Genomic DNA, 55,608 nt, shown 5'->3' with positions numbered 1-55,608 from the left:
GCTGGAAGGGGCAGAGGGCGTCATGGTGGAGCGCAGGGCGTAGTGGCGCAGGCAATTGGTGGTGAAGGCAATTTAACCCATAACACCTTGGGTGCGCTATAGAACAGAGTTCTTAGCAGGTTTTGCAATAACCTGTGCGACGGGATCTGCAGGTGCATGCGATATAAACACGCTCCTGTTGGGCATCCCGCCACACTACCAAGGATAACCAAATGCTATTTGACACCTACCGCATGGGAAATATTTCACTCGCCAACCGCACCGTCATGGCCCCCATGACCCGCAGCCGCGCCGTGGACCACAACATCCCCAACGCACTGATGGCCGAGTACTACGCGCAGCGCGCAACAGCCGGACTGATCATTACCGAAGGTGTATCGCCCTCGCCCAACGGACTGGGCTACGCGCGCATTCCTGGCCTGTTCAATGCCGAGCAGGTCGCAGGCTGGCGCCTGGTCACCGATGCCGTGCACGCCAAGGGCGGAAAAATATTTGTGCAGTTCATGCATTGCGGCCGTGTGGCGCACCAGGCCAACCTGCCAGGCGGCGCCAAGGCTGTGGGGCCCAGCGCAGAAGTCTGCCCTGGCGAGATGTGGACGGATGCCTCCGGCATGCAAGCGCACACCGCGCCTGTGGCCATGACCGCCGACGACATTGCCACGGCCACCACCGAATACGCCACAGCTGCCAAGCTGGCAGTGCAAGCCGGCTTTGATGGTATTGAGCTGCACGCCGCCAATGGCTATTTGCTGGAGCAATTCCTCAACGCCAACGTAAACAAGCGCACCGATGGCTACGGCGGCAGCGCTGAAGGCAGAAACCGCTTTGTGCTGGAAGTGGCCCAGGCCTGCGTGAACGCGATTGGCGCAGACAAAGTGGGCATGCGCATCTCGCCGCACGGCGTATTCAACGGCACGGGTCCGTTTGAAGGTGTGGAGCCGCAATATGTCGCACTGACTGAAAAAGTATCTGCCATGGGTCTGGTTTATTTGCACCAACTGGACCACTCTGCCATGGGCGCACCTGCAGTGCCAACCGCCTTGAAGAAACTACTGCGAAATACATTCAAGCAGACCTATATTGCAGCGGGTGGTTTTGATGCAGCGTCTGCCGAGGCCTTGCTGAAATCCGGCGACGCAGATCTGATAGCTTTCGGCCGTCCCTTCCTGTGCAACCCGGATCTGGTTGCGCGCCTGCAGACCGGGGCGGCATTGAACGAACCCGATATGTCTACGTTTTATACACCCGGTGAAAAAGGCTATACCGACTACCCCGCACTGGCCTGATTCATACATTTGGTCATAGACTGGCAAAATATATTCACAAACCGCCATGCAGCACCACTGCATGGCGGAGAATCTATTTCACTATCTCGCTACCCAAAGGATGTATATGTCGTTATCAAAAACCACACTCTCGGCCATTCAACAAGCCGGCCAAGGCCTGCACAAGGCAACAGTGGTGGTCTCGGCGGCAGTTCGCGAACAGGCAGAACACATGGTGGCCGCAGTAGCCAACCAGCCCTACCAGGCGGAAGGCGAACAGGCCTTTGCCAACTTCAAGATGCTGGCCCGTCTGTCGCAAGACCTGCAAACCCTGGAAGAACAATTGCGCGCCCTGTACGCCACAGCCACCGAGCTCTCCAGCCCCGAAATGGATGTGGTCGTTGCCCTGCCGCGCGCCTCGGCCCGTGCCCGTGCCGCCGCCCTTGCCCAGAACGAGGCCGCTGAAGATGCAGTCATCAAGGCCGCCCCGCAGGGCCGCAGCAATCCCAAGGCCAAAGCCAAAGCCAAGAAGGCCGCCAAATCCAACAAGCCCGTCACACTGACTGGCAACGACAGCAAGGTTCTGGACTACCTGAAGACCGTGCTGAAGACCGACACCTGGACCGACCTGACCGGTGCCGCTGTGGCCCAAGGCGCAGCCATGCCCCTGGGTTCGGTTGGCATTTCGCTCAAGAAAGTGGTGCTGGCAGGTGCCGTGAAGAAAACCGGCAAGGGCAGCTACCAACTGGCAGCCTGATGGCAGCCTGACCCCCCCGCCGGATACCCGGGCGGCCCGGCAGTGCCGGGGCAAATTCCCGACCCGAAGCCAGGCTGCCTGCAGCTTGACTTAAAAGTAGCACTTGGTCCTAATCGCACCAACAAAAATGCTACGGGGGATGCCATGCTGAATACCAAGACAGCTCCTTACGCGGTGCTGCTGCTCCGCGTAAGCCTGGGCCTGCTGTTTCTGGCGCACGCCGCCACCAAGGTCTTCATCATCACCCTGCCCGGCTTCGTTGGCTTTTTTGCATCACTGGGCCTGCCCCCCTTCTTGGCCTATGCCATTGTGGCGCTGGAGACGTGGGGTGGCCTGGCTCTGATACTGGGCATCTACGCACCGCTGGTCGCACTGACCCTGGCCATTGAGGTACTGGCAACCATTGTCCTGGTGCATGCCGGCAAGGGATGGCAAGCCGGCAAAGGCGGCTGGGAGTTCCCTGCGCTGTGGACGGTGGCGCTGATTGCGATCTGCCTGCTGGGCGATGGGCCCTATGCCTTGCGGCCGCTGGGCACGGTCAAGCGACCATAGCCTGATGTGCCGGCACTGCGCTCCCGGCAGTCCTCATACGTATACCTATTGAAACAATACAGATTGTTGGTGTGGTGTAACCGTCACACAAGTATGCAACTTTTTTTCCATTTCGTAACGCTGTTGAAAATTCATTGACCTCATTGGGAAGCTGCCAGCCCCTTGCAGTTTTCGGGCTCTTGTTTCTGCGTCGCAAGCAAGGGTAATCACTCGGTAATCCCCCGGTAACCCCTCTCGGGGTTTACCTGCTCCCATGTCCCCAAGCGCCTTGAGCTCCCCAAAATCGCACTGTTCCTCACCGAACAACGTGAACCAGGCGGGAGTGCCTGGTGCATCCAAAAATACTTTTTCAACTGGAGACAATATGAATCAATCATCACGCTTTGCTGTCCGCGCAACTTCTGTTGCTGTGTTCCTTGCAATGGGTACAGCTGCCTATGCAGCACCCAATGTGGACGCCAATATCGAGCTTGACAGCACCTACAACAGCGGCAGCCAACTCGGCTCTGCCGGCACCGGCATGAGCCAGAGCGGCCGTCTGGAACTGAATGTTTCGCAAAAGGCTGGCACCGACTACTTCGTCGCTGGACGCGCCACCCTGCTGGCCAAGAAAGATGGATCCGCAGGTACCGATGACCTGTGGGTGCAGCTGGGTTCGGCCAGCGCCGATGTGAAGCTGGGCCGCTTTGAAGCCGCCGACCTGTTCCCTATCGCCCAGGACACCGTGGTCAACCACGCTGGCAACGTGTACGGCACCAACCTGCTGCGCGGCCGCAGCGAAAAATTCCACGCAGCCCTGAGCGTCAACGGCGGCAGCACGCTGAAGTTTGAGCTGGGCCTGATCGACGCAACCGATGCCGCCCTGGGCACCGGTGCCAAGGGCGTACGCCCCGTGGTGATGTTCTCCTCCGGCGCCTTTGGCTTCAAGGTCGGCGCTGAGTCTGGCCAGTACGGCGTGAGCGGCAACAAGATCGAAGGCATGGGCTTTACCGGCAACTACTCCGCCAATGGCATGGCCGTCAACCTGAACTACGCACAGGGCAAGCAGGATGCAGCCGCAGACAACAAGATGACCTCCATGGCCATCAACGGCCAGGTCGGCGCCTTCGCCCTGGGCTTTGTCTCGGCAAAGAATGACCAGACCGGTGGCGACAAGCAGGTCCAGACCGTGCACGCTTCCTACAGCATTCCGCTGTTCGGCGTGGCTGGTGCCTCCATTACGCCCGCTATTTCCCACTCCACACTCAAGGACAGCGTCCTGGGAACCAACCAGGATGTGGACGCCTTCCGCGTGCGCCTGCACTACGACTTCTAAGCCGTCGTATTCCGGTTAAATAGATCCAAGGTAGAACTTCAGGGGTGCTCGCAAGAGCACCCTTTTTTTTGGCTTTTTTCAGGCTACCCTCTGTGGATGCCTATTGACCCAGACGCTGACACACCCACCCCATGCAAGCCCTGCTAGACACCATCGCCACGCTGTCCATGCCCGTGGATGCCCAGCGCCTGTTTCATGGTCGGGGTGGATTGCATCCGGGCTGCGAACATCTGGCGCTGGATGCTTTTCCACCGGTGCTGGTGCTGACCAGCTTTCTGGCCCTGGATGCAGAAGCATTGGCCACGGTGCAGGCTGCGCTGCAACAACGCTGGCAGGCGCTTGCTCCAGAGCAGCAGCTCAACTGGGTCTACCAGTGCCGCGCTGAGGGCCATGTGGAGACCCGCCTGATGGCCGGCAGCGTGCCCGAGCCGCATGTGGTCACCGAGCGCGGCGCGCGCTTTCGGGTGCATGTGCTCAAGGGGCAGAACCACGGCCTGTTTCTGGACATGGCCGAGGGACGGCACTGGGTGGCCCGGCATGTGGCTGCACAGGCGCGCTGCAAGGTGCTCAACCTGTTTGCCTATACCTGCGGCTTTTCGGTGGTGGCGCTCAGGGCCGGTGCGCGCCAGGTGGTGAATGTGGACATGAGCCACGGAGCCATGGGCATCGGGCAGCACAACCACCAGCTCAACGGCATCACGGCGGGGGCCAGCTTTCTGGTGCACGACGTGTTCAGCACCTGGGGCAAGATCACGCGCGGCGGGCCGTATGACCTGGTCATCCTGGATCCGCCCAGCTACCAGAGGGGCAGCTTCGTGGCCACCAAGGACTATGTGCGCCTGATGCGCCGCCTGCCGGACCTGCTGGAGTCTGGTGGACACGCGTTGTTGTGCCTGAATGCGCCCGAGCTGGACGCGGCCTTCTTGCAGGACGCCATGCAGACGCTGGTGCCCGACCTGCAGTTTGTGCAGCGCCTGCCCAACCCGCCGGTGTTTGCCGATGTGTCAGAGGCGCGCGCACTCAAGGTGCTGCTGTACCGGGCTGCGGATTAGCCGGCTGCGCGGGTCTCGCCATGGCGCATCAGCCAGATGCGCTCCAGCGGCAGGCCGCGCGCCTGTAGTGCGGCAGCCACATCGTGCGGCGGCTGGTCAAAGGACTCCTGGGTCAGCTTGAATGTGCCCCAATGCACGCCCAGGGCCTGCCTGGCCTCCACATCCAGCATGAGCTGCACCGCGTCCGCCGGGTTCACATGCATGCTCTTCATGAAGTCGCGCGGCAGGTACGCACCTATGGGCAGGGCCAGCAAGTCCACTGCGCCCAGGCGTTGGCGAATGGCCTGGAAGTCTGCGCTGTAACCCGTGTCACCAGGAAACAGAAAGCGCCAGACATCGGCCGCGCCAGGACGGTGCTCCACCATGTAGCCACCCCAGAGCGAGGCATTGGTGTCAAACGGCGTGCGGCGGCTCCAGTGCTGTGCGGGCGTGAAGTGGATGCGCACCGGCTGCGCCAACCGGGCACCGTCGCGGTCCTGCGTCACGTCCGCGTGCTGCCACCAATCCAGCTCGGTCACATGCGGGATGCTGCGCGCGTCAAACCAGGCCTTCAGGCCCAGCGGCACAAAGATGCGCGGTTTCTGGCCGGAGCGGACCAGCGCGGCAATCGTGGCATCGCACAGGTGGTCGTAGTGGTTGTGCGAAATCAGCAGCACATCGATGGGGGGCAACTGGTCCGCACGCAGGGGAGCGGGCACCATGCGCGGCGCACCAAAGCGCCCATAAGGCCCGGCATAGTTGGCCAGCGTGGGGTCGGTCAGCACATTGAGACCACCCACCTGCAACAACACCGTCACATGGCCCAGCCAGCTCACCACCGGCACCTGCTGCCGCTGTGCCAGGGCCGCATGGTCTACCTCGGTGCTCCACTCCCGGGCGAAGCTGGCGTAACCATGGCGGGGTTCCGCCAGCGGCTTGAAGTCGCCCCGCAGGCTGCGCCAGACCATTTCGTACCAGGGGAAGTTGCCAATCACCACCGCGGGGTTGCTGTTGGCAAAGCCGCCCGGGCGATGGTGCGAGGGCTGGGTGGCCGAAGGGGCTGTGGGCATAGGTTGGTGGACCGTGGATATTGTGTGGGGTGCCTGGCGCAGGCAAGCGGCAAGTCTAAGGCCGCAGCGCACGGCGCGGGAGCCGCTACCATAAGACCATGCTGACCCTTCAAACCGCCCTCGCCTTTCTTGGCGTCTCCCTGCTGCTGGGCCTCACGCCCGGCCCCGACAACATCTTTGTGCTGCTGCAGTCCGCCAGCCACGGCCGGCGTGCGGGCATGCTGGTGGTGCTGGGCCTGTGTGGCGGCCTGGTGGTGCACACCACGGCCATCGCCCTGGGGCTGGCAGCCGTTTTTGCCGCCTCGCAGGCGGCGTTTGTGGTGCTGAAATATGCGGGCTCCACCTACCTGGCCTATCTGGCCTGGCAGGCGTTTCGTGCACCAGTGTCGGTGGGCGACAAGGCCTCGGCACCGGTGCTGCGGCCCGGGCAACTGTTTCTGCGCGGCATGCTCATGAACCTGACCAACCCCAAGGTGGTGTTCTTCTTTCTGGCCTTCTTGCCGCAGTTTGTAAATGCCTCGCGCGGCATGGTGGCCCTGCAACTGGCGCAACTGGGCGGCCTGTTCATCCTGGCCACGCTGCTGAGCTTTGGCGCCATCAGCTATTTTGCCGCCACCGCAGGCCAGCGCCTGCGCAGCTCGGCACGGGCCCAGACCTGGATGAACCGTGTGGCCGCCACGGTGTTTGCCGGGCTGGCCATCAGGATGGTGCTGGCGACCCGCTAAACGCAGGTCGGCTCCAGGGCCTGAAGCCACAGTGCGTCGATGGCACTGAGTTTGTCCTTGTCAAATTCGTCAATGACCTCCCAGTACCGCCCTGAGGGAACCATGTACCCCAGTGCGGCCTCGGCTTTCGATGCCTGCGAAATGGCCTCTGTGCTCAGATACGCGGCGTGTTCGGCCAGGAACTCCGGCAGATGCGACGGCACGGCCAGTTGCGACAGGGAAGAGCGTGGAAACAGCAATTTGGAGTCATCCAGTTCAGACAGGTTGACCACGGCACACTGCTGCGCTCTTGCAATGGCCATCAGCCGTACCGACTTGGCCTGCAAGGATTGCAGCGTAATGTCGGGCCGCAAGGGGTCCGCCTGGCCCTGGCCGTAAAAATGGCTGTCGGTCGCCTGAGTTGCTGGATAAACCATATCGCACCCCAGGTAAGCAATGACATCCGGCTTGAGTGCGCCCAAAGCCCAATAGCCGGTTGTATAGGACATGGTCCCACCGGCGTAGACAAAACCACCAAAGCGGTTTTGCTCAGGGACAAATTCGTTCGAAGTGACCAGCTTCTGGTGGCTTCGAATGGCTGCCGTGGGGCGGCGCTCGACTGGAAAATCGTCGGCATAGATCAGGAAGTCCCAGTCTTCCCGAATTTGCCAGGCGTTGTTGATCACGACACAAGCCGAAAAACCTGACAAATCCCAATGCCTGGCCCTGACGGCATCCGGTGCACTGCCAATGATTAACACCACATTCAAGCCGTTTGCCACATGCACTCCCATCCTGTTGTATGAAAAAATCTTCGGGGCCGGCCCACCCCTGCTGGCTGATACCTCAAGCCTTGGTTGCCTGCTGTGCGTCCTGGGCATCCAGTTCCGCCATCTCAGCCTCGGTGAACACGCGCGAGCGGGTATGGAAGGCCTTGCCCTCCGGCCCTTCGAGCGAGAAGGTGCCGCCGTGGCCTTCGATCACGTCGATGATAAGCTGGGTATGGCGCCAGTATTCGTATTGCGCGCGGCCTATGTAAAACGGGCTGCCGCCCACATCGCCCAGGTACACATCGCCGACACCCATGGTGATTTCGCCGGGCAGGTAGCAATTGGCCGCGCTGTTGTCGCAGCAGCCGCCGGACTGGTGGAACATCAGGTCCGGGCCGTATTTGGTTTTCAGGAAGGCCACCAACTCCAGGGCTGCGGGGGTGGCTACTACTTTTTCTACCATGTGAGGCTCCTCATGTGAGTTGCGTTATTGGCGCTCGCAGCGCAACAGCCGGGTGCTGTGCTTGCTGCATTGTTTGCTCTCGCAGCGCAACAGCCGGGTGGGACAGTCGCCTCATGGTGGAGTACCACAAATCGGCTCGTGCCCCACCCGGCTGTTGCGCAGGTTGGTTGGCACCCGACGTTTTGAAGTCATTGCGTCGGGGGCTTGGTTAGCGCGGCGTCAGTCGCCGGGCTTATTCGCTTTAGAAAAAGCCCAGCTTGGACTCGCTGTAGCTTACCAACAGGTTCTTGGTTTGTTGGTAGTGGTCCAGCATGACCTTGTGGGTCTCGCGGCCAATGCCGGATTCCTTGTAGCCGCCGAAGGCAGCGTGCGCGGGGTAGGCGTGGTAGCAGTTGGTCCAGACGCGGCCGGCCTTGATGGCGCGGCCCATGCGGTAGGCCACATTGCCGTTGCGGCTCCAGACACCGGCGCCCAGTCCGTACAGGGTGTCGTTGGCAATCTCAAGCGCTTCGGCTTCGTCCTTGAAGGTGGTCACAGCCAGCACCGGTCCAAAAATTTCTTCCTGGAAAATGCGCATCTTGTTGTGGCCCTTGAACAGCGTGGGCTGCACGTAGTAGCCGCCTTCGAGTTCGCCACCCAGGTGGGCCTGGTTGCCGCCGGAGAGCACTTCGGCGCCTTCCTGCTTGCCCAGGTCCAGGTAGGACAGGATCTTGGTGAGCTGCTCTTTGGAAGCCTGTGCGCCCATCATGCTGTCGGTGTCCAGCGGGTTCTGGTGCGCAATGGCGGCCACGCGCTTCAGGACACGTTCCATGAACTTGTCATAGATGGATTCCTGGATGAGCGCGCGCGATGGGCAGGTGCAGACTTCGCCCTGGTTGAAGGCAAACAGCACCAGGCCTTCGATGGCCTTGTCCAGGAAGCCGTCGTCCTTGTCCATGATGTCGGCAAAGAACACGTTGGGCGACTTGCCGCCCAGTTCCAGCGTGGCGGGAATCAGGTTGTTGGCAGCGGCCTGGGCGATCACGCGGCCGGTGGTGGTGGAGCCGGTGAAGGCGATCTTGGCGATGCGCTTGCTGGTGGCCAGAGGCATGCCGGCTTCGCGGCCGTAGCCGTTGACGATGTTCAACACGCCTGGGGGCAGGATGTCGGCAATCAGCTCGGCCAGGATCAGGATGCTGATGGGGGTGGATTCAGCGGGCTTCAACACCACGCAGTTGCCAGCGCCAATGGCGGGAGCCAGTTTCCAGGCGGCCATCAGGATGGGGAAGTTCCAGGGGATGATCTGACCGACCACGCCCAGGGGTTCCTGGAAGTGATAGGCCACGGTGTTCTCGTCGATGTTGGACAGCGCGCCTTCTTGCGAACGCAGGCAGCCGGCAAAGTAACGGAAGTGGTCCACCGTGAGCGGGATGTCGGCGTTCAGGGTTTCGCGGATGGCCTTGCCGTTGTCCACGGTCTCGGCGTAGGCCAGCAGTTCCAGGTTGGCTTCGATGCGGTCGGCAATTTTGAGCAGCAGGTTGGAGCGGGTAGCCGCATCGGTCTTGCCCCAGGCATCGGCAGCAGCGTGGGCAGCGTCCAGTGCCAGCTCGATGTCTTCTGCAGTAGAGCGTGCAGCCTGGGTGTAGACCTTGCCGGTCACGGGGGTGATGACATCAAAGTACTGGCCCTTGACGGGGGCCACAAACTTGCCACCGATGAAGTTGTTGTATTGGGCCTTGTAGGCAATCTTGGCACCGGCTGCACCGGGGAACGCGTAGATCATTTATGTCTCCAGAATTTGATAAGAGGTTGGTTGTTGCCCTTGCGGGTACCTCTTCATACTCAAGTCCTGTGCCACTGCGTGCCATGTAAGCAAGCGCCTTGATTTCATTGGGCTTTTGCGTTGCGCTTGTCACAGTGCGCGTTGGCCGCTGCAGCCATGGAGCGTTCCAAAGTGGAACACCTGTGAGACAAGCGGACAGTTGGCGCAACAGTTGTCTATGCAAGTGCGTGCATAGCATCAGACCAAACCAGGCTTGGCCTGCAACCGATACGCTGGCCCAAAGCGTCTATGCGCGGGGAATGCGCCGGGCAATCGCCTCGGCCCACATCATCTTGGACTCGGGGTAAATCATGGACTCTTCCAGCGCGATGTGGCCGTCCATCAGTTCCAGGAAGGTGGCCACGTTGTGCTGGAACTCCTCGCCCTGAAACCAGTCATTGCCCTCGGAGATGGCACGCAACTGGGGTCCGAGTTCAAGCCAGTTTTCTTCGATGAAGCCGTGGTCCTGCTGCAGGCTGCGCACGGCGGACTTGATCTCCTCGCTGCCTGCTTCCAGCAGGGGCGGAAATACATGCAGCTCTTCCTGCGCGTGGTGCTCGCGCGAGGTGCTGGAAAAATACGCCTCGATCTCTCCGGCCAGTTGGCGGTCCGCCGCCTCAAGTCCGGCGGTCTGCATATGCAGGGCCATGCGCTGCAATTCGCTCAGGTGTTCCTGGATTTGCAGGTGGCAGGCGTCAAGTGCCTTGAAGGGCTGGACGGGAGTAGCGGTCGTCATGCGGATCTCCTAAAAGTGGTGCTGCGGGTTTCAAACGAAGGAATTTTGAAACGCCGAACGCAGAACCACTTTGCGTCAGATTAAGCCCGCCGCAGATTCAGCCAAATTGGTACGAGGCCATATCCACCGCCATGACGTGGTCGAGCAGGATGCGTTCGCCGGGGTCACTGCCGGCCGCACCGGCCACCACCATCAGCGGAATCAGGTGGTCTTCGCGGGGATGGGCCTGGCGGGCGGCGGGGGCCTGCTCCCAGTCCAGCAGCATCTGCCGGCGCACGGCGGCGTCGCTCTGGGTCACGGCACGGTTGAGGTACTGCTCAAAGGCCGCAGCCACCTGCGTAGAGGCCGGGTTACCGAAGCCGCGCATGTTGTGATAGGTCAGGCCGCTGCCCACGATCAGAATGCCTTCATCCCGCAGGGGGGCCAGCAGCTCGCCCACACGGAAGTGTTCGGCCGCGTCATAGCCCGACTTCATGGACAGCAGCACGATGGGCATGTCGGCCTGCGGGTACATCAGGCCCAAGGGTACAAAGGTGCCGTGGTCAAAGCCACGCGCGGGATCGGCCTTGCAGGCAATGCCGCCACCTACCAGCAATTCGGTCACGCGCGCGGCCAGTTCGGGTGAGCCCTTGGCCGGGTATTGCAGGGTGTAGGTGTGGGCCGGAAAACCCGAGTAGTCGTAGTCCATGGGCGGCTGGGCCGAGGTGGAGACGCTGAACTGAGCGGCCTCCCAGTGGCCGGTGATCACCAGCACCGCTTTGGGCCTTGCGGGCAGGCCCGCAGGCAGGGCACGAAAGGCCTCGGCCGTCCTGGCAAACATTTCACGCATGCCATCCACAAAGGGCCAGGGGCCGCCGCCGTGGGATACAAAAAGGGTGGGGAGTCTGGTGCTGGACATGGGGTTGCCTTGAGAGATGGGTGCTTGCCACAATTATGCGTGTCTCCTGCAGGACTTCGGTGCTCTGCACCACACTGCATGGCCTGTATGCTCGAAGTCTCTTCAGACCCTGCACACCATGCCACTCAGCCCCACCCAACTCCTGCCGTTCTTGTTTGTGGTGCTGTGGTCCACCGGCTTCATTGGCGCGCGCCTGGGCCTGCCGCACATCCAGCCGCTGGTCTTCTTGCTGATCCGTTATGTCGCCGTGCTGTGCTGCATGCTGCCCATTGCCCTGCTCAGCCGCGCGCCTTGGCCCCAGTCGGCGCGGCAGTGGCTTCACATTGGCGTCTCGGGCCTGCTGGTGCATGGCTTGTATCTGGGCGGGGTGTTTATCGCCATTTCGCTGGGCCTGTCGGCGGGCGTGGCCAGCCTGGTGGTGAGTGTGCAGCCCTTGCTCACCGCCATTGGTGCGGGCTATTTTCTGGGGGCCAGCGTGGCGGCGCGCCAGTGGGTCGGCCTGCTGCTGGGTCTGGCGGGCGTGGCGCTGGTGGTATCCAACAAGCTGGGTCAGGAGTTTGGGGCCCTGGCCCTGGTGCCGGCCGTGGTGGCCCTGTTGGCCATTACCGCAGGCACGCTGTACCAGAAGAAGTTTTGCCCGGTGTTTGACTGGCGCACCGGCGCCATTGCCCAGTTTCTGCCCACGGCCATCCTCACCGGCCTCGCAGCACTCCTGACCGAGAGCTTCCAGATCGACTGGAGCGGCGAGCTCTTCTTTGCCCTGGGCTGGCTGGTGCTGGTGCTGTCGATTGGCGCGGTGAGCCTGCTGAACTGGCTGATTCGCCACAGCAACGCCGTCAACGTGGCCAGCCTGTTCTACCTGGTGCCACCCTGCACCGCGCTGTTTGCCTGGCTGCTGTTTGACAACACGCTCTCGGGCCTGGCCCTGGTGGGCATGGGCCTGACGGTCTGGGGCGTATACCTGGCGCGCAAGTAAACACGACCGGCACGCGATGTGACATAGGTCAAGCGCAACAGGTGCCGAATGGCTATGATTTGCCCACACATTGAACCACTCACCGGAGATATTTCATGACCATACTCGTTGCCTACGTTCCCCGTCCCGAAGGCCAGGCCGCTCTTGAAAAAGGCATTGAACTGGCCCTGGCCAGCAAGGAAAACCTGATTGTGGTGAATGCCACGCCCGGCGGCACGGGCGAAGACCCTTCGCGCGCCGATGCACAGGATGTGGAGCGCGTGGAGCAGCTGATTTCGGTCTCCGGCATCAAGGCCGAATTCAAGCAGTTCGTGCGCGGCAAGAATGCCGTGGAAGAGCTCAATGACCTGGTGGCCGCGCACAGCGTCTCCATGCTGGTGATTGGCCTGCGCAAGCGCACTGCGGTTGGCAAGCTGATCATGGGCAGCATGGCCCAGGAAATTTTGATGACGGTCGAGTGCCCCATCCTGGCTGTCAAAGCCAACTAAAGAGATAGCGCCCCCACGGTTGCCCACTTCGTGTGGCGCCCTGCCCCCCGAGGGGGTCGCGTTTGCCTTGCGGCGCTGGCCGCCAAGCGGTCCAGAGCGCCTTGGGGCGGCCCGGCGGCGAAACCGAGCCCCCACGCTCCCCGCTGCGCGTGGTTCGCTGCCCCCAAAAGGAGGCGCGTGGTCAACCCCACTGCATGCAACGCATGCTGATGGTGCCGTTCTGGAAGCCCTCAAAGGCAAACGTGGGCTTTTCACCAAAGCCTGCGGCGCCCAGCGCGTACAGCAGGGGCCAGTAATGGTCGGGCGTGGGCACAGCGGCCGTGTGTGAGGCATCCAGGCTCTGGTAGTCCATCAGTGACTCCACGGCGCCCGCCAGTAGCGCCTTCTTCACCGCACCGTCATAGGCCTGTGCCCAGGGCTTGCTGGCTTGCGCCGTGATGGCGTCTGACGCTTCGGTAGCGCGCAGGTTGTGCACCACATTGCCACTGCCTGCCACCAGCACCCCCTTCTCACGCAAGGCCGCCAGCGCGCGGCCCAGCGCGAAGTGGTATTTGCCAGCTTGGGCATAGTCAATCGAGACCTGAAACACCGGCACATCGGCCAGTGGGTACATATGGTGCAGCACCGTCCAGGCGCCATGGTCCAGGCCCCATTCCAGGCTGGGTGCGGCATTCACCGCCTTCAGGGCCGCGAGTGCCTGCAGCGCAAATTCGGGCGAGCCAGGTGCCGGGTATTGCATCTGCGTGAGCTCTTGCGGGAAGCCGCCAAAGTCATGGATGGTCTCAGGCTGGCGCACCATGGCCACTGCCGTGCCGCCCCGGGTCAGCCAGTGCGCAGACACCATCAGGATGGCACGCGGGCGCCCGATATCGCGGCCCCACTGGCGCAGGCGACGGCTGAAGCGGTTGTCCTGCACGGCGTTCAGGGGGCTGCCGTGGCCGATGAAAATGCTGGGCATTTTTTGCACCGGGCCTTGGGCGGCCACGGCTTGGTCCAGTGCCGCCAGCAAGGTGGCCACACCGCCAGACAGGCCCAGGTAGCGCAGCAGGCCGCGCCGCGTGGTGGAGTGGGTGGGTGCTTGCAGGTGTGTGGGAGCCATGTCGTTGCTTGCTTGGGTTTGCCGGGTTGAAGCCTAAGGGACAGCGCGCCGTTTGCCGGCAATCACCAGCGCCACGCCGCCCAGAATCACCAGCGATGCCAGGGCCAGCCGCAGGCTTGGCGGCTCGCCCAGCAACAGGGCCGCGCCCAGCGCAGCCAAGGCGGGCACGGTCAGCTGGATCGAGGCGGCGCTGCTGGCGTTCAGGCCGCGCAAGGCGGTGTACCAGATGGCATAGCCCAGGCCCGAGGCCAGCGCACCCGAGGCCAGGGCCAGCAGCCAGCCCGTGGGCTCGGCATGCAGTGCGCCCGGACTGAACCAGGCTGGCAACAGCGCCAGCAGGCCTAGCACGCTGGCGCGCCAGAAGTTGCCCGCCGTCACGGCCGTGGCATCGCCCTGGCCACGGCCGCGCAGCGAATACACACCCCACGCCGCGCCTGCACACAGCATCAGCAGGCAGCCCAACAAGGGCGGTGCCGCCAAACCCGGCAGCAGCATGGCCACCAGGCCCGCACAAGCGGCCAGCAGCCCCAGCCATTGCATAGCCCGCAGGCGCTCGCCGCGCCACAGACCCCAGGCAATCATGGTGACCTGTACGGTGCCAAACAGCAGCAGGGCACCGGTGGCGGCCGTCAGTTGCAAATAGGCCCAGGAGAAACCAGCCGCGTAGACAAACAGCGCACACGCCGAGGACCAATCGCCACTGCGCGAAAAACCGCCACTGCGCAGGCGCACCACCAGTGCCAGCACCATCGCACCAGACAGCAGGCGCACGGCAGTGAAGGTGGCCGCATCCACACTTCCACTCCGGAGTGCCAGCCGGCACAACAGGGAATTGGCGGCAAAGGCCAGCATGGCCAGTGCGGCCAGCAACAACACGGGCAGCCGGACAGGGTTGGAAAATGGGATTGGCATGGTCAGTGGGTAGCGCAGGCCGTTGGCTTGGCCCGACTGTAATCCAGCAGCTGTCTGGCTGCAGGCTTGCAAGCCAAAGTGGGTTCAACATAAACACGGCCATCTTCCAGATCGGCGTGCTTTCCTTCGTTACACTGAATCCATACACAACTACACAGCCCTGGCCCGGTAGCCGTTTTGTCCATGGCACTTTTGTCTGAAGACATTTCCAACGCGCGTGCGCTGGTCGTCGAAGGAAACCCGGCGATGCGCTCCATGCTGGCCAGCCAGCTGCGCGAGTTTGGCGTGAAAACGGTGGTGCAGTGCGGCCGCATCATTGATGCCCGGCGCCATCTGGAATACCAGACCTTCGATTTCGTTTTGTGCGAGCTGCACTTCCACGACGAGAACGCGTCCGGCCAGGACTTGCTGGACGATTTGCGCCGCAACCAGCTGCTGCCCTACTCCACCGTGTTTGTGATGATCACCGGCGAGGCCACTTATGCCCATGTGGCAGAAGCCGCCGAATCCGCGCTGGACGGCTATCTGCTCAAGCCCCACAAGGCATCGCAATTGGGCGAGCGGCTGCAGCAGGCGCGCATCCGCAAGGTGTCGCTGCAAGGCATCTTCAGCGCCATTGAAGAAGAAGACTTTGCCGGTGCCTGCAAGCAGTGTGTGGAACGCTTCAACACCCGGGGCCCGTTCTGGCTGTATGCCGCGCGCATTGGTGCGGAGCTGCTGTTGCGCATTGACCAACCGGCCGAGGCCAAGAAACTGTACGAGGCCGTGATCAAGGCCAAGACCCTGCCCTGGGCCAAGCTGGGCGTGGCCCGCTCCATGCTGGATGGCGGCCAGATCACGGCGGCGGTGAGCACGCTGGAGAACCTGATTGCGCAGGACCCCTCCTATGCCGATGCCTACGACGTGATGGGCCGTGCGCAATTTGAACTGGGGAAATTTGACGAGGCGCTGGCCACCTACAAGATGGCCAGCAAGCTGACGCCCGCCTCGGTGGGGCGCCTGCAGAGCGTGGGCATCATGGCGTTCTACGCCGGAAAGCCGGAAGAGGCGGAATACGCGCTGCAGCGCACCTGCCTGGTGGGAATGGACTCCAAGCTGTTTGACTACCAGTGCCTGGTGCTGATGGCCTTTTTGCAATTCGAGCGCAATGACCACAAGGCGCTGCAGCGCTGCGTCCACGACTTTGACCGCCTGATCGACAAAAACCCGGAGACGGTGCGCCTGCAGCGCCTGGCCCGTGTTGTGGAGGCCCTGACGCTGCTGCAACACCACAAGATTGCACAGGCGCTGGCGCTGGTGCGGGAACTGGCGAGCGACATCCGTGAACCCGCCTTTGACTTTGAATCCGCCTCCAACCTCATCGCCCTGCTGTCGCAGATGGCCAAGCGGGCCATACAGCTCGACGAGGTGCACACCCTGATGGACCACCTGGCCCTGCGCTTTTGCGCCAGCCGCGCCATGAGCGAACTGCTGGCAGGGGCCGCCCACGCCTACCCCGCCTACGCCGAGCATGTGCGCGCAGGCAATACCAAAATCATCAAGTACGCCGAAGTCGCCATGTCGCTGAGCCTGCGCGGCAACCCCACCGGCGCAGTCAACGAACTGATTGAGCGTGGCCAGGAAACCCTCAACAGCAAGCTGGTGGAATCGGCCGAAATGGTGCTGCTGCGTTACAAGGAAAAAATCGGCGAGGCGCCCGAGCTGCATGCACGGGTTGCCGCCTTGCGGGCCCAGTGCATGGTCAACCCCATGCCGGGCCAACCTGGCACAGGCCCACGAAAGGCCGGGGCACTGACCCTGCGCGTTGGCGGCGGGCCGGTCAAGAAAAAAGCTGCCGCTGGCTGATTGGATGTGCACGGTCATCCCAAGTGGCAGCAGCTCCTATATATTCGTCATTGCGTTGTGCACACCTCGCCAACATCCATATTCAGGGAGTCCCACATGCTTCAGAATTCTGTCACTTGGATCAAGTCCAGAGCGCTCGTTTTTTCATTGAGTGCACTCAGCGTCGCCGTGCTCGCGACGGGTTGCGGCGGCGGGGGCAGCAGCTCCGCAGCTTCCACACCTACGCAGAACCTGGCCGGCACTGCTGCAACCGGCGCCGCGTTTTCCGGAGCAAGCATTGTGGTCACCGACAGGAATGGCACGGTGGTGGGCACCAGCGCCCCTGTAGGCGCGGACGGCCGTTTCAATATTGCCATCAGCGCCTCAGCCCAAGCACCCTTTGTATTGACGGCCACACGCACCAACGCAGAAGGCGCGGTGGAAACCCTGGTGAGCGTGGTGCCCACCGCACCGGGCGTTTCGTCCACAGCCACGGTCAACATTTCCCCGGTAACCAACCTGATTGCCTCGCGCCTGAGTGCCTCTGGCGACCCCTCCAGACTGGCGAGCGAAGTAGGCTCCGGTGCCAGCACGGTCGACGCCATCACGGTGGCCGCCTCGGTGAGCGAAGTGCAAACCATTCTGGCCACCCTGATCTCGGCCGCAGGTGCCACCGGCATCGACCCGCTGACGGGCAGCTTTGCAGCCAACGGCACGGGCTATGACCGCATGCTCGATGCCATCCAGGTCACGCTGACCCCCGACAGTGCCACCAGCACCAACATTGAAGTCAGCATCAAGCAGACCCTGGCCGATGGGGCAGCTCCCATCGTGACTGCGTTCAACAGCCAAAGTTCCAGTGTGGCACCGCTGCCAGCCATCAGCGCCGTCACCCTGCCCGTTGCAGGCACATCGGTCCTGATTGCACAGGAGCTCGCGCAGCTGACCGCCTGCTTTGCCCTGCCCACGGCCACGCGTGTCGACAGCCCTGTGAGCGCTGGTGTGGCCACCGGCACAGCCGCCAATGTGGTGGCCTCTGCCTGCACCACCGCTTTCCTTGGCAACGACCCGAACCAGTTCCTGGGCAATGGCAGCCGCGTGGGGCGCGACGACAACAACAACGGCGCCTTCAGCGGGCTGTTTCGTGACGCGGCTACCGGCCAGGTTTTCAGCCAGGGCAGCTATGAGTTTTCACGGCCCAACGGTGACATCGTGGTCAGCTACAAAACGCGCGACCGGCTGGGCAATGAAAGCTTCGACACCGCCGTGCTGCGTGAGGACCTCTCCGATGGCAAGCTCAAGCTCATAGGCAACCAGTACACCTATCCCGGCGGGGTGGCGCCGTATCACCAACTGCGCACGTTTGTGAACCAGCCCGACGCCAACTACTACAGCACCGGCTATGACATCCGCATTCCGCTGATCCCCAACATCAGCTATGTACAAGTCACCCCGCCAGGGGGCACGACCATCACGCTGGTCCCTGGCTCGGACAGCATGGTCTTGCCCAAGCGCAATGTGGCCCCACCGACTGCCAGTGGCACGACCTTTGTGCGCCTGCGCTCCGAATATGTGGCGTCCAGCGGCGCGCCCACCCCCCATCCATCCGCGCTCGAAGCTGGCCTGTTCTTCCCGCCAAGCGACTACACGGAAGCGGCCCTGGCCGCCATGCCCGGCCAGGGCGTCTGGACGTTTGCCTATTTTTCGGGCGGCACCAACGCATCGGGTGGTACCTTGCAACAGACCCAGCACTACCGCACCCGCAGCCGCGCCAGCACCTTGGCCGAGTTGCGCACGCAGGCCTGGGCCAGGCTGTCGGACACATCAATTGCCGATCTGGTAACCCGCTCTTCGGGCAACGGAACGACCAATGGTTTTGCAACCCTTCCGCTCGACACCGCATTGGCAACCAGCTGGGTGGTGCCAACAGGCGCCCTGCCGCCCTCGGGCCTGAAACTCTTTGGCAACGCCATCTACTTCGACTACGCCAGCCTGGGCTTCGCAAGCGGTAACGCCGGCTATACCAGCACCACCAATGGCATCGTCTACCCCAGTGTGCGCACCAGCTTCAACGATGGCCAGGCCGTCGGCTCCACCGCACGCAGCGCCAATGCCATTGCCTGCGCCAATGGCGCGATAGACGCCAACGACATGGGCGAGCAACACTGCGCCGACCCCGGCCCCGGCTACTGGGATACGGCACGCCAGACCGGACTGCATCTGTTTGCGCGCGACGCCAGGGGGCGCGAATTTGCGCACTTCTATGCGCCTTACACCTTGCAATAGACAGCAAACGCATTGATTCCAAGGTCCAAGGCGCTTGCCTTGGTACCATTTTGGGACCAAACTCCCGGCGATGCATATTGTTGCTCTGCGCAATCTCGAATCATTCTGGCTGCGCCCTGGGAATGGCGCTGCAGAAGGTGCGTTCAAGGCTTGGTTAGCCGAAGCCAAACAAGCGCAATGGACGACGCCGCAGGATGTGAAGAGTCGTTATGCGAATGCCAGCTTCATTGCAAACAACCGCGTAGTCTTCAACATCAAAGGAAATGACTACCGGCTCATCGTGGCGATTGCCTACAAGATGCAGTACATCTACGTCAAGCTCATCGGGTCCCACGCCGAATACGACAAGGTTGACGCAGCCACTGTCGACCAGTTCAAAGGAGTCTGATCATGGAAATACGTGCCATCCGAACAGAGGCTGATTACCTTGCTGCTTTGCAAGAGGTTTCCGCGTTGATCGACCTGGACCCTCATGCCGAATCTCCTGAAGGTGAGCGGCTTGACGTGTTGGGGACACTGGTTCAGGCCTACGAAGCCAGGCACTATCCCATAGACCCGCCGGACCCCATCGAGGCGATCAAGTTTCGTATGGATCAGTCCGGACTGGGTGTGAAAGATCTTGTGCCCTTCATTGGCCCGCTCAATCGCGTGTACGAGGTGCTGTCCTACAAGCGATCCCTGTCGCTCAGCATGATTCGCAGGTTAAGCGAAGGCCTGCGTATTCCAGCGGAGGTATTGATCCGCGAGTCGGATGCAATCGAGGCCTGAGCGCCGGGCTCAGCTCTCCTCGGCCACCATCTCGATGGCTCCACACGGGCACTCGGCCGCGCAAATGCCGCAGCCCTTGCAGTAGTCGTAGTTGAACTGGAAACGTTTTCCGGGGCCCAACTTGATCACCGCGTTGTCGGGGCAGACGCCGTAGCAGTTGTCGCACTCAAAGCAGTTGCCGCAAGACAGGCAACGGCGCGCTTCAAACAAGGCGTTGCTTTCGGCCAGGCCCCCTTGCACCTCGTCAAAGCTGCTGGTGCGCCGCGCGATCTCCAGCTGCGGGCGCACGGTCTTGGGTGCGTCGCTGTAGTACCAGCTGTTGATGCGCTCGAAGCTGGCCACGGCATGTTTGGGCGCATTGGCAAGGGGCTGGCCACGCAGCCAGGCATCAATGTGGCGCGCGGCCTTCTTGCCGTGGCCCACGGCGATGGTCACGTTGCGCTCGGCCGGCACCATGTCGCCGCCGGCAAACAAACCTGCGTGGCCCGTCATCATGGTGGCTGGGTCTACCTGCACCACGCCGTCTTGCATCACCAAACCGTCCACGCCCTGCAGCAAGGACAGATCTACATCCTGCCCCAGGGCCAGCACCAGGGAGTCGGCCTCCAGGGTCTCCAACTCGCCGGTGGGTTGCGGATTGCCCTTGTCATCGAGCACCATTTTTTCCACGGTGAGCACGCCGCCCTCAGCCTGCTTGATGGTGGACAGCCACTTGACCATCACACCTTCCTGCAGCGCCTCTTCGACCTCGAAGTCGTGCGCAGGCATCTTCTCGCGGTTGCGCCGGTAGACGATGATGGCTTCCGTCGCCCCCAGGCGCTTGGCCGTGCGCGCCACGTCAATGGCGGTGTTGCCGCCGCCGTAGACCACCACGCGGCGGCCCAGCATGGGCTGGTCCTCGCCCTCCATGGAGCGCAGCACGGACACGGCATCCAAAATGTGCGAAGAGTCCTTGGCCGGGATATAGGCACGCTTGGCAATGTGGGCGCCCACGGCCAGGAAGGCGGCGTCGAACTTTCCGTCCTTCATGGTGGTGGCAATGTTCTCCACCCGGGCACCCAACTCCACCGTCACACCCATGGCCACAATGCGCTGCATCTCGGCCTCCAGCACCTCGCGCGGCAGGCGGTACTTGGGGATGCCAAAGCGCATCATGCCGCCCATCAGCGGCCCGGCTTCTTTTACGGTGACGCGGTGGCCCAGGCGGCGCAGCTGGTAAGCCGCGGACATGCCCGAAGGCCCGGCACCGACCACCAGCACATGCTTGCCCGAATCGGCCGCAGCGGCGGGCAACTGCCAGCCTTGCTTGAGCGCCTCGTCACCCAGAAAGCGCTCCACCGAGTTGATGCCCACGGCCGCGTCGATCTTGCCGCGGTTGCAGGCCCCCTCGCACGAGTGGTAGCAGACCCGGCCCATGATGGCCGGGAAGGGGTTGTCACGCACCAGGTGCTGCCAGGCTTCCAGGTAGTTGCCGCTCTCGGCATGGAACAGCCAGCCCTGGATGTCTTCACCCGCCGGGCACTGCGCATTGCAGGGCGGCAGGCGGTCCACATAGACGGGGCGCTCGGTGCGCCAGGTGCCGGTCTTGTTGGCCAGCGAAGAGCCGGGGTCCAGCGTGATGGCAAAGGGTTTTTGCATGGTCAGGCCTCCCGCCGGGCCGCCCCAAGGGAGGCGTGCGCCCCCTTGGGGGGCAGCGAACAAAGTGAGCTTGGGGGTTTCATACTGCCTCCTGTTCCATGAGATTGAAGCGGCGGATGTTGCGGTCCGCCTCGGCCTGTATCTGCGCCAGCATCTCGGGCTGGCCCGGCTTGCCAAACAGATGGGCAAAGCGGCGCTGCGGTTTGAGGTAGTCGTCCACCGGCACGCGGTGGCGGATCTGGGTGACCGCAGTCACCTCGCCGTGCTCGGCTTCGAACACCGGAAAGATGCCGGTCTCGCGCGCCAGCCGCGCCAGCTTGATCGTGTCCTGGCTGACCGAGCCCCAGCCCAAGGGGCACGGCACCAGCACATGCAGGTAGCGCGCGCCGCGTATCGACATGGCCTTCTCTACTTTGGCCTCCAGGTCGCGCAGGTCGGCCACGGTGGCGGTGGCCACATAGGGAATCTCGTGGGCCATGGCAATGCGCGGCAGATTCTTGCCCTGGCCTTGCGGTGCACCCGGATGCGCGCCCACGGCCATGGTGGTGGCCGTGCGTGCGCCCATGGGTGTGGCCGAGCTGCGCTGCACTCCTGTGTTCATATAGGCCTCGTTGTCGTAGCAGATGTAGAGCACATCGTCGTTGCGCTCGAACATGCCCGACAGGCAGCCAAAGCCGATGTCGGTGGTGCCGCCGTCGCCGCCCTGGGCGATCACGCGCACCTCGCTCTGTGGCTTGCCGGCTTTGTGTGCTTTCACCTTGAGTGCCGCCGCAATGCCGGTACCCACCGCTGCGGCGTTGCCAAACAGCGAGTGGATCCAGGGCAGCTGCCACGAGGTCTCGGGGTACGGTGTGGAGAACACCTCCAGGCAGCCGGTGGCGTTGGCGGCTATCAGCTGGTTGCCGGTGGCGCGCATGGCGGCGTCCACCACGTAGCGCGCGCCCAGCGCCTCGCCACAGCCCTGGCAGGCGCGATGGCCGGAGTTGAGCGAGTTGCTGCGCGCCTCGCTGGACTGCAGGCTGCGCTGCTCGGGGGAGAGCAGGCGGTTACCGACCGTAAAAGTGCCGGTCTGGTAGAACTTGAGGGGGGCGTTCATAGCGGGCCTCCTGCGAACGCGGTGGACGTGGTGTTCATATTCAGCTCACTTTCGAGGCGACGGAGCCCACGTCGCGCAACAGGTTTTCTGCAATCGGGCCGCTGCGCCGCATGCTGGCCTCGCGCGCGAGTTGGCGGTTGACGATGCGCCAGTCCAGGTCCATGAAGGTCAGCGCCTCCAGCGTGCCCGCAATGGCTTCTGCAAAGGTGCGCACCAGGGATGCCTGTGTGATGGCACGCCCGCCCAAGCCCGCAATCACGGTGTAGCCCTGCAGTTGCAGACCCGAAAGCGCCACGCGCACATCGGTGGACACCACGCCGCCCAGGCCCACGCAAAAACTCTTCTCCAGCACCACCACGCGTTTGGCACCTTGCAGCGCGCTGCGCACTGCCGCCAGCGGGAAGGGCCGGAAGCTTTGGATGCCCAGCACGCCGATCTTCACGCCGCCCGCGCGCATCTCGTCCACCGCGTCCTTGATGGTGCCAATGACCGAGCCCAGGGCCACGACGATGGTCTCGGCATCCTCACAGCGGTAGCCGCGCACCAAGCCGCCGGAGTGGCGGCCAAACGTTTGAGCAAACTCTGCGGCGATTTGCGGAATACGCTCCAGCGCCATGGTCTGCTTGGCGTGGGCCAGGTAGCGCACTTCCATGAAGGCCTCGGGGCCGACCATGGCGCCAATCGACACCGGCTCGCGCGGGTCCAGCACCTGGCGCGGCTCGTAGGGTGGCAGGAAGGCATCGACCTGCGCCTGGGTGGGCATGTCCACCCGCTCGTAGGCGTGGGTGAGAATAAAACCGTCCATGCAGACCATCACCGGCATGGAGAGTTCCTCGGCAATCTTGAAGGCCTGGATGTGCAGGTCCAGCGCCTCCTGGTTGGTCTCGGCAAACAGCTGCAGCCAGCCGCAGTCGCGCTGGCTCATGGAGTCGCTGTGGTCGTTCCAGATGTTGATGGGTGCGCCGATGGCGCGGTTGGCCACCGTCATCACAATCGGCAGGCCCAGGCCCGAGGCGTTGTACACGGCCTCGGCCATGAACAAGAGGCCCTGGCTGGCCGTGGCCGTGTAGGTGCGCGCACCGGCGGCAGATGAGCCAATGGCCACGCTCATGGCGGCAAACTCGCTCTCCACATTGATGAACTCGCAGTGCGCCAGCGAGCCGTCCTTCACCCGCTCGCCCAGGCCTTCCACAATGTGGGTCTGCGGTGAGATGGGGTAGGCGCAAATGACTTCCGGGCGCGCCAGCGCCACGGCTTCGGCCACAGCGGCCGAGCCTTCAACTTGTTTGAGCATGGCTGAGCTCCGTCATTTCGTTTTGCACATAGGCAAAGGCCTCTTTCGCACCAGCCACATTGCCAGCTGCGACCTTGCCACTGAACTTGTGGTTGATGGCGTGTTCCACAGCCTCCAATGTCACCATGCCGGATAGTGATGCCCCGAGGTCCTCGCTGCGCTCGGCCCGCCCCCCAAGGGGGTCATCCGTCTCGGGGGCGGCCCTTCGACTGATGAGCGCCGCAAAGCCACCCAGCAGCACCGCATTGGGCAGCGGCCGCCCCAAAAGTTTGAGCGCAATGTCGGTGGCAGGCACGGTGGTCAGGCGCTCGTGGCGGAAGCGCTGCACCATGTCGGAGAGGCCCAGTTCGTCAAAGCTTTTGCGCGTGTTGATCAGCACATAGCCGTCGGGCTTGAGACCCTGGAACACATCGACCTGGTGCAGGAGCGTGGGGTCTTGCACGATCACCACATCGGGTGCCAGCACGGGTTCGCGCAGGCGGATTTCCCGGCTGTCGATGCGGCAGAAAGCCACCACCGGTGCACCCGTGCGTTCGGAACCAAAACTGGGAAAGGCCTGCGCGTGGTGACCCTGCTCGAAGGCGGCCAGCGAAAGCATTTCGGCGGCCGTGACCACGCCCTGACCACCGCGTCCATGGATACGGATTTGCAGCATTGCTGTTGTCTCCTCGTTATAAGAATTCGAATGGGAACTGCGAAATTCTGTGCTTTTGGGCGCGCATTCCATTGATGAAGATCAACGAAAACCGAGGTGCATCGGGTGCCGACGCCGTCAGCCTCCCGACGACTTTGCAGCCGTACACTGGACCCAAGCACTTCCTGCATCCACACCTCCACCGAAAGCCCCAGCATGTCCCAACCCATCCCAGCCACCCTGATACCCGGCGACGGCATTGGCCCTGAAATCATGGACGCCACGCTGGCCGCGCTCGACGCTTTGGGCGCGCCCTTTGTGTGGGACCGTCAGATTGCGGGTTTGGGCGGTGTGCAACTCGCAGGGGACCCGCTGCCTGCGGCCACGCTGGATAGCATCCGCCGCACCCGCCTGGCCCTCAAGGGCCCGCTGGAGACGCCCACGGGCGGCGGCTACCGGTCTTCCAACGTGCGGCTGCGCGAAGAGTTCCAGCTGTATGCCAACCTGCGGCCCGCACTGACCATCATCCCCGGTGGGCGCTTTGACAAGATCGATCTGGTGGTGGTGCGCGAAAACCTGGAAGGCCTGTACATCGGCCACGAGCACTATGTGAAGATCGACAACGACCCGCATGCCGTGGCCATGGCCACCGGCATCAACACACGGGCGGGCAGCCGCAGGCTGCTGCAGTACGCGTTTGAGCATGCAGTGGCCACCGGGCGCAAGAAGGTGACCATCGTGCACAAGGCCAACATCATGAAGGCGCTGACCGGCATCTTTCTGGAGACTGGCCTCGACCTGTATGAGCGCGAGTACAAGGGAAAGTTTGAGCTCGACACCGTCATCATCGACGCCTGCGCCATGAAGCTGGTGCTCAACCCCTGGCAGTTCGACATGCTGGTGACCACCAACCTGTTTGGCGACATCCTGTCGGACCTGGTGGCCGGCCTGGTGGGCGGCCTGGGCATGGCGCCGGGCGCCAACATCGGCAAGGACGCGGCCATTTTTGAAGCCGTGCACGGCTCGGCCCCGGACATTGCGGGCAAAGGCATTGCCAACCCGACCGCCCTGCTGCTGGCCGCTGCCCTGATGCTGGACCACTGCCAGTTGACCGACATGGCCACGCGCCTGCGCCGCGCCATCGATGACACCCTGAACGTGGACAAGGTACGCACTGGTGACCTGGGTGGCAAGGCTGGCACGGCCGAGTTCACCAAAGCGCTGGTCAGCCGCATCACCAACGGGTGAGCCGCGCAAAGACTTCCCGAACGACGGGCATGCGGCTGTTTTTTGCAAATGAAGACAGCATTGCGCGACTGAGTGTGCAGCCGTCATTTTGGCGTCAGGTGCGCGGATAAAGTCGGCTTGGGGACATGCAAAAACTACGGCCCATCAGTGGCTGAATCCAGGTAACGATCAATGCAATCAGCAGGTCTATTGGGCCCCGGTGTGGCCCTGATGCGCAGACTGGTTTTCTCGCAGAAGATTGCGCTCATCGGCTTCCTGGCAACCATGCCGGTGCTGGTGGTTTTGTGGGCCTTCTTTTTGGGCAGCGAGCCCAAGAGCGCTTTTGAGGTGGTGGTAAACCTGTGTGCCCTGGATGCGCTGGCGCTGATGTACTGCCTGATCGCCCTGCACGTCAGTGTGACCCAGGACCTGAACCAGCTGGTGCACACCGTGGACCGCATGATGACCGGCGACCTGCGCCAGGGCACCAGGGCCCAACACACAGATGAACTGGGCCGCGTGTTGGATTCTGTGAGCCAGCTCGGACGCACCGTATCGTCCATGGTGGCCAATGTGCGCAGCAATGCAGCCTTTGTGGTGTATGCGGGCAACAGCCTGGCGCGCGACAGCCAGGACCTGTCGGACCGCACCGAGCAACAGGCCGCCAACCTCGAACAAACCGCAGCCAGCGTGGAAGAACTCTCCTCCACCGTACAGGACAACGCCAACACGGCGGGTCACGCCAACAGCCAGGCCGGTGAAGTGCGCGACGTGGCCGAAAACGGTGCGGCCATCATGGCCCGGGCGGTGACGTCGGTGGAGGCCATACAGGCCAGCGCCAAGCGCATGGACGAGATTGTGGGCGTGATTGACGGCCTGGCTTTCCAGACCAATATCCTGGCGCTCAATGCCGCCGTGGAAGCTGCCCGCGCGGGCGAGTCCGGCCGCGGCTTTGCGGTGGTGGCCAGCGAGGTGCGCTCGCTGGCGCAGCGCTCGGCCGAAGCGTCCAAGGAGATCCGGTTGCTGATTGGCGCGTCTTCAAGCCAGGTAGCCGCCAGCGTGAAGGAAATCCATGCGGCGGGCAGTTCCATCACCCGTGTGGTGGCAGGCATACGCGAGGTGGCCACCAGCATGTCGCAGATATCGAGCTCCAGCGCCGAGCAAAGCGCAGGCCTGAGCGAAATCACGGCTGCCGTGAGCCAGCTCGACGGCATCACCCAAAGCAATGCCCAGATGGTGGAGCACGCCGTGGCCAAGGCACGCGACATGGAAGCACGCGCCAACACCCTGGTGGAATCCGTGGCTCTGTTCCAGTTGCAGCAGGGCTCACCGGAAGAGGCCGTTGCGCTGGTAGAGCGCGCCGTGGCCCACCGCCAGCGCAGCTCCAAGGAGAGCTTTTTGCGTGAGCTCACCGACCCGGCCAACGGCTTTCATGACCGTGACATGTATGTCTTCGTACTGGACGACCGCGGCACCTACCTCGCCTTTGGCGGCAACGCCAGCAAGGTGGGCACCCGCGTGCAGGACGTGCCCGGGATTGACGGCGAAGGCCTGCTGAAGACCATCCAGACACAAGCCGCCTACGAGCCGGGCTGGGTGGAGTACGACATCACCAACCCCTCGACCGGACAGGTGCAAACCAAGATGTCCTATGTGCAGAGCCTGGACGGCCTGAGCGTGGGCTGTGGCGTCTACAAGAACCTGCTGAGCACCTGAGCACGGCCCGGCCGTGGTGTGGTGTGGTTCGCCAGCGGATGCCCCCCGCTAGCTGTGAACGTTCCTGGCCACCCACGCCATGCCACTGAGCGCCGCAAAGAACAGGGCCAGGTGGGCCCAGCCCCACAGCAGGTAGCGGCGCAGCAGCTTGTCGTGGGGCATGTTGCTGATCAGGAACAGCGCACCATCCGGCGGGCGGCCCACCAAGTGGGTCTCGGGCTGCTGCTGGCGCGAAGTGCGCAGCTGCACGACGGCGCGCAGGGCATCGCAGCGCACGCTCTCCCATTCATCGCCCAGCAGCAGGCCATCGCGGTCCAGGTCATAGCGCGCCAGCAGGCGTGGCATGTCCTGCTTCCAGGCGGCCAGCATCTCCCCCAGCTCGGCCCGGGTGTCAAAGGGCTCTGATGCGCCCCCCTGGGTGCGGAACTGCCCGACCACGCGCAGCACATCCTGTTCGATCAGCACCCACTCGGTGTAGCGCATGTTCTGGTCGGTCCAGCGGTCCTTGTGGCGGGTCACGATTTCGGCCGATTCCGGGTCCACCACGCATTCGCCGGTGTGGTCGCGCAGCATGAAGGAGGCGCTGGTCTCACCCCGGTCCACCGTGCGCCACTCGTCACCCTCCTCCTCTTCCACCAGGTAGCGGCACCACAGGCAGGGGCGCCCACGCAGCTGGCTATAGAGCGGCGGATCACAAAAGTGCTGGCCCCGCCCGGACAGTTCCACATAGCCCTGCGCGGCAGAGGCCACGGTGGACACCGGTGTGTTGCGCAGGGTGCGCAGGCGGTACAGGGCGGACAGCCAGGCCAGCACGCTGATGAAAGCAACCAGCCCCAGGCACAGAAGCCAGGCCATGCGGGATTGCAGTTGCGCGCCAATGAAAAGCAGCAGGACCTGCGCGCCCGAGGTGATCAGCCTGGCATAGCTGCGGCGCAGCCACTCCCGTGCCTCGGGCACCACGTCCTCCAGCGCCATGCGGGAAATGATCACGGGGCCATGCGCCAGCGTGTGGGGCCGGACCTATTGGCCGAACAGCTGCTTGACGTCCACGTCCTGGACTTCGGCGTCGCTGAATTCCAGCATGGGCCGTGCGGTAAAGCCGAACTGCCGGGCCAGCAGGCTGCCGGGGAAGAGTTCGATCTGGGTATTGTTGATGTTGACGGCGTCGTTGTAGAACTCGCGCCGGTCGGCAATCGCGTTCTCCAGCGCGCTGATGCGGTGCTGCAACTGCATGAAGCTCTCGTTGGCCCTGAGCTCGGGATAGGCCTCGGCCACGGCAAAGATGCGGCCCAGGCCCGCGCGCAGCACGCCTTCGGCCTGACCCAGGGCACGGATGTCGCCCCGCTCGCCCGCAGCCTGCACTTGCGAGCGCGCCTGCACCACGCTTTGCAGAGTGGTCTGCTCGAACTGCTTGTACTGTTTGCACACCTCCACCAGCTTGGGCAGCTCGTCATGGCGTTGCTTGAGCAGCACATCGATATTGGCCCAGGCCTTGGCCACCGCGTTCTTGACCAGCACCAGCTGGTTGTACAGGCTGATGCCGTAGATTAAAAGTATCACCACACCACCCAGAAAGATGTACTGCGCCATGCTGAATCCTTTATATTGGCGGCCCTTGAGACCGGCTAAGCCCATGTTACAGCCAGAAAATGGCGCCCGCGCGCAAGGCTTCTGCAAGGCTTGCATCCCAGGGTACCGGCGCAGGAAGTAAAATACGCGCATGAGTAAGCCCGCTAGCAAGACGACCATGTTGGACGATGGTCTTCGTTACAAGTCCAAGGTAGGTGGTTCGCCGTTCGCAGCGCCCCCTTTTTCCGGCAATTCGACCATGTCGTGCTTCCTGTGCGGCAAGCACCGGCCACGCTCCGAAATGGTCACCCGCAAGCTGATTGGCAAGTCACAGGCGGTGTGTTCGCCCAAGTGCTGAACAGGGCCGCACGGTAGCGGCCCCCACACAGACCCATCAGAACTTGTAGCCCACGCCCACCATGCCCACGGTGTTGCTGGGCTTGAAGCGCAGCCCGATGGCGGTATCGGCCTCGGCGTAATTCACCTGCATCAGTTCGCCTTGCAGGTAGACACCGTTACCCAGCGCATGGCGATAGCCGCCACCATAGCCAAAACCGGTGGCGCTCAGGGCCTGGTCAATACCCGGTCCGCCACCCGTGAGGTCCGCAGTGAGCTGGTTGTAGGACAGCTTGGCATAGGCCAGTGAGCGCCTGTCGATGGCGTAGCCCAATTCCCCATAGATACCGTAACTGCCGGTGGCCTTGAGCTGCAAGCCACCCACGCTGGCCGACTTCATGTCACCCAGCGTGGCCCAGGCGCCGAAGTTCACCACCCCGTTGCTGCCGAAGGCCTGCCCTTTGGCGATCTGGACCACGATGTTTTGGTCCGCAGTGCTTACCGAGGACTGCGTGCCGCCGACAGGGTCGGTAACCTGCACCGTCACGTTGCTTGAATTGACATTGATCGCAACGCTGAGCCCCTCATAGGCAGACGCAACCGTCTGCGCACAGATCCCGGACGATGCCAGGGCGGCCACTGAAAAGGCCGCAATGCTTATAGTTTTCATATTCCCTGTCTTGATGTAGTTGACACTCCATCATACGCAGGCAATATCTGCAGCCACTAGATTGCCGCCTCGGCTTCACCCCGTGTCTCGTAAATGTGCGGCGCCAGCCCGCGCCCGCTGATGGCAGCACCGAGCTTGTTGCGCAGGAAGGCGCTGGTGCTGTAGCGGGTAATCTGCGCGTAGTACTTCTCTGTCATGGTCTTCACCACTTCGGCGTAGGCGTCCATGGCGGGCTCCAGGATTTCAAAGCCGTCGTAGTTGACGATCGCGTTGACCTTGTGGCCGATCTCCAGGCACTTGCGCTCCACCGCCGTCTGCACATCCTGCGCGTCTTTGGGCGCACTGAGCTTCAGGCCCTGGAAGTTCAGGAACAGCAAATTGCGCTCGGGCTGGTAGGCAATGCGCTCCATCAGCGAAATGCTGAGCAGCGTGTCCTTCAGGCCCATGGGCTCATTGCGGAAGATGCGCGCATCCATCAGCGCCGGGTTGCGGATGATGGGCTTGAAGGCCATGTAGGGCAGGATGTCGCGCTCAATGTCCACGCCCGGTGCCACCTCGGTGAGCTCAAGTCCCTCGGGTGTGAGCGTGAGCACACAGCGCTCGGTGATGTAGAGCACCTTTTTGCCCACGCGTGCCGCGTATTCGCCGCTGAAGGTGACTTGCTCAATGCTCTGGACAAACTTGCGGTGTTTGCCTTCCTTGGTGATGGTGAGCTGCCCATCGCCCACCTGCACCTCCAACCCACCGGCGGTGAAGGTGCCGATGAAGAGCACGGTGCGGCTGTTTTGCGTGATGTTGATAAAGCCGCCCGCTCCGGCCAGGCGCGGGCCGAAGCGGCTCACGTTGATGTTGCCGCGCGCATCGCATTCGGCCAGGCCCAGCACGGCCAAGTCCAGGCCGCCTCCGTCGTAAAAGTCAAACTGCTGGTTCATGTCCAGTTGCGCGGTGGCGTTCATGGCCGAACCAAAATTCATGCCGCTGCCGGGCACACCGCCCACCAGGCCGGGCTCGGCCGTCAGCGTCATATAGGGCAGAAGGCGCTCTTCGTTGGCAATGGCCGCCACGCCCTCGGGCATGCCAATACCCAGATTCACCACGGCGTTGGGCATCAGCTCGAAGGCGGCGCGCCGGGCGATCACCTTGCGCTCGTCAAAGGCCATGGGGGGCAGCGCGTCCAGGGGCACACGCATCTCGCCCGACAGGCCGGGGTGGTATTGCGTGCCATAGGTCTGCATGTGGTGCTGCGGCTCGGCCACCACCACGCAGTCCACCAGAATGCCGGGCACCTTCACGCGCCGGGGCAGCAGCGAGCCCTTCTCGGTGATGTATTCCACCTGTGCGATCACCACGCCGCCCGCGTTCTTCACCGCCATGGCGATGGCCAGTGCATCTTGGGTGAGGGCTTCGCGCTCCAGTGACAAGTTGCCATCCGGGTCGGCAATCGAGGCGCGAATAAACGCCACATTGGGCTTGGGTGCCTGGTAAAACAACAGCTCGCGCCCGCCCAGGGTGACCACTTCCACAATATCCTTGGTGGTGCGCGCGTTGATGCGCCCGCCCTGCAGGCGCGGATCCACAAAGGTGCCCAGGCCCACGGCGCTGACACTGCCTGGCAGGCCCGCGGCAATGTCGCGGTACAGGTGCGAGACCACGCCCAGCGGCAGGTTCCAGGCCTCAATGAGGTTGGCCATGGCCATGGCGCCCAGCTTGGGCACCAAGCCCCAATGACCGCCTATGGCCGAGGCCACCAGGCCCTCATGGGCGATGCGGTTCATGCCCTGCTCTTTGCCGTCGCCGGGGCCGCCGCCAAACAGCAGGTGCAGATTGCGCGGCTGCGCGGTTTCCAGAAAACGGGTTTCGAGTGCCAGCAGCAGTTCATCGGGCACGCCCACCACACCGAAGCCGGAACACACCAGGGTGTCACCGTCGTGGATCAGGGCAATGGCTGCTGCGGCAGAGACGACTTTGGATTTCATGGTTGGGCTTCCTTGCGAGCGCGTGATGTTTTGGCAGCGGGCTTGGCGCTGCGCGTGGCGGGGGTGGTGGCAGGCTTGGCCTTGCTTACCGCTGCGCCTGCAGGCGCGGGCTTGGGCGTAGCCACGCCCAGCAAGCTCTCCAGGCGCTGGATCAGCTCCAGCGAGTGCGGCTCCATCTCGGAGCGCGCCCCCAGAATGTGGTTGACCACGTCCATCGCCTGTTGGCGATCCTGTTGCGTCTTGAGCAGCGCCGGCAGGGTTTCCAGTGCGCGCCGGGGTTCAAACTCGGCAATCAGGGACTGCTGCTGGATCAGCTCGGAGCGGCGCTGGGGGCCCATGGACTGGAAGGGCTGGGTATGGTTGAGCACCTGGGCCGAGCGCTCCAGGCGGTCGCGCCGCACCGAGCCGCGTGAACCGGCCAGCAGGATCAGCATGCGGATCACGGCCGCGCCCAGGTCGCCACGCTCCATGCATTCCAGCGCCTGCTTGACCTCCAGCATCTCACGCAGCTGGTTGACGTCTGGCTCGGGCGCGGGGGTGGCGCCGGACTGTCCCAGCATGCGCATCCAGGGCGTACCGTAAATCGACAGGAAGGTATTTTCGTAGGCCGCGTCGCGCAGGTCGCGCACCAGGTCCATGCCCTGCATGATGCTGTGGGCGGTGAGGCGCTCCAGCGCCAGAAAGGGGTTGTCGGCCTGGGCCGGTTGGCGTTCGGCGCGGGCCCAATCCACCGTGGGCTGCAGCAGGGCCAGCAGCGGGTTGGCGTCCGAAAACAGCTTGCGGCTCACACGCGAGGGGTGGGCATCGCGCAGGGCATCGGCGCTTTGCTGTGTCACCAGGCTTTGCACCAGCGGGCGCAGCGACAGGTCATAGGCCTGGGCACCGATCTCGGAGAGGCGCGCCACGGCAGTGAAGTCTTTCTCCTGCTCGCGGTCGTTTTCCACCGTGGTGAGGATGTCCTGCATGGTGCGCGCGTGGAAGCTCACAAAGAAGTGTTCGTTGCCTTCGTCACCGGCGGTCTCGTCGATCTTCATCTCGTACAGGCCGGGTGTCAGGGCTTCAATGGTTTTGAGGGTGGAGGCCATCTCGGCGTGCTCCTTGCGCGCCACCGAGGACGACACAAAGATGCCCAAGTGCCCCACCTTCTCGTGCACCATGTAGAGAATGCGCTGGCCGCGCACGCGGATTTCCTGCTCGTCCACAAAGGTGTCCACGATCCAGTTCAGTGCCTGCTGGGGTGGCGTGATGTTGTCGCCGCGGCTGGCAAACACGATGATGGGGGCGCGTATGGCCTTGAGGTCGAGCTTCTTGCCGGGCTCGAGTTGCGCCTCGCCCTTGGACAGGCGGTTGCCCACAAACAGCTGCTCCACGATCCAGCGGATTTCGGCCTCGTTGGTGAAGTGGAAGCCACCCCACCATTTCTCGAACTCCAGGAAGCTGTCGCGCTTGTTGTCCACATCGGCAAACAGGTCGTAGTACTTGCCAAAGAAGTTGCGGCTGGGGTTGAGCATCTCGAAGTTGGAGACCAGGTGGGCACCATCAAACTCGCCCGCCCCCAGGTCGGACATCAGCAGCGCGGGCAGCACGCCACCCAGCAGGCCGCCGTTGTAGCGCATGGCGCTCTCGCCAATCTGGCCGGACCAGGTGGCCACGGGTGCGCCGTTGAGCACCAGCGGGCCGGTGAGCTCCGGGTGGGCCGCAGCCAGGATCAGCGTGGCCCAGCCGCCCTGGCAATTGCCCACCACCACCGGCTTGGCCGATTCGGGGTGGCGCCTGGCAATCTCGCGCAGAAATTGTGCCTCGGCATTCATCACGTCCAGCAGGGTCTGCCCCGGCTCGGGGTGCTGGCGAAACACCACAAAGTACACCGGATGGCCTGCGCGCAGCGCCACGCCCACTTGGCTGTCGGGCTTGAAGCCGCCAATGCCGGCGCCGTGGCCTGCACGCGGGTCAATGATCATGTAGGGGCGCTTCTGGTCGAGCACGCGCACACCCTTGGTCGGCAATATCTTGAGCAACTGGTAGTTCACCGGGCGCGCCAGCGTGCGGCCATCAATGACCACGCTGTAGTCGTAGTCCAGCACCGGCGGTGTGCCGGCTTCTTCATGGGCCTTGTCGTTGTTGCCGCGTGCGCGCAGCACATCCAGCGTCAAAGCCAGGCGCTGCAGCGCGTCCAGGCTGTAATCGGCCGCCATCTGGAACAGGGCTCCCGTGCCCAGGGCTTCACCCAGGGCCTGCTGGGTCTGGCCCAGCTCGGCGCCCAGCGCCTGTGTGCGTTGGCTCTGGTTCTGGCTGATCTTCTGGCTGTGGTGCGAGGCGCTGGTCAGCAAGCGATTGGTCTGCCGGGCCTGGGTTTCCAGGTCGGCGGGCAGGTGGTTCTGGAGGCTGCTGGGGCGGGGTTGTGGCGACATACTGTATTTTCGGTAGCGGCTTGACGCACGTTTGCCCCAAACCGGCTCCAGTGTAGGAGCGCAAAGTTACCTCAAGCTTGCTTTACGTCAAGAGACTGGCGTGCTTTTGGGTGTTCGAAACACCCCTTCGGCGGCAAGTGTCCGCTTCAGTGCGCGGACTGCAAGGGGGCCAGCACCGGCATGGCCACAAAGTCTGGCAGCGTGGCCAGCTCATCACGGTGTAGCCGGGCCAGCTTGAGCAACTGCTTTTCGCCCTTGGCGGTGAGATGGATTTCCACCTGGCGTGAGTCGCTGGCGCTGGCCCTGCGCTGCACCAAGCCCAGCGCCTCGCAGCGCGTGACCAGTGCCACCACGCCATGGTGCTTGGCCTGCAGGCGCTCGGCCAGTTCGGTGATGCTGGCCCACTGCCGACCCGGAAAGCCCTTGGTCTGCAGCAGCAACTGGTATTGCAGGGGTGTGATGCCCTGTGCGTTGCAGGCGTCCTCGCTGAAGCGCAGGAACAGGCGCAGCCGGTAACGGAATTCGGCCAGCGCCTCAAAGTCAGCCTTGGCCAGGGCCTCTGTGCCCGGGTTTGATTTGCTCGTCATCGCCACGCCCAAATACGGGTATTGTGGCCGAGCACCGCAAGGGGCAGCGAACCACGCGCAGCGGGGAGCGTGGGGGCAAAACCCCTATCCAGGAAGCCCGTCGCTGCGGGCGCGGCTCAGGATGGGCCAATAGGCCACGGTGTACAGGCCAAAGCCGGCCGACCAGAGCAGCGCCGACAACTCCACGGCACCCACCGTCAAGCCGGGCGCCAGCAGCGGCACAGCCACCCGCACCACGGCGGCGAGGGCCACCAGCGCGTAGCAGGTCACTTCCACCCGCCCGGCGCGCAGGGCGCGGCCAGTGTGGCCGAGGGCCGTGCGTGTGATCATGCCCATGACCATGCCGCCTATGGCACCGGCCGTGAGCGCATGGGTGGCAGCCGAGGCGCCCACCCAGCCCAGCTCGGCCGCTGCGCGCAGCAGCAGGTGCAGCGGTATCCAGGCATAGGCCAGATGCAGCACCCAGACCAGCGGGTTGTGCAGCGTCTTCCAGGGCTGCCAGCGCAGCCAGCGCGCCAAGTGGGCACCCGCGCCAACCACGGCCAACAGGGCCAGCGGCAGGCCCTTGATTTGCAACACGTCGGCCAGCAGCAGCGCCAGCACCAGACCCAGGGCGGCCTTCTCCAGCTGCGGAATGCGCACCGCCTTGGCACCGGGCACGCCGTTGTTGGTGAACATGGGCAGCACGCGCCCTGCCATCACGCACAGCACAAACAGCATGACATCCAGCGCCAGGCCGATGCCGGCCCAGGCCGGAACGGGCAAGACGCCCAGCACGTTGAGGTGCACGCACAGTTCGGCCAGGCCCATCAGTACCAGCAGGCCCACAAAGAAGAAGTTGCGGGTGTTGCGGCCCTTGTAGAAAGCCAGGCCCAAGCCCACGGCGGCGGCTAACGGAAACGCAGTGTTGACCACCAACGCCACCCAGCCCCAGGGTGTGAGCACCAGCACGCGCCCGGCCACCCACAGTGCCGCCAGCGCCGCCAAAGGCGCGCCCGTGGGCGTGGCCTGACCGGACCAGTTGCGCCCGGCCGTAAACAGAAAACCCACCAGCACCGCCAGGCTGAAGCCAAACAGCATTTCATGCGCGTGCCACAGCGGCCCCTGCAAATAAGCGTGACCCAGCAGGCCGGCAAACTGCAGCGCCCACAAGGCGATGGACAGTGCCGCAAAGCCGCTGGCCAGCAGATAGAAGGGCCTGAAGCCCAGTGCCCACAGGGCAAAGGCGGGCGGCTGCCCGGGGCGCGGGGCTTCGCGGATGGAGATCAGGGTGGCCATGGTGTGCAGTCGGCTGGGGGCAGGGGTTGTAGGTTGGGGGCGTAGCGTGAACGGCGCGCGTGTGGCTTTAGCGCGGCACGTAGAAGGTGGACTTTTCTTCGGTGGACAACACCTGGCCATCGACCTCGGTCTGCACCCGGAAGTGAATGGGCAGGGTCTGGCCGCGCACGGCCTTGGCCTGCTCGGGTGGCAGGTTCAGGCGCACGGTGAGCGAGGCAATGCCGGTGGCTTCCACCGTGAGCTGGGGGTCGGTCACCACGCGCAGGCCGGGTGGGCCCTGCACGCTGGCAGTGAAGTGCTGCGCCTGCTCGCGCGCATTCATCACCTGCAGGCGGTAAACGTTTTCAATCGCGCCGCGCTCCACTTCGCGCGCCAGGGTGCCGCGGTCCTTCATCACGTCTACGGAGAAGCCCTTGCGGGTGGACAGGCTCAGCACAAAGGCGCTGCCCACCAGCAGCAGCAATGCGCCGTAAATCCAGACCCGCGGGCGGCCCACGCGCTGGGCCAGCTGGCGACTGTTGAGCTGCTGCTCCATGCCATTGCCGGACGAGTAGCGGATCAGGCCAGGCGCATAGTCCATCTTGAGCATCACCTGGTCGCACACATCGATGCAGGCGGCGCAGGCAATGCACTCGTTTTGCAGGCCGTTGCGGATGTCGATGCCGGTGGGGCAGACCTGTACGCACAGGGTGCAGTCGATGCAGTCGCCCAGGCCCAGGGCTTTGGGGTCGGCGCTGCGTGCGCGGCCACCACGGGCTTCACCGCGGTCTGCGTCATAGGCAATCACCAGCGAGTCCATGTCGATCAGCGCGCTCTGGAAGCGGGCATACGGGCACATGGTCTTGCAGACCTGCTCGCGCATGAAGCCGGCATTGCCGTAAGTGGCGAAGGCGTAGAACAGCACCCAGAACCACTGCCAGGGCGACAGCGCCCATAGCAGCAACGCGCCGCCCAGTTCGCGCATGGGCGTGAAGTAGCCCACAAAGCTCAGGCCGGTGAGCAAGGCCAGGGCGATCCAGGCGCCCTGCTTGGCGGACTTGCGCGCGAGCTTCTGCGGGCCCCAGGCTGCGGCGTCCAGGCGCATGCGGGCCTGGCGGTCGCCCTCGGTATGGCGCTCCACCCACATGAAGATCTCGGTGTAGACGGTTTGCGGGCAGGCATAGCCGCACCACACACGCCCGGCTATGGCGGTCACAAAGAACAGCAGCAGTGCGGCCAGGATCAGCAGGGCTGCCAGGTAAATAAAGTCCTGCGGATGCAGCACCAGGCCAAAGACAAAAAAGCGCCGCTCGGCCAGGTCAAACAGCACGGCCTGGCGGCCATTCCACTGCAGCCAGGGCAGGCCATAGAACACCAGCTGCGTGAGCCAGACCATGGCCCAGCGCCAGCGTGCAAACCAACCCGCGACCGAACGCGGATAGACCTTGGGCGTTTTTTCATACAGCGAGACCATGCCCTGCGCATCCGCCGCTTGCACCTGGATGGGTATGACTCTTCTGGGCACGGGCTTCAATTCCATCAACCTCCGCAAGAGCCGCAGCAGGGGCTGTGGGAAGGCGTGGACTTGGCCACGACCTGGGGCGCTTCAAACTGTGCAAACAGCACATTGTTTTCCAGGTGGATGTGGTGCGCGAGGTCTTCGCTGAGCTGGGCTATGCCGGCGTAGAGCGCGCGCCAGGTGTTGCAGGCGCCTTGGGGTGGGGTGGCGTTGTTCGTCAGCCCGGCCAGGCGGTCCAGTGTGGCGCCATGCTCGATGTGTTCGGCGCGCATCATGCTGATGGGTTGGCCCACAAAAGGGTTGCCACCGGCCTTGAGCAGGGGGAACAGAATGGCCTCTTCCTTTTGCATGTGTACCAACAGGTCTTGCTCCATGGCGTCCAGCACGTCGGCCAGACCAGCAGGCACTTGCGGGTGCTCGCGGTGCACTGCCTCCACGCGGCGGGCCATGCGGATCAGCTCGGGCAACTGGGTGCGGTGCACGGCGTGGTAACGCTCCAGGATGTGGTCTATCAGCGCTGCCGGATCGCTGCCGGGCACAAAGGTTTCGGCTTGGGTGGTTGGCAGGCGTGCGTTCATGGCGGTCAATCCTTTAAAGGTTCATTTAATATGAATGTATTGAGAAAACGGATTGTAGGGCAATAAATTCATTTAAGATGAATCTTTTACACAGCCCTCCCAACACCATGCGACTGACCCAGTGGACCGACTACACCCTGCGCGTGCTGATGTACTGCGCAGCCTGCCAGGCCCGCGACGAGCCGGTAACCATTACCGAGATCGCCGATGGCCACGGCATTTCGCGCAGCCACCTCACGAAGATCGTCCACCAGCTCGGCGCGCAAGGCCTGCTGGAGACCACGCGTGGACGGGGCGGCGGCATGCGGCTGTTGCAGGATGCAGAGGCCATCAACATAGGCGCCGTGGTACGCCAGACCGAGACCGACTTCCATATGGTGGAGTGCTTCGAGCCCGGCAACACGCAGTGCGGCCTGAGCCAGCATTGCCGCCTCAAGGGTGTGCTGCACCAGGCCACGGCCAGCTATTTGGCGGTGCTGGATGCGGTCACGCTGGCGGACCTGATTGCACCGGCAGCGACCAAGCGGGTGCAGGCGCCGGTTTCGCGCAAGGCACCAACGCCGGGGCTACCGCGGTAGGTGCGTGCGGTGGGTAGCAAGGCTTCAGGAACAGGCCTTCAAATCGAAGTGGTAGACCAGGCTTCCACCCTTGGTGGCATCCATGGTGTCCAGGGACGACATGGCCTGACCGGCTTGCTGGGCTCCTTCCAGGCTGAGTGCGATGGAGACGTTGAGCACAGCGGCCGCGCCACACCCGACGCGTTTCATTTGCCCCGCACCGATGGTCTCATTAAACACATAGTCGCCTTCACGCGGCCCCTTGACTTTGCGTTTGAAAACGCGACTGTGCCCGGTGTCGTGGGGCCCCAGGAAGTACTGAACCTCCAGAGTCGTCTCCTGTTTCGCAGAGAGTTTCGCAAAGCCTCGGTAATCTACCTTGTACACACCGATGGACTGGTTCGCCGGCAAATGGAGCGGGATCGCAAGCTTGCACACTTTTCGTGGCATGGCCTGGCCAGCAACACCGCTGCTCTCCAGGGTGAACTGGTCAAACAACAGGCTCAGACTGGTGCCGTCGGGCGAGGTGACGATGGAGTAGCTACCCTCTGGGCAAGCGTTGGCGTCTTGGGCCCACACCGGCAGACAGGCAAACCCTGCACACACGAGCATGCTTTTCATGATGAATTTCACGGTTGGACCTTTGTATTGAACTTTCTGTTGGGCTCAAAAAAACAGGGCGATGCTGTCGGCCATACGCCGCACAACCATCGCCCTGTACCCGCGTGCCTACATTAGTTGCACGAACGCCATTGCAGTTGGTAAATGATGCCGGCACTGACGTCTTGCGTATCGATCGATGCCATGGCTTCCCGGTTCGCAACGGTCTGCACGCGCATGCTCGAGTTGGTTCGCAGGTTGACGTCCGCACCGCACGCTGACCAGACCATGGCCTGAACGGTGAGCTCGTTGTTGATCAAATAATCCGACTGGAGAGGGCCGCTGAATTTTCTCTGGAAGGCCGGGCCCCGTGTGCCAGCGAAGAAGTACTCGACGTTGAACTGCGAGCTTGCCGCTTGCGGCAGCTGGTTGAAGCCACGGTAGTCAATTTTCAGCACAGAGACGCTGAAGCCTTGTGGCACCCGCACAGGAATGGCGATGTTGCAGCTCTTGCGGTCAAAGCTCTTGCCGGTTGTGCCGCCCACGGCCACCTGGTATTTGTCGAACAACAAACTCAGCGATGTTGCATCGGGGCTCAGCGTGGCCGATACCGAACCGGCAGGGCAGCCGGTTCCGCCGTACCCGGGTTCTCCCAGGGTAATGCCGTCAACGGCAAAGGCCGGGGCGCTCAGCGCCATGGCTGCAATGAGTAAAAGGTTTTTCTTCATGTCGAAACTCCGGTTGGTCGTCAATCGTCTTGCTGGGCTCAAAACGCATTGCCTTTGTGTAGGCACTGCACCAGAGCTTGCTGGCTCGGTTGACGGGAGCTTAGGAGAACTGGCCTGTGTTGTATGTATGCTGGCGCACGCAGCCGGGACGCCGGAACTGGCCGCGTGCATGACAGCAATCAGGCTGCGGCCACGGCTTCAGAAACGGCAATGCGCTTGTACAGCGCGGCCAGCATGTCGGACTGCGTCACCATGCCCACCACCTTGCGCTGCGCGTCGATGATGGGGATGTGCGGCAGACCGTTGTCGGTCATTTGCACGACCAGCGGCGCGATGGGTGTCTCGGGATGGGCGCTGAACACCTTGGCCGTCATGATCTGCCCTACCACCTCGGCCTTGGCCGAGCTCACACCCGGCGTGCGGCGCAGCAGGCCCTGCAGGCGTATGGCCATGCCGGCGGCAGAGGTGTCATCCATCTGCCGCAGGAAGTCGGCCACCGTGGCAATGCCGATCAGGCGGTCAAAGCCATCCACTACCGGCAGGGACTTGATCTTGTGCAGGCGCAGCTGGCTCCAGGCCTCTTCCAGGTCGGTGTCGAAGTGCGCGGTGATCACATCGCGCGACATGATGTCTGCGCAGGTCAGACCCACATGGCGGCCAAAGGCGTGGTCCACGGCCAGGTTGTATATGTCCACCAGCTCGTCTTCCTGCACGTCCACAAAAGTGTCCAGGGCTTTTACGGCGCTGGCCAGGTCCGCATGCACCAGGCCTATGCGGCGCATGGGTGCGGCATCGGCCGTCTGGTGGCGTCCCAGGGCCTGCGCCTGCGCCGTAAAGGGATAGGGTCTGCGCAGCAGCAGGTTGCTCACCAGCATGGTGGAGAGCATGGCCATGCCCACGTTCAGGCCGACCTGCACGGCCAGTTGCAGCGCCGCCTCGCCGCTGTGCGGGCCGTCCAGCGCAAGGCCCAGGGCCAGCGCCGCACCAGGCGGATGGATGCAGTCCAGACGCACCATCAGCCAGATGCTGCAGGCCACGGCCAGTGTGGCGCAGAGCTGCGGCACAGCCACCCACTGCGCGCACGCAAGACCCGCCAGGCAAGACAGCAGGTAGCTGCCGATCACCGGCCAGGGCTGCGCCACCGGGCTGTGCGGCTGCACATACAGAATCATCAGGGTGGCACCCAGCGGAGCCAGCATCCAGTGGCTGCCGGGTGTGATGGCATGCAGAAACACGGTGCACAGCGCCATGCCCGCGAGCGCGCCAAAAGCGGCACGCCAGCCTTCGGACAGCAGCCAACGGTAGGTGGTGGACAGAAAGGGCATGGCGGGCCTGGTGCTGGTCTGGCTTTTGTATATCACGGCATGATACATTGGGCTTAACCCCACGCCGCAAGGTGCCAAGACCTTGGGGCTAGACTGCCGCATGGAATACCAAGCACTCAAACACCTTCACATGGGCGCCGTGGCGCTTTCCGCCGTGGGCTTCACCGTCCGTGGCCTGGCCTCGCTCACGGGTGCCGCATGGGTGCAATCGCGCCCCGCCAAAATCGTGCCGCACGTGGTGGACACGGTGCTGCTGGTCTCGGCCATCGCCCTGGCTGCGACGCTGCACCTGAACCCGACCAGCACACCCTGGCTGCTGGCCAAGATCATCGGGCTTGTGCTCTACATCGCTCTCGGCGTGGTGGCCATGCGTGCCAGCGTGGCCAAGCCTTTGCGCGCCACTGCCTGGGTTGCCGCCCTGCTGGTGCTGGGTTGGATGGCGTCAGTGGCGGTGTCCAAAAACCCCGCGGGCTTTTTACACGCCTTCGTGTGAGGCAGCGCAAGGTGCTTGCGCCATAACTGCCTATAACAGTGACTGACGGTCACATTTTCAGGAGCACGCACCATGTCCATCCCCCACGCACTTTCGGGCCAGCCCATTGCGGTCGTGCCCTTTGGCAGCAGCCTGCCCGAGCAGCGCTCGGTAGCGCTGTTCAAGTCGGACCAGTTGGAGGTGATACGCCTGGTGCTGCCCGCGGGCAAGACCATGCCCACGCACAAGGTGTCGGGTGAAATCACCATCCAGTGCCTGGAAGGCGTGCTGGATGTGGAGGTGAATGGCGACATCACCCTGCTGTCGGCCGGACAGCTGATGTTTCTGCACGGCGAGGTGCCACACAGCGTGACGGCACTGGAACATGCCTCGGCGCTGGTCACCATTGTTTTGTGCAAATAACCGGAGTCACACCGTGGCCACACCCTTTGTATTTACCTTTGTAGGCGCAGACCAACCCGGCCTGGTGGAGAAGCTGTCGCAGACCGTGGCCGATCACGGCGGCAACTGGCTGGAGAGCCGCATGAGCGAGCTGGCCGGGCAATTTGCCGGCATTGTGAAAGTGGAGATCGCCCAGAACAAGGCAGCCGGTCTGCGCACGGCCCTGCTGGCCCTGTCAGCGCAGCAGCTCTCGGTGCTGGTGGCCGACCAACAGGCCGAAGAGGCCACCGGCAACGGGCGATCGCTGCGCCTGTCAATTGTGGGCAATGACAGGCCCGGCATTGTGCGCGAGGTATCGCACGCGCTGGCCGAGCGCCACATCAGCGTGCGTGACATGGACACCAGCGTCACCAGCGCCCCCATGAGTGGGGAGCCCCTTTTTGAAGCGGTGGCCCACATCCAGGTGCCGCATGCGCTGGACCTGTCCGAACTCAACACCCAGCTCGACCGCATTGCCGATGCGCTGACGCTCACCATCGACCTGGAAGAGTCGCTGCGCTAGATCCACCGCGCTGCCGTGCTGGCATGCATCCTGCGTCGGGCTGTAGCACAAAAAATGCGACGCCCGGAGTGGTCCAGGCTGCAGCACACACCACGGAGACCTGCCATGAAACCTGCATTCCCGCGCCCGGCCTGGCTGCTTGTAGCCACAGCCCTGCTGTGGGCCTGGGCCCCGCAGGTGCAGGCCTGGGAGCTGTCCGGGCGCAAGACCCTCAGCGCGCTCACCCGTGACCAGCAGGTCCTGCCCATTGGCCATGTGGACTTCACACCCCAAGCCGATGGCCGCACTGCCTTCACCCTGTCCGTGGACCACCAGCGGTTTGTAGACCACTTCCTGTCGATGAAAGAATTCAAGTGCTTGCAAGGCCCGGACGAAGTGCTGTGCCACGTGCCCTACCCTTACACCAACCCGGGCACGGTCAGCGGCAATGACTACGCGTGGCTGGAGCACCAGCTGCTGTTTCTGTTCAAGCAGCCGCGCGACTTTGGCGCCAAGCTCTGGAACGGCCTGTACTTCCGCCTGGAGCCCGATGGCGAGGGCCTGGTGGGCCTGCCCCAGGCCGTGGACCTGAACCTGATCAGCGCGCCACCCGATGACTTGCTGACACCGCCCTACGCCCCGGGGCAGCGTGACGACCTGCCCCCGGGCGCCCACTGGATTGCGCGTCTGCACATACGCTGAAGCGGCATGCAGCGGCCGCGCGCGCTGGCACGGCCCTTGCGGATTGGTGCTTACAATTTCTCCATAACGAGACAACCCCCCAGGGGTGACACGCACTGCCATGACCTTTCGCGCCCTCTTACACCTGCTCATAGGCGTCAGCCTGGCCCTGGCCCAACTGCCTGCCCTGGCGGCCGACGCCGCTGCCACACTGCGCGTGGGAGTGCTCCAGTTTGGAACAGTGAACTGGGAACTCGATGTGATGCAGGCACACCAGCTGGCACAAAAGCGCGGCCTCAATCTCAAGGTGGTTCCGCTGGCCTCTGGCGACGCCTCCACCGTGGCCCTGCAGGGCGGCGCGGTGGATGTCATCGTCTCCGACTGGATCTGGGTCACGCGCCAGCGCGCCGAGGGCATGGCCTACAGCTTTGCGCCCTACTCGAACGCGGTGGGCTCGGTCATGGTCAAGGCCGACAGCGGCATCCGCAGTGTGGCTGACCTGAGGGGCAAATCCATAGGCATCAATGGTGGCCCGTATGACAAGACCTGGCTGCTGCTGCGCGCCTATGCCAGCAAGAAGTTCGGCATGGACATCAACAGCGCTGCCCGCCCGGTGTTTGCAGCACCTCCCCTCCTGAATGAGCTGGCCCTGAGCGGCCAGGTGGACGCAGCCCTGAACGTCTGGCATTTTGATGCACGGCTGGAGGCCAATGGCCAGCGCCCGCTGATCAAGCTGCCCGAAATTTTGGCGGGCCTGGGCGTGGACCGACCCATCCCGCTGGTGGGCTGGGTGTTCCGTGAAGACTGGGCCAACCAGAACCGTGACACGCTGGAGCGCTTCCTGGCCGCCTCGCAAGAGGCCAAGGCCCTGATGGCCAAAAGTGACGCCGAGTGGGAACGCCTCAAGCCCCTGATGCGCACGGAGGACAACGCCACCTTTGTGGCCCTGCGCAACGGCTACCGCAACGGTATTCCCACCTGCGAATATGCCGACGCGCAGGCCAACGTGGCCAGCGTCTTCAGGATCCTGGCCGAGACCGGTGGCGACAGGCTGGTAGGCAAATCCCGCAGCCTGTCCGAGGGCACCTTCTGGAACGGGTTCAAGCTCCCCACATGCCCGAAGAACTGAGTCCGCAAGCGGCAAGCCCCCTGGCCGCAGGCTCCGAGCGCTGGGCACGCCTGTGGCCCCTGCTGCTGCTGCTGCTGCTGTGGCACGTGGTGGCCCTGCAGGCCCACAGCCGCACCCTGCCCACACCGCTGGCCGTTTTGGATGCCCTGTGGAGTGCATTGGCCAGTGGCGAGCTGCTGTTCCATCTGGGCAAGACGCTGTTGCGCGTGGCGCTGAGCTTTTGCCTGGCCATGCTGCTGGGCGTGGGTCTGGGCATTCTGATGGGGCGCTACCGGCGCTGGGACCGGGCGCTGGACAGCCTGCTGATACTGGGACTGAACATCCCCGCGCTGGTGACCACCATCCTGTGCTACATCTGGTTTGGCCTGAGCGAGAGCGCGGCCATTCTGGCGGTGGTGATCAACAAGATTCCCATGGTGGCCATCAACCTGCGCGAGGGCGCGCGCGCCGTGGACGCCAACCTGCTGGAGGTGGCGCAGGTCTACCGCCTCTCCTACTCTGAGCGCTTCTTCAAGGTCTACCTGCCGCAGCTGTATCCGTATCTGTTCAGCTCGGCGCGCAATGGCCTCGCGCTGATCTGGAAGATCGTGCTGGTGGTGGAGCTGCTGGGCCGCAGCGACGGCGTGGGTTTCCAGATTGGCAGCTTCTTCCACTTCTTTGACATCACCAGCATCCTGGCCTACAGCCTGGCCTTTGCGGCTGTGATCTTCCTGCTCGAAGCCCTGCTGCTGCGCCCACTGGAAAACCGTCTCAACCGCTGGCGCCTATGAACACCCTGTCTGTACACATTGCCGCCAAGCGCTACCCCAACGGCAGCTGCGCCATCCAGGGCCTGGCCTTTGATGCCCGCCCCGGCGAGTTCGTGGCCATCGTCGGGCCCTCGGGCGCGGGCAAGACCACGCTGCTGAAAATCATCAGTGGGCTGGACACGGACTTTGACGGTGCGGTGCAGACAGGAAGCGATGCGCGCATCGGCTTCATGTTCCAGGAGCCGCGCCTCATGCCCTGGCTGACGGTGGCGCAGAACCTGGCGCTGGTGGACCCGACTGCCACCGGCCAGCGGCTGACTGATGCACTGGAACGCGTGGGCCTGAAAGACTGCGCGGCCCTGTTCCCCAAGCAACTCTCGGGCGGCATGCAGCGCCGTGTGGCGATGCTGCGCGCCTTCCTGATGGCGCCGCAACTGCTGCTGATGGATGAACCTTTTCAGTCGCTGGACGCCCCCACGGCCGGGCAGTTGCGCGAGCAGTTGCTCACCCTGTGGCAGGACAGTAAACCCACCGTGCTGTTCGTTACCCACAACCTGCAGGAGGCCCTGTCGCTGGCCGACCGGGTGCTGTTCCTCACGCCCGGGCCCTCGCACATTGCGCTGGACTTTGCAGTGGAGCTTGCGCGTCCGCGCGCTCTGGACTCAGAAGCCGTGCAGCGCATGGCGCAGGAACTGCTGCAGGCGCACCCGGATTTGCTGCGAGGCACGCTGGGCACGCACGCCTAGAACAGAATGGGTGTAATTGGGCGTAATATTGGTTTATGCCTTGGACCGCCTCCCTCCACATCACACCTGAGATCCTGAGATCCTGAGATCCTGAGCCTGATCGCTCGGATTGACGAATTCAAAGGTGCTTGGCGTGCCTTGGGGACGCTTGCACCGGAACGTCTTTCGGCCTTGCGCAGGGTGGCCACCATCGAAAGCATTGGCTCTTCCACTCGTATCGAGGGCAGCAAGCTGAGCGATCGGGAAGTAGAAAAGCTGCTTTCAAACCTCGCGATCCAGTCTTTTGAGACCCGCGATGAGCAGGAGGTCGCTGGCTACGCAGAGTTGATGGACTTGGTGTACAGCTCTTGGCAAGACATCCCTTTCAATGAAAACCACGTCAAGCAACTGCACCAAATCTTGTTGCGCCACAGTGAGAAAGACCTACGGCACCGGGGGCAGTACAAGACCAGCTCCAACAGTGTGGCCGCATTCGATGAAGACGGCGTGCAGATTGCCATCGTGTTCGAGACGGCAAGTCCATTCGACACCCCCGGCCTCATGGCCGAACTGGTGGCGTGGGTCAATGATGAGAGGGACAAAGCGCATCTGCACCCACTGCTGATCATTGCCATCTTCGTGGTGGTGTTCCTGGAGATTCATCCATTCCAGGACGGCAATGGGCGACTCAGCCGCGTCCTGACGACATTGCTGTTGATCCAGACCGGCTATGCCTATGTGCCGTACAGCTCGCTGGAAAGCGTGATCGAACTCAACAAGGAAGCCTACTACCTGGCCCTGAGGCAGACGCAGGGCTCAATCCGATCAGATGCGCCCAACTGGAAACCGTGGCTGATTTTCTTCCTGCGCTCGCTGGCTGAGCAGGTCCGGCGCCTGGAAAAAAAGGTAGAGCGCGAAAGAATAGTGCTGGCCACGTTGCCCGGCCTGTCGTTGCAGATCGTCGAATTTGCCCGTGAGCATGGCCGCATCACGATTGGCGATGCCATCAAATTAACGGGCACGAGCCGAAACACGCTCAAGATTCATTTCCGCAACCTGGTCGAACGTGGCCATTTGAACCAGCACGGTAGTGGGCGCGGGGTTTGGTACGAACTGAAATGACCTCAGTCGCCCTGTCCGAAGCGCACCAAAGTGCTGGATACCTTGGACTACGACTGAGCGCCCAAGCGCAGCGCCAGATACAGCTTGGTATTGCCACGCTGCACCAGCAGGGCAGCAGCCTTGTCGCCCGCAGGCACGGCCGCTTGCAGTTGCAGCAGGCTACTCACCGGCTTGCCGTTGACTGCCAGCAGCACATCGCCTGCCTGCACGCCCGCGCGGGTGGCGGCGTCAATCGCCTTTTCCACCATCAGGCCGCGTAGCAACCCGTCTTCCCCTTTTTCATCCGGATGCAGGTCGCGCAGGCTCAGGCCCAGGCGGCCGCCATTGGGCTTGGCATCAGCCGGAGTTGGTGCGGCTACGGCCACGCGGGTGCCTTCCAGCACGGCGTGCAGGGTCTTGGGCTGGCCTGAACGCCAGATGCGCAAGTCCATGGTTTGGCCGGGTTTGGCTGCGCCCACCAGCTCGGACATATCGCCCGCCATCTCGATGGCCTGGCCGTTGATGGCCAGCACGATGTCGCCACTGGCAAGTCCTGCGCGGTCGGCAGGGCTGCCCTTGTCCACATCCGACACCAGTGCGCCCATGGGCCGCGGCAGCTTGAAGGACTCGGCCAGGACCTGGTTCACCTCCTGCGCACTCACGCCCAGGCGGGCATGCTGCACGCCACCGGTGGCTGCAATCTGCTGCGCCACCTGCCGCACCACCTCAATGGGAATGGCAAAGGACAGGCCCTGAAAGCCGCCGCTGCGGGTGTAGATCATGGCGTTCATGCCAATGACTTCGCCACGCATATTGATGAGCGGCCCGCCGGAGTTGCCGGGATTGATGGCCACATCGGTCTGGATGTAGGGCGCAAAGCCTTCGCCGGGCATGGAGCGCTTGGTGGCGCTGACCACGCCGGCCGTGACGGTGTTCTCAAAGCCAAAGGGCGAGCCAATGGCCATCACCCAGTCGCCCACGCGCGTGGATTGGGTGGCGCCCAGGTTGACGATGGGCAGGCCCTGTGCCTCGATTTTCAGCACGGCCACATCGGTGAGGGTGTCCACCCCCAGCAGGCGGGCCTTGAACTCGCGCCGGTCGGTGAGCTTGACGGTGATCTCCTGCGCATGCTTGACCACATGGGCGTTGGTGAGGATGAGGCCATCGGTGCTGATCAGAAAGCCGGTGCCCGCGCCCTGCACCGGCAGCGCGATGTTGGCCGGCAGGCTGCCGTACTGCTGCTGGAACTGGCGGAAGAAATCCTGCATGGCGGCCGCGCTCTCGGAGTCGGCCTTCTCGTCCTTGTCAGAGCCCTGGGGGGCGGTGGACACATTGCGCGTGCCGCTGACACTGATGTTGACCACCGCCGGGCCGTACTGGGCGGCAATGCTGGCTACATCCGGGAATCCTGCGGGCCGGGCTGCTGGCGCACTGGCAGGCTGGGCCTGCACCTGCGCGCTGGCAGGGGCGCTGCCAAGCATTCCGGCGGCAAGGCACAGTGTGGCGGCCAGCACTGCGCTCAGGGTTTTACGTGGAAGGGCGGAGCGCGTTTTCTTGTTGTGGGTAATGGACATGGAGCCTTGCTGCAATGGTGGTTGAAAACGCCTGTGAAAGCGTCAACCCATTACAGCGGCCCCGTTGCACACGCACGGTAAAGTTTTGCGTCCAGATGCCAGGCCTTTTGTTGCGGCCCGGTAAACCCGGCAACAAGAACGCCTGTTAGCCCTGCGCGTTGAGCACGCTGCCGACAGCGGACGTGCTGCCCTGTGCGCCATAACCCAGGCTTTGCTGCATCTTGGTGAGCAGCGCTTGCAAGGTGATGGCGGAGCCGGATGCGGTACCGGCCGTGGCGCCGCTGCCTGTAGTGGTGCCCGTGCCAGCAGCCGTGCCGGTACCCGTGGTCGTGGTGGTTGGGGTGGTGGTGGCAGGACCCGATGCACCGAGGAGGGCCTGCAGGTCACCCAGCAGTTGCGAGAAGGCGTTCTGCAGTTCGGTAGGTGCCTTGCCGTTGCTGACCTGCGCAATCAGGGCCGACAGGCCTGCGGCAAAGCTGCCCCTGGGGTTGCTGTAAGCCGTGGCCACCGTGGTAGCGGCAGGCGCCGGTGTGGTAACCGGGGTCGTGGACGTGGCCGCGCTGGTGGCAGGCGTTGTGCCAGGGGTCGCTGCTGCGGCCGGTTTGGGTGTAGACGCCGCCGTGCTGGCCGGTGTGCTGGCAGGTGTGCTGGCAGGTGTGCTGGTGGCCGCTGGGGTAGCCGCTGCAGGGGTGGCGGGGGTGGCCGGTGCGCTGCTGGCACCGCGTACCGCCTGGAACAGCGCATGCATGAACTGGTGCATGTCGGACTTGAGCTTGCGCAGCGAAGACTCGCCATCATCGTCGTCGCCATCGTCACCGCGCTGGCGGCTGCCCTGTACGGCGCCACCGCTTGTGGTGGTGGTCGTTGTGGTCGTCGTTGTCGTGGTGGTCGTGGTAGTGGTTCCAGCTGCCGGTGTGCTGCTGGTGGTGCCTGTTGCTGGTGTGGCTGCGGCGCTGGCCGCAGACGGGGTGCCGGTCAGGCCCAGGCTTTGCAGAGCCTGCATCAGCACATTTTGCAGGCCGCCGTGCCCACGCCCATGGCCGCCGCCCTCGGAGCGGTGCGCGTGGTGGTGTTCTTCAGAGTCCCCCCGCGCTTCACGGGTACGCCCCGACTGGCCGACTTGCGTGCCGGAACCGGCACTGGCTGCGGCGTTGGAAAAAACCGAAGACAGGGTGCTGATGCTGCTCATGGGCGTACCTCGTATGAATGTGTGACTGCCATTGATTTCGACGGGTGCGCCGAAAAATCAAATGGAATCCCCCCAATCTCCGGGTACTTACCAAAAGTTACATCTTGCGTTGCTGCCGGTCAGGCCACCGGCTTGGCTGCGCGCGGGCCTTGGCATAGCTGCAGGAAGGCCTGCTCCAGGCCCAGCCCGCCAGACTGCGCGATCAGCTCGGAGGGCAGGCCGTCAAAGGCAATTTCACCCTGGATGAGTACCAGCACACGGTCGGCATGGGCAACTTCATCCACCAGATGCGTGGCCCACAGCACCGCCACCTCACCCGCCCTGGCCAGTGCCTCCACCGAGCGCATCAGATCCTGGCGCGAAGCCGGATCCAGCCCCACAGTGGCCTCGTCCATGAGCAAAAAACGCGGCTGGTGCAAAAGCGCGCGTAGCAATTCCACCTTGCGCCGGTTGCCGCCCGAGAGCGCGCGCACCGCCGTGCCCGCCTGCTCCTGCAGGCCATGCTGCTCCAGCCCGGCCTGTATGCGCTGCAGCGCGGTCTTGCGGGCGATGCCGTGCAAATCGGTGTGGAACAGCAGGTTGGCACGGATGCTCAGGTCCAGGTCCAGCGAAGACTGCTGGAACACCACACCCAGGCCGGCCAGGGCCTTGGGCGCGTCGCGGCGGATATCAAAGCCCAGCACAGACAGATCACCTTTGTCGGGCACAAACAGGCCGCTGAGCAACTGCACCAGTGTCGACTTGCCCGCGCCATTGGGCCCCAGCAAGGCTACGAACTGCCCCGGGTACAGGGACATGCTGACAGACTTGAGCGCCTGCCTGGGTCCGTAGGATTTTTGCAGGCCGGTGGCCACCAGCACCGGAGTACTGAAGGCTGTTGAGGGGAGTGGTGTCATGGTTGTGGCAGTCTAACGGTATGCAGCAGGAGGCATGCTGCAGGAAACGTGCCCGTGCCTTGCGCCATTGCAGTGTCACAAACTGGCTCAGGCAGGTGGCATATATATTGCGCAATCCAGGCAGGCCTGCGCAGGCAGCTTGCCCTTAACACACAACAAAGAGACCACCATGCCCATCCGCTTTTCGCCAACCCTTCTGGCCAGCGCTGCGCTGCTGCTGGCTGCCTGTGGCAGCGCCCACGCTGATATTTTTGTCAGCAGCGAAAAAGACAATGCCATCCTGCACATGGACGCAGACGGCAAGGTCATCCGCTCCATTGCCGTGTGCCAGCGCCCGCGCCACATGGCCTGGGCGCAGGACAAAAAACAGATCCTGACGGCCTGCGGCGACAGCGACCAGATTGGCATCGTGGATGTGCAGTCCGGCAAGCTGGTGGGCAACATCCCCACCGGCGAGAGCCCGGAGATATTCGCCCTGTCGCCCGACTCCAAAACCGCCTATGTGTCCATCGAAGACGACAGCCAGCTGGCGGCCTACGATGTGGCCAGCAAAAAACTGCTGTTCTCGGTAAAGACCGGCGCCGAGCCCGAGGGCGTGCTGGCCACGGCCGACGGCAAATATGTGTACGTCACCTCCGAGGTGGCCAACGCGGTCTACAAGGTGGACGTGGCCACGCGCAAGGCCGTGGGCCAGGTAAAAACCGGCATGCGGCCGCGCCGCTTTGCCATCACGCCCGATGCTTCCGAGCTGTGGGTGACCAACGAGCTGGCCTCCAGCGTGAGCATCATCGACACCGCCTCCATGAAGTCCAAACAAACACTGAAGTTCGAGGTCAAGGGCATGCGCGCCTCCGACATCACGCCCGTGGGCATGCTGATGAGTGCCGACGGCAAGACGGCCTGGGTGGCCCTGGGCCGCGCCAACCACGTGGCCGAGGTGGATGTGGCCACCCGCACCGTGCGCGGCCTGGCGCTGGTGGGCAAGCGCGCCTGGGGCCTGGCACTGAGTGCCGATGGTTCACGCCTGTATGTGGCCAATGGCCTGTCGGATGACATGACCATCATCGACACCGCCACCCGCAAGGCCTTGAAGACCGTGCCGGTGGGGCGTGAGCCCCACAGCATTCTGGCGAACTAGGGGGCGGCCAGCGTCAGGCCTTGCGCCTGAAAAATCTTCAGCAGCTGGCCATTGCCGCGCAAGGTATCCAGGGCAGCATCGAGCAAGCCGGCCAGTTCCTTGTTGTCGGCCTTCACCGCCAGGCCCAGGGGCCAGCCGTTGGGTGGCACACCCGGCAGGGTGAGCCTGGAGAAGGCCCAGTCCTTGCGGTCCAGCTTGGCCGCAAACACCGCCGCCTCCGCCTGCGCCAGCGAGACAAAAGCCGCATCCGCTTCACCCCTGAGCACGGCGGTGGCTGCGTCGGTGCCGCTCTTGAAGAGCGACACGCGGTCGCGCAGCAGGCCGCCCTTGTAGCCCATGATGGCACTCGATGCACCGGTGCCCTGCTCGGTGGTGATCTTCTTGCCCTCCAGGTCTTCGGGGTTGTAGACCTGTGCCAGCAGCTTGGGGTTGTGCAGCACCACCAGATGCTCACGCGCATAGGGCGCGAAGATGAAGGCCTGGCGGTTCTCGCCCATGAAGTATTTGTCCACCGGCACGTGCAGCATCACATCGGCCGGGCCATAGCCCAGGTAGTGGCCCTTCCAGACCATGTTGCGCAGGTCGTCACCCATGTTCTCACCAGCATCAAAGGGCAGCAGCGCGGGCTTGAGCTGCAGGGCGGCGGCCAGGGCCTCGCCCAGGCTCACATCCAGCCCGGTCATGTGCGTCATGCTGCCGTCAGACCAGGGGGCGTTCTCTTTGTACAGGGCGATCTTGAGCACGCCGCTGTCGCGGATTTTTTGCATGGCACTGCGCTCCTGCGCCTGCGCACTGGTTTGCAGGCCCATGGCCAGGGGCAAGGCAGTCAGTGCCAGACCGCCAGCCATGCGCAGCAGGCTGCGGCGTGGCAGTGGGCCCGGCTTGTATGAATCACGGTTCATCAGGTCTCCTTTTATATTTTTACAAAACCCATCTTCGCACTACACGAGATGAGGCTCAGGGTTCGCGGCGGGTTTCCAGATAGGTCTTGATGGACCACATGGCTTCCTGCGTCAGGATGCCTTCAAACGGAGGCATGTAGACGCGGCCGTCACGCGCACGGCCACGGCGCACGGTGGACACAAAGTAGTCATTGATTTCCTGGAAGCAGGCCAGCTTCTTGGTCTCGTCACCCAGGCTCATGCAGTCGGAATCGAGCTTGCGCAGGTCGGGCGAGATGCCGCCGGAGATGGCCTCCAGGCCATGGCAGCGGGCGCAGTTCTGGTTGTAGGCCGAGCTGCCGATGCGCAGGGCCTCGGTATGCGCCTCGCCCTTGCTGTAGGGGTTGTTGTCCAGCCACTTGGCGCCCAATTGCGGCAGGGTGCTGGTGTCTACGGATTGGGGGACCACGTCGCCGTGGGCCATGGCTGACAGGGTGGCCAGGGAGAGGCAGGCGCTCAGGCTGGCGGCCATCAGGAGGCGGTAGGTGTTGCGTAAGGTTTTCATGGTGTTATCGGGTCGTGTCAAAAGTTGCGGGTGCCAAGCATTGCGCAAATATCGCGCCAGGAATTTTGGGCCTGGGCGCGGCAGGCTGTGACAATTTGGCGCAGCGGCACAGTTGGTACTGGCATTCATATTGCTCCGCATTGAGTCCTGTGACAAAACGGAGCACAATGAATGCCAGAGAATTTCGATACAAAGAGTCGCTTCGGCCTGTCTGATGGCTGCTCTGCATTCGGTGACGTGGGTTATCGGGATGCGGACAGCATCCACTGGCCAGCAGCGAACGCCGGAGACACAATGACCCCCAATGACCGCACAGCAAAAGGCGGCGGAAGCTATGGGCCCTTGAACAGCCCGTCGTTGAATAGCCCTGAACACGAGTCCCTGATAGGCTCCTCGCGCCAGCGTTCCCAGGCCTATGGCCTGCGCGAGATGGACGCACCCGATTTTTCGGTGGCCGGACGTGGGCTGTTGAACCAGACGCTGGAGGAAAACAGCTTTCTCTACCAGCACGCCGCTCCTGTCATGGAGACTCTCTACCAGCAGATTGCCAACACGCAGAGCATGGTGTTGCTGACCACACGCAGCGGCATGGTGCTGCACTCGCTGGGCGATGCCGATTTTCTGGAAAAGGCCTCGCAGGTAGCCCTGGCGCCGGGCGTGGACTGGTCCGAAAAAAGCAAGGGCACCAACGCCATCGGCACGGCGCTAACCGAGGAGCACCCGGTGGTGGTCCACGGCTCGCAGCACTTTCTGGAGGCCAACCGTTTTCTCACCTGCTCCTGCACCCCCATCTTCGATCCCTATGGCAAGGTGATGGGCGCACTGGACGTGACGGGCGACCACCGCAGCTACCACCAGCACACCATGGCGCTGGCGCGCATGTCGGCGCAGATGATTGAAAACCATATGTATGCCGACGTGTTCCCCAAGGAGATCATCGTGCGCTTCCATGCGCGCGCCGAGTTCTTGGGCACGCTGATGGAAGGCATTGCCGTGTTCACCGGCGACGGCCGCTTTGTCACCGCCAACCGCAGCGCGCAGTTCCAGCTGACGCTCTCGGCCAATGCGCTGGGGGCGCATACCTTCTCGTCGCTGTTTGGCGTGTCCATCTCGCAATTCCATGACCGCGTGCGCACGGCCGGCACACGTCCCATGAACCTGTGCCTGCACAACGGCGTGACGGTGTGCTGCATCAGCGACGTGAAGTCGCGCATGCCCTTTGGGGGGATGCATTTTGGCGCCACGGCCAGTGCTTCTGACGAACCGGCGGCCGACACGCAAGCCAAGGCGCCCGCCAAAGCGGATGCACCCAGCACGGCGGCCAGCCGCGACGCGCAGCGCCGCGAGTCGCTGTCCAGCCTGCGCTACCTCGACACCGGTGATACCCAGGTGGCCGCCGTCATCCAGAAGCTCTACAAAGTGCGCGGGCGCGATATCCCGGTGATGATCCTGGGCGAGACCGGCACCGGAAAAGACCTGCTGGCCCAGGCCATCCACAACGACTCACCGCGCGCGGGCAACAACTTTGTGTCCGTCAACTGCGCGTCCATCCCCGAGACCCTGATCGAGTCCGAGCTGTTCGGCTACGAGGAAGGCGCCTTCACCGGCGCCAAGCGCAAGGGCTCGGTGGGCAAGGTGCTGTTTGCCAATGGTGGCACGCTGTTCCTGGACGAGATTGGCGACATGCCCAAGCACCTGCAGGCGCGTTTGCTGCGCGTATTGCAGGAGCGCAAGGTCAGCCCGCTGGGCGCAGGCAAAGAGGTGGAGGTGGACGTGGCCGTGATCTGCGCCACCAACAAAAACCTGAAAGACATGATTGCCCGCGGCGAGTTCCGCGAAGACCTGTACTACCGCCTCAACGGCCTGGTGGTGCGCCTGCCCGCGCTGCGCGAACGGCAAGACCTGGAAGTGGTCACGCGCAAGATTTTGGCCAGCGTGTGCCACTCGCCCACACCCATCGGTATTTCGAATCAGGTGATGAACCTGTTCCACCAGTTCCCCTGGCCGGGCAACTTCCGCCAGCTCTACAACCTGCTGCGCACGGCGGTGGTGATGGTGGGCTGCAACGAAGACATCCAGATGCACCACCTGCCGGATGACTTTCTGGAAGAGGTGCAGATGGCTGACCTGGT

At 63.4% G+C, this 55,608-nt stretch carries 55 protein-coding genes and 1 pseudogene (2 of these 56 only partly in view); 26 read left to right on the top strand and 30 right to left on the bottom strand.

The annotated features are described in order from the left end of the window. On the bottom strand, positions 1-24 hold the 5' end (the start) of the coding sequence (locus DIC66_RS09615; RefSeq protein WP_117176491.1) for a DUF3422 family protein. It extends 1,320 nt beyond the left edge of the window; 24 of the gene's 1,344 nt are visible here — the first part of the coding sequence; it begins with the start codon at positions 22-24; the stop codon falls past the left edge of the window. Between the two features lie 188 nt (positions 25-212). Here DIC66_RS09615 and DIC66_RS09610 point away from each other — a divergent pair, with 188 nt between their 5' ends. From DIC66_RS09610 to DIC66_RS09590, 5 genes are all read left to right on the top strand, one after another. Further along, positions 213-1,286 carry an alkene reductase gene (locus DIC66_RS09610; RefSeq protein WP_117176489.1) on the top strand — a complete coding sequence of 358 codons (1,074 nt, stop codon included), beginning with the start codon at positions 213-215 and terminating at the stop codon, positions 1,284-1,286. A 106-nt stretch (positions 1,287-1,392) separates the two neighbouring features. After that, entirely contained in the window at positions 1,393-2,022 is a 630-nt protein-coding gene (locus DIC66_RS09605) for a hypothetical protein (RefSeq protein WP_117176487.1), read from the top strand. A gap of 144 nt (positions 2,023-2,166) precedes the next feature. After that, positions 2,167-2,574, top strand: coding sequence for a DoxX family protein (locus DIC66_RS09600; protein ID WP_117176485.1), 408 nt, complete (start codon positions 2,167-2,169; stop codon positions 2,572-2,574). Positions 2,575-2,938: 364 nt separating this feature from the next. Then, complete coding sequence (locus DIC66_RS09595; RefSeq protein ID WP_158558886.1) at positions 2,939-3,889, top strand: carbohydrate porin; 951 nt, start codon at positions 2,939-2,941, stop codon at positions 3,887-3,889. 131 nt (positions 3,890-4,020) lie between these two features. Continuing rightward, entirely contained in the window at positions 4,021-4,941 is a 921-nt protein-coding gene (locus DIC66_RS09590) for a class I SAM-dependent methyltransferase (protein ID WP_117176481.1), read from the top strand. Here the strand turns inward: DIC66_RS09590 and DIC66_RS09585 are convergent. Further along, positions 4,938-5,990, bottom strand: a complete 1,053-nt coding sequence (locus DIC66_RS09585; RefSeq protein WP_117176479.1) for an MBL fold metallo-hydrolase — start codon at positions 5,988-5,990, stop codon at positions 4,938-4,940. The two genes, DIC66_RS09590 and DIC66_RS09585, sit on opposite strands and share 4 nt — an antisense overlap. A gap of 98 nt (positions 5,991-6,088) precedes the next feature. Here DIC66_RS09585 and DIC66_RS09580 point away from each other — a divergent pair, with 98 nt between their 5' ends. Next, positions 6,089-6,715, top strand: coding sequence for a LysE family translocator (locus tag DIC66_RS09580; RefSeq protein ID WP_117176477.1), 627 nt, complete (start codon positions 6,089-6,091; stop codon positions 6,713-6,715). Here the strand turns inward: DIC66_RS09580 and DIC66_RS09575 are convergent. The 5 genes from DIC66_RS09575 to DIC66_RS09555 form a co-directional block, all read right to left on the bottom strand. Further along, positions 6,712-7,476, bottom strand: a complete 765-nt coding sequence (locus DIC66_RS09575; RefSeq protein ID WP_199534697.1) for a hypothetical protein — start codon at positions 7,474-7,476, stop codon at positions 6,712-6,714. The two genes, DIC66_RS09580 and DIC66_RS09575, sit on opposite strands and share 4 nt — an antisense overlap. Before the next feature lie 64 nt (positions 7,477-7,540). Next, a complete protein-coding gene (locus DIC66_RS09570; protein ID WP_117176473.1) occupies positions 7,541-7,927 on the bottom strand; it encodes a DUF779 domain-containing protein in 387 nt (128 codons plus the stop codon). Positions 7,928-8,168: 241 nt separating this feature from the next. Further along, on the bottom strand, positions 8,169-9,689 hold the full coding sequence (gene exaC / locus DIC66_RS09565; protein ID WP_117176471.1) for an acetaldehyde dehydrogenase ExaC: 1,521 nt from the start codon (positions 9,687-9,689) through the stop codon (positions 8,169-8,171). A 286-nt stretch (positions 9,690-9,975) separates the two neighbouring features. Then, positions 9,976-10,464 (bottom strand): hemerythrin domain-containing protein, encoded by a 489-nt coding sequence (locus DIC66_RS09560; RefSeq protein WP_117176469.1) that lies wholly within the window; start codon positions 10,462-10,464, stop codon positions 9,976-9,978. Positions 10,465-10,561: 97 nt separating this feature from the next. Further along, a complete protein-coding gene (locus tag DIC66_RS09555; protein ID WP_117176467.1) occupies positions 10,562-11,362 on the bottom strand; it encodes a DODA-type extradiol aromatic ring-opening family dioxygenase in 801 nt (266 codons plus the stop codon). 118 nt (positions 11,363-11,480) lie between these two features. Here DIC66_RS09555 and DIC66_RS09550 point away from each other — a divergent pair, with 118 nt between their 5' ends. Then, positions 11,481-12,338, top strand: a complete 858-nt coding sequence (locus DIC66_RS09550; RefSeq protein WP_117176465.1) for a DMT family transporter — start codon at positions 11,481-11,483, stop codon at positions 12,336-12,338. 95 nt (positions 12,339-12,433) lie between these two features. Beyond that, positions 12,434-12,826 carry a universal stress protein gene (locus DIC66_RS09545; protein ID WP_117176463.1) on the top strand — a complete coding sequence of 131 codons (393 nt, stop codon included), beginning with the start codon at positions 12,434-12,436 and terminating at the stop codon, positions 12,824-12,826. 181 nt (positions 12,827-13,007) lie between these two features. Here DIC66_RS09545 and ygiD read toward each other — a convergent pair whose 3' ends face one another. Continuing rightward, a complete protein-coding gene (gene ygiD, locus DIC66_RS09540) occupies positions 13,008-13,925 on the bottom strand; it encodes a 4,5-DOPA-extradiol-dioxygenase (RefSeq protein ID WP_117176461.1) in 918 nt (305 codons plus the stop codon). A gap of 33 nt (positions 13,926-13,958) precedes the next feature. After that, a complete protein-coding gene (locus DIC66_RS09535) occupies positions 13,959-14,837 on the bottom strand; it encodes a DMT family transporter (RefSeq protein ID WP_117176641.1) in 879 nt (292 codons plus the stop codon). Between the two features lie 183 nt (positions 14,838-15,020). On the opposite strand from DIC66_RS09535, the gene DIC66_RS09530 reads away from it, so the two are divergent. The 4 genes from DIC66_RS09530 (at position 15,021) to DIC66_RS09515 (ending at position 19,715) form a co-directional block, all read left to right on the top strand. After that, a complete protein-coding gene (locus DIC66_RS09530; RefSeq protein WP_117176459.1) occupies positions 15,021-16,682 on the top strand; it encodes a response regulator in 1,662 nt (553 codons plus the stop codon). 96 nt (positions 16,683-16,778) lie between these two features. Further along, on the top strand, positions 16,779-18,947 hold the full coding sequence (locus DIC66_RS09525) for an Ig-like domain-containing protein (protein WP_147321281.1): 2,169 nt from the start codon (positions 16,779-16,781) through the stop codon (positions 18,945-18,947). Between the two features lie 70 nt (positions 18,948-19,017). After that, positions 19,018-19,335, top strand: a complete 318-nt coding sequence (locus tag DIC66_RS09520) for a type II toxin-antitoxin system HigB family toxin (RefSeq protein ID WP_117176455.1) — start codon at positions 19,018-19,020, stop codon at positions 19,333-19,335. 2 nt (positions 19,336-19,337) lie between these two features. Next, positions 19,338-19,715 (top strand): helix-turn-helix domain-containing protein, encoded by a 378-nt coding sequence (locus DIC66_RS09515; protein ID WP_117176453.1) that lies wholly within the window; start codon positions 19,338-19,340, stop codon positions 19,713-19,715. Between the two features lie 9 nt (positions 19,716-19,724). Here the strand turns inward: DIC66_RS09515 and DIC66_RS09510 are convergent, their stop codons facing one another. From DIC66_RS09510 to DIC66_RS09495, 4 genes are all read right to left on the bottom strand, one after another. Then, a complete protein-coding gene (locus DIC66_RS09510) occupies positions 19,725-21,353 on the bottom strand; it encodes an NAD(P)-binding protein (RefSeq protein WP_117176451.1) in 1,629 nt (542 codons plus the stop codon). Positions 21,354-21,432: 79 nt separating this feature from the next. Then, positions 21,433-22,449, bottom strand: a complete 1,017-nt coding sequence (locus tag DIC66_RS09505; protein ID WP_117176449.1) for a thiamine pyrophosphate-dependent enzyme — start codon at positions 22,447-22,449, stop codon at positions 21,433-21,435. A 40-nt stretch (positions 22,450-22,489) separates the two neighbouring features. Further along, on the bottom strand, positions 22,490-23,743 hold the full coding sequence (porA, locus tag DIC66_RS09500) for a pyruvate ferredoxin oxidoreductase (RefSeq protein WP_117176447.1): 1,254 nt from the start codon (positions 23,741-23,743) through the stop codon (positions 22,490-22,492). Next, on the bottom strand, positions 23,727-24,398 hold the full coding sequence (locus DIC66_RS09495; protein ID WP_117176445.1) for a 2-oxoacid:acceptor oxidoreductase family protein: 672 nt from the start codon (positions 24,396-24,398) through the stop codon (positions 23,727-23,729). Before DIC66_RS09495 ends, porA begins: the two co-directional genes overlap by 17 nt. A 195-nt stretch (positions 24,399-24,593) precedes the next feature. Here DIC66_RS09495 and DIC66_RS09490 point away from each other — a divergent pair, with 195 nt between their 5' ends. Together DIC66_RS09490 and DIC66_RS09485 are read left to right on the top strand one after the other, a co-directional pair. Further along, on the top strand, positions 24,594-25,625 hold the full coding sequence (locus DIC66_RS09490) for an isocitrate/isopropylmalate dehydrogenase family protein (protein WP_117176443.1): 1,032 nt from the start codon (positions 24,594-24,596) through the stop codon (positions 25,623-25,625). A 210-nt stretch (positions 25,626-25,835) separates the two neighbouring features. Next, positions 25,836-27,320, top strand: a complete 1,485-nt coding sequence (locus tag DIC66_RS09485; protein ID WP_233505857.1) for a methyl-accepting chemotaxis protein — start codon at positions 25,836-25,838, stop codon at positions 27,318-27,320. A 48-nt stretch (positions 27,321-27,368) separates the two neighbouring features. Here DIC66_RS09485 and DIC66_RS09480 read toward each other — a convergent pair whose 3' ends face one another. Further along, entirely contained in the window at positions 27,369-28,310 is a 942-nt protein-coding gene (locus DIC66_RS09480; RefSeq protein ID WP_147321280.1) for a hypothetical protein, read from the bottom strand. Between the two features lie 30 nt (positions 28,311-28,340). Continuing rightward, the gene (locus DIC66_RS09475) at positions 28,341-28,910 is read right to left on the bottom strand and encodes a LemA family protein (RefSeq protein ID WP_117176639.1); all 570 of its coding nucleotides are present in this window, start codon (positions 28,908-28,910) and stop codon (positions 28,341-28,343) included. A 130-nt stretch (positions 28,911-29,040) separates the two neighbouring features. Between DIC66_RS09475 and DIC66_RS09470 the strand changes: the two genes are divergently transcribed. After that, positions 29,041-29,247, top strand: coding sequence for a hypothetical protein (locus DIC66_RS09470; protein WP_117176437.1), 207 nt, complete (start codon positions 29,041-29,043; stop codon positions 29,245-29,247). 36 nt (positions 29,248-29,283) lie between these two features. Here the strand turns inward: DIC66_RS09470 and DIC66_RS09465 are convergent, their stop codons facing one another. From DIC66_RS09465 to DIC66_RS09435, 7 genes and pseudogenes are all read right to left on the bottom strand, one after another. Continuing rightward, positions 29,284-29,895: an outer membrane beta-barrel protein gene (locus DIC66_RS09465; RefSeq protein ID WP_117176435.1), complete on the bottom strand. Its 612-nt coding sequence runs from the start codon at positions 29,893-29,895 to the stop codon at positions 29,284-29,286. A gap of 56 nt (positions 29,896-29,951) precedes the next feature. Beyond that, on the bottom strand, positions 29,952-31,871 hold the full coding sequence (locus DIC66_RS09460; protein ID WP_117176433.1) for an acyl CoA:acetate/3-ketoacid CoA transferase: 1,920 nt from the start codon (positions 31,869-31,871) through the stop codon (positions 29,952-29,954). Next, complete coding sequence (locus DIC66_RS09455; RefSeq protein WP_199534696.1) at positions 31,868-34,282, bottom strand: DUF3141 domain-containing protein; 2,415 nt, start codon at positions 34,280-34,282, stop codon at positions 31,868-31,870. Before DIC66_RS09455 ends, DIC66_RS09460 begins: the two co-directional genes overlap by 4 nt. A gap of 146 nt (positions 34,283-34,428) precedes the next feature. Beyond that, positions 34,429-34,869: a MarR family winged helix-turn-helix transcriptional regulator gene (locus tag DIC66_RS09450; RefSeq protein WP_117176431.1), complete on the bottom strand. Its 441-nt coding sequence runs from the start codon at positions 34,867-34,869 to the stop codon at positions 34,429-34,431. An 84-nt stretch (positions 34,870-34,953) separates the two neighbouring features. Continuing rightward, a complete protein-coding gene (locus DIC66_RS09445; protein WP_117176429.1) occupies positions 34,954-36,147 on the bottom strand; it encodes an NnrS family protein in 1,194 nt (397 codons plus the stop codon). 67 nt (positions 36,148-36,214) lie between these two features. Further along, entirely contained in the window at positions 36,215-37,666 is a 1,452-nt protein-coding gene (ccoG, locus tag DIC66_RS09440; RefSeq protein ID WP_117176427.1) for a cytochrome c oxidase accessory protein CcoG, read from the bottom strand. Next, positions 37,666-38,169 (bottom strand): annotated as a pseudogene (locus DIC66_RS09435) (hemerythrin domain-containing protein); the annotation flags it as partial. The gene ccoG and the pseudogene DIC66_RS09435, both read right to left, overlap by 1 nt. 161 nt (positions 38,170-38,330) lie before the next feature. Here DIC66_RS09435 and DIC66_RS09430 point away from each other — a divergent pair. Continuing rightward, a complete protein-coding gene (locus DIC66_RS09430) occupies positions 38,331-38,801 on the top strand; it encodes an RrF2 family transcriptional regulator (RefSeq protein WP_117176423.1) in 471 nt (156 codons plus the stop codon). Between the two features lie 24 nt (positions 38,802-38,825). On the opposite strand, the gene DIC66_RS09425 is transcribed toward DIC66_RS09430, so the two are convergent. The 3 genes from DIC66_RS09425 to DIC66_RS09415 form a co-directional block, all read right to left on the bottom strand. Further along, positions 38,826-39,413 carry a DUF4360 domain-containing protein gene (locus DIC66_RS09425; protein WP_117176421.1) on the bottom strand — a complete coding sequence of 196 codons (588 nt, stop codon included), beginning with the start codon at positions 39,411-39,413 and terminating at the stop codon, positions 38,826-38,828. Between the two features lie 101 nt (positions 39,414-39,514). After that, positions 39,515-40,108, bottom strand: coding sequence for a DUF4360 domain-containing protein (locus tag DIC66_RS09420; protein WP_117176419.1), 594 nt, complete (start codon positions 40,106-40,108; stop codon positions 39,515-39,517). 179 nt (positions 40,109-40,287) lie between these two features. After that, positions 40,288-41,433 (bottom strand): HPP family protein, encoded by a 1,146-nt coding sequence (locus tag DIC66_RS09415; protein ID WP_158558885.1) that lies wholly within the window; start codon positions 41,431-41,433, stop codon positions 40,288-40,290. Between the two features lie 100 nt (positions 41,434-41,533). Between DIC66_RS09415 and DIC66_RS09410 the strand changes: the two genes are divergently transcribed. The 8 genes from DIC66_RS09410 (at position 41,534) to DIC66_RS09375 (ending at position 47,254) form a co-directional block, all read left to right on the top strand. Further along, on the top strand, positions 41,534-41,926 hold the full coding sequence (locus tag DIC66_RS09410) for a SirB2 family protein (RefSeq protein WP_117176416.1): 393 nt from the start codon (positions 41,534-41,536) through the stop codon (positions 41,924-41,926). A 72-nt stretch (positions 41,927-41,998) separates the two neighbouring features. Beyond that, positions 41,999-42,328 carry a cupin domain-containing protein gene (locus DIC66_RS09405; RefSeq protein WP_117176414.1) on the top strand — a complete coding sequence of 110 codons (330 nt, stop codon included), beginning with the start codon at positions 41,999-42,001 and terminating at the stop codon, positions 42,326-42,328. A 13-nt stretch (positions 42,329-42,341) separates the two neighbouring features. Next, on the top strand, positions 42,342-42,869 hold the full coding sequence (locus DIC66_RS09400) for a glycine cleavage system transcriptional repressor (RefSeq protein WP_199534695.1): 528 nt from the start codon (positions 42,342-42,344) through the stop codon (positions 42,867-42,869). Positions 42,870-42,974: 105 nt separating this feature from the next. Further along, complete coding sequence (locus DIC66_RS09395) at positions 42,975-43,550, top strand: hypothetical protein (protein WP_117176410.1); 576 nt, start codon at positions 42,975-42,977, stop codon at positions 43,548-43,550. Positions 43,551-43,650: 100 nt separating this feature from the next. Beyond that, positions 43,651-44,658 (top strand): ABC transporter substrate-binding protein, encoded by a 1,008-nt coding sequence (locus DIC66_RS09390; RefSeq protein ID WP_117176635.1) that lies wholly within the window; start codon positions 43,651-43,653, stop codon positions 44,656-44,658. After that, complete coding sequence (locus DIC66_RS09385; protein ID WP_117176408.1) at positions 44,643-45,428, top strand: ABC transporter permease; 786 nt, start codon at positions 44,643-44,645, stop codon at positions 45,426-45,428. The genes DIC66_RS09390 and DIC66_RS09385 overlap by 16 nt, the downstream gene beginning before the upstream one ends. Beyond that, positions 45,425-46,153 carry an ABC transporter ATP-binding protein gene (locus DIC66_RS09380; RefSeq protein ID WP_117176406.1) on the top strand — a complete coding sequence of 243 codons (729 nt, stop codon included), beginning with the start codon at positions 45,425-45,427 and terminating at the stop codon, positions 46,151-46,153. The genes DIC66_RS09385 and DIC66_RS09380 overlap by 4 nt, the downstream gene beginning before the upstream one ends. Positions 46,154-46,333: 180 nt before the next feature. Beyond that, positions 46,334-47,254, top strand: a complete 921-nt coding sequence (locus tag DIC66_RS09375; RefSeq protein WP_233505856.1) for a Fic family protein — start codon at positions 46,334-46,336, stop codon at positions 47,252-47,254. Between the two features lie 47 nt (positions 47,255-47,301). On the opposite strand, the gene DIC66_RS09370 is transcribed toward DIC66_RS09375, so the two are convergent. The 3 genes from DIC66_RS09370 to DIC66_RS09360 all read right to left on the bottom strand — a co-directional run bounded on the left by DIC66_RS09370 (position 47,302) and on the right by DIC66_RS09360 (position 50,892). Beyond that, the gene (locus DIC66_RS09370; RefSeq protein ID WP_117176633.1) at positions 47,302-48,807 is read right to left on the bottom strand and encodes a Do family serine endopeptidase; all 1,506 of its coding nucleotides are present in this window, start codon (positions 48,805-48,807) and stop codon (positions 47,302-47,304) included. 145 nt (positions 48,808-48,952) lie between these two features. Then, a complete protein-coding gene (locus DIC66_RS09365; protein WP_117176402.1) occupies positions 48,953-49,996 on the bottom strand; it encodes a hypothetical protein in 1,044 nt (347 codons plus the stop codon). A 119-nt stretch (positions 49,997-50,115) separates the two neighbouring features. Continuing rightward, a complete protein-coding gene (locus DIC66_RS09360; RefSeq protein ID WP_117176400.1) occupies positions 50,116-50,892 on the bottom strand; it encodes an ATP-binding cassette domain-containing protein in 777 nt (258 codons plus the stop codon). A 169-nt stretch (positions 50,893-51,061) separates the two neighbouring features. Here DIC66_RS09360 and DIC66_RS09355 point away from each other — a divergent pair, with 169 nt between their 5' ends. Continuing rightward, entirely contained in the window at positions 51,062-52,030 is a 969-nt protein-coding gene (locus DIC66_RS09355) for a PQQ-dependent catabolism-associated beta-propeller protein (RefSeq protein ID WP_117176398.1), read from the top strand. Here DIC66_RS09355 and DIC66_RS09350 read toward each other — a convergent pair. After that, positions 52,027-52,932 carry a substrate-binding periplasmic protein gene (locus tag DIC66_RS09350; RefSeq protein WP_117176396.1) on the bottom strand — a complete coding sequence of 302 codons (906 nt, stop codon included), beginning with the start codon at positions 52,930-52,932 and terminating at the stop codon, positions 52,027-52,029. The genes DIC66_RS09355 and DIC66_RS09350 overlap by 4 nt on opposite strands. 55 nt (positions 52,933-52,987) lie before the next feature. Next, on the bottom strand, positions 52,988-53,476 hold the full coding sequence (gene pedF / locus DIC66_RS09345) for a cytochrome c-550 PedF (RefSeq protein WP_117176394.1): 489 nt from the start codon (positions 53,474-53,476) through the stop codon (positions 52,988-52,990). Between the two features lie 294 nt (positions 53,477-53,770). Here pedF and DIC66_RS09340 point away from each other — a divergent pair, with 294 nt between their 5' ends. Then, a protein-coding gene (locus tag DIC66_RS09340) for a sigma-54-dependent Fis family transcriptional regulator (protein ID WP_117176388.1) crosses the window boundary here: on the top strand, positions 53,771-55,608 show its 5' portion. The gene runs 250 nt beyond the window's last position; only the first 1,838 of its 2,088 coding nucleotides appear in the window; it begins with the start codon at positions 53,771-53,773; its stop codon lies beyond the right edge, outside the window.

Source organism: Rhodoferax lacus, from assembly GCF_003415675.1.
GTDB classification, from domain to species: Bacteria; Pseudomonadota; Gammaproteobacteria; order Burkholderiales; family Burkholderiaceae_C; genus Allorhodoferax; species Allorhodoferax lacus.
The sequence above is the reverse complement of the archived record's forward strand: the minus strand, read 5'-3'. Positions and strand labels throughout refer to the sequence as shown.

Excerpts from the sequence above, each read along its gene's own strand:
- DIC66_RS09610 (WP_117176489.1), top strand. The coding sequence starts at position 213 with ATGCTATTTGACACCTACCGCATGGGAAATATTTCACTCGCCAACCGC.
- DIC66_RS09605 (WP_117176487.1), top strand. The coding sequence starts at position 1,393 with ATGTCGTTATCAAAAACCACACTCTCGGCCATTCAACAAGCCGGCCAA.
- DIC66_RS09600 (WP_117176485.1), top strand. The coding sequence starts at position 2,167 with ATGCTGAATACCAAGACAGCTCCTTACGCGGTGCTGCTGCTCCGCGTA.
- DIC66_RS09595 (WP_158558886.1), top strand. The coding sequence starts at position 2,939 with ATGAATCAATCATCACGCTTTGCTGTCCGCGCAACTTCTGTTGCTGTG.
- DIC66_RS09590 (WP_117176481.1), top strand. The coding sequence starts at position 4,021 with ATGCAAGCCCTGCTAGACACCATCGCCACGCTGTCCATGCCCGTGGAT.
- DIC66_RS09585 (WP_117176479.1), bottom strand. The coding sequence starts at position 5,990 with ATGCCCACAGCCCCTTCGGCCACCCAGCCCTCGCACCATCGCCCGGGC.
- DIC66_RS09580 (WP_117176477.1), top strand. The coding sequence starts at position 6,089 with ATGCTGACCCTTCAAACCGCCCTCGCCTTTCTTGGCGTCTCCCTGCTG.
- DIC66_RS09570 (WP_117176473.1), bottom strand. The coding sequence starts at position 7,927 with ATGGTAGAAAAAGTAGTAGCCACCCCCGCAGCCCTGGAGTTGGTGGCC.
- exaC (WP_117176471.1), bottom strand. The coding sequence starts at position 9,689 with ATGATCTACGCGTTCCCCGGTGCAGCCGGTGCCAAGATTGCCTACAAG.
- DIC66_RS09560 (WP_117176469.1), bottom strand. The coding sequence starts at position 10,464 with ATGACGACCGCTACTCCCGTCCAGCCCTTCAAGGCACTTGACGCCTGC.
- DIC66_RS09555 (WP_117176467.1), bottom strand. The coding sequence starts at position 11,362 with ATGTCCAGCACCAGACTCCCCACCCTTTTTGTATCCCACGGCGGCGGC.
- DIC66_RS09550 (WP_117176465.1), top strand. The coding sequence starts at position 11,481 with ATGCCACTCAGCCCCACCCAACTCCTGCCGTTCTTGTTTGTGGTGCTG.
- DIC66_RS09545 (WP_117176463.1), top strand. The coding sequence starts at position 12,434 with ATGACCATACTCGTTGCCTACGTTCCCCGTCCCGAAGGCCAGGCCGCT.
- ygiD (WP_117176461.1), bottom strand. The coding sequence starts at position 13,925 with ATGGCTCCCACACACCTGCAAGCACCCACCCACTCCACCACGCGGCGC.
- DIC66_RS09535 (WP_117176641.1), bottom strand. The coding sequence starts at position 14,837 with ATGCCAATCCCATTTTCCAACCCTGTCCGGCTGCCCGTGTTGTTGCTG.
- DIC66_RS09530 (WP_117176459.1), top strand. The coding sequence starts at position 15,021 with ATGGCACTTTTGTCTGAAGACATTTCCAACGCGCGTGCGCTGGTCGTC.
- DIC66_RS09525 (WP_147321281.1), top strand. The coding sequence starts at position 16,779 with ATGCTTCAGAATTCTGTCACTTGGATCAAGTCCAGAGCGCTCGTTTTT.
- DIC66_RS09520 (WP_117176455.1), top strand. The coding sequence starts at position 19,018 with ATGCATATTGTTGCTCTGCGCAATCTCGAATCATTCTGGCTGCGCCCT.
- DIC66_RS09515 (WP_117176453.1), top strand. The coding sequence starts at position 19,338 with ATGGAAATACGTGCCATCCGAACAGAGGCTGATTACCTTGCTGCTTTG.
- DIC66_RS09510 (WP_117176451.1), bottom strand. The coding sequence starts at position 21,353 with ATGCAAAAACCCTTTGCCATCACGCTGGACCCCGGCTCTTCGCTGGCC.
- DIC66_RS09505 (WP_117176449.1), bottom strand. The coding sequence starts at position 22,449 with ATGAACGCCCCCCTCAAGTTCTACCAGACCGGCACTTTTACGGTCGGT.
- porA (WP_117176447.1), bottom strand. The coding sequence starts at position 23,743 with ATGCTCAAACAAGTTGAAGGCTCGGCCGCTGTGGCCGAAGCCGTGGCG.
- DIC66_RS09495 (WP_117176445.1), bottom strand. The coding sequence starts at position 24,398 with ATGCTGCAAATCCGTATCCATGGACGCGGTGGTCAGGGCGTGGTCACG.
- DIC66_RS09490 (WP_117176443.1), top strand. The coding sequence starts at position 24,594 with ATGTCCCAACCCATCCCAGCCACCCTGATACCCGGCGACGGCATTGGC.
- DIC66_RS09485 (WP_233505857.1), top strand. The coding sequence starts at position 25,836 with ATGCGCAGACTGGTTTTCTCGCAGAAGATTGCGCTCATCGGCTTCCTG.
- DIC66_RS09475 (WP_117176639.1), bottom strand. The coding sequence starts at position 28,910 with ATGGCGCAGTACATCTTTCTGGGTGGTGTGGTGATACTTTTAATCTAC.
- DIC66_RS09470 (WP_117176437.1), top strand. The coding sequence starts at position 29,041 with ATGAGTAAGCCCGCTAGCAAGACGACCATGTTGGACGATGGTCTTCGT.
- DIC66_RS09465 (WP_117176435.1), bottom strand. The coding sequence starts at position 29,895 with ATGAAAACTATAAGCATTGCGGCCTTTTCAGTGGCCGCCCTGGCATCG.
- DIC66_RS09460 (WP_117176433.1), bottom strand. The coding sequence starts at position 31,871 with ATGAAATCCAAAGTCGTCTCTGCCGCAGCAGCCATTGCCCTGATCCAC.
- DIC66_RS09455 (WP_199534696.1), bottom strand. The coding sequence starts at position 34,282 with ATGTCGCCACAACCCCGCCCCAGCAGCCTCCAGAACCACCTGCCCGCC.
- DIC66_RS09450 (WP_117176431.1), bottom strand. The coding sequence starts at position 34,869 with ATGACGAGCAAATCAAACCCGGGCACAGAGGCCCTGGCCAAGGCTGAC.
- DIC66_RS09445 (WP_117176429.1), bottom strand. The coding sequence starts at position 36,147 with ATGGCCACCCTGATCTCCATCCGCGAAGCCCCGCGCCCCGGGCAGCCG.
- ccoG (WP_117176427.1), bottom strand. The coding sequence starts at position 37,666 with ATGGAATTGAAGCCCGTGCCCAGAAGAGTCATACCCATCCAGGTGCAA.
- DIC66_RS09430 (WP_117176423.1), top strand. The coding sequence starts at position 38,331 with ATGCGACTGACCCAGTGGACCGACTACACCCTGCGCGTGCTGATGTAC.
- DIC66_RS09420 (WP_117176419.1), bottom strand. The coding sequence starts at position 40,108 with ATGAAGAAAAACCTTTTACTCATTGCAGCCATGGCGCTGAGCGCCCCG.
- DIC66_RS09415 (WP_158558885.1), bottom strand. The coding sequence starts at position 41,433 with ATGCCCTTTCTGTCCACCACCTACCGTTGGCTGCTGTCCGAAGGCTGG.
- DIC66_RS09410 (WP_117176416.1), top strand. The coding sequence starts at position 41,534 with ATGGAATACCAAGCACTCAAACACCTTCACATGGGCGCCGTGGCGCTT.
- DIC66_RS09405 (WP_117176414.1), top strand. The coding sequence starts at position 41,999 with ATGTCCATCCCCCACGCACTTTCGGGCCAGCCCATTGCGGTCGTGCCC.
- DIC66_RS09395 (WP_117176410.1), top strand. The coding sequence starts at position 42,975 with ATGAAACCTGCATTCCCGCGCCCGGCCTGGCTGCTTGTAGCCACAGCC.
- DIC66_RS09390 (WP_117176635.1), top strand. The coding sequence starts at position 43,651 with ATGACCTTTCGCGCCCTCTTACACCTGCTCATAGGCGTCAGCCTGGCC.
- DIC66_RS09385 (WP_117176408.1), top strand. The coding sequence starts at position 44,643 with ATGCCCGAAGAACTGAGTCCGCAAGCGGCAAGCCCCCTGGCCGCAGGC.
- DIC66_RS09380 (WP_117176406.1), top strand. The coding sequence starts at position 45,425 with ATGAACACCCTGTCTGTACACATTGCCGCCAAGCGCTACCCCAACGGC.
- DIC66_RS09370 (WP_117176633.1), bottom strand. The coding sequence starts at position 48,807 with ATGTCCATTACCCACAACAAGAAAACGCGCTCCGCCCTTCCACGTAAA.
- DIC66_RS09365 (WP_117176402.1), bottom strand. The coding sequence starts at position 49,996 with ATGAGCAGCATCAGCACCCTGTCTTCGGTTTTTTCCAACGCCGCAGCC.
- DIC66_RS09360 (WP_117176400.1), bottom strand. The coding sequence starts at position 50,892 with ATGACACCACTCCCCTCAACAGCCTTCAGTACTCCGGTGCTGGTGGCC.
- DIC66_RS09355 (WP_117176398.1), top strand. The coding sequence starts at position 51,062 with ATGCCCATCCGCTTTTCGCCAACCCTTCTGGCCAGCGCTGCGCTGCTG.
- DIC66_RS09350 (WP_117176396.1), bottom strand. The coding sequence starts at position 52,932 with ATGAACCGTGATTCATACAAGCCGGGCCCACTGCCACGCCGCAGCCTG.
- pedF (WP_117176394.1), bottom strand. The coding sequence starts at position 53,476 with ATGAAAACCTTACGCAACACCTACCGCCTCCTGATGGCCGCCAGCCTG.